The following is a 55,516-nucleotide window of genomic DNA, read 5'->3' on the forward strand; positions in this document are numbered from 1 at the left end:
GGGGCGTGGGGTGGGCTCCGGGAAGGGCGGTGAGGAGCGGAGCCGCACGCCGCTCCGGAGCGCCCGCCACGCCGCTCAGGACAGCCGGACGCCCGTCAGGGCGAGGCCCGCGGCGGCCGCCGCGACGGCGAGCGCCGCCGTGCCGACGCCGTACCCCAGGCCGGCCGCCCAGCGGCGGTCGAGCAAGAGCCGCGCGGTCTCGACGCTCGCCGTGCTGAACGTCGTGAAGCCGCCGAGCACGCCCGTCCCGAGCACGGCCCGCCACACCGGGTCGAGGACGCCGGCCAGCACGAGCCCGGTGACGACTCCGAGCAGCAGCGACCCGCTCACGTTGATCAGCGCGGTGCCGACCGGCCAGCGCGCCGGCACGAGCGACCGCGCGACCCCGTCGACGACGAGCCGTGCGGCCGCTCCGACTCCGCCCGCGAGAGCGACCGCGAGCAGCAGGCCGGGCGTCACGCCGCCGCCCTCCGCCGCCGCCCCGCGACAGCGATGCCCAGCGCCGCGGCGAGCACGCCCAGCACGAGCGTGCCGCCGGTGTAGAGCAGGTACTCCACGACGTGGCCGCCCTCGAGCAGCGCGACCGTGTCGAGCGAGAAGGTGCTGTAGGTCGTGAATCCGCCCAGCACGCCGGTGCCGAGCAGGAGGCGCAGGGTGCGGCGCCCGCCCTCGTCCGGCCCGCGCCGCGCCAGCGCCTCGAGCAGGAGGCCCAGGAGGAACGCGCCCGGCAGGTTCACGGCGAGCGTCGCGACCGGCACGACGCCCAGCGGAGGCAGTGCGGCGCCGATCGCGGCGCGAATCGCCGTGCCGACGGCTCCGCCCGCCGCGACCAGGAGGATCGCGGAGGGGCGCAGGTGGAGGGGTCGCGTCACTCCGCGAGGTCCCAGGGCGCCGGGCGCGACGGGTCGCGGTCGGCGCGCGGGACGACGAGCACGGGGCGGTGCTGGCGGTGCGCGAGGTGGGCGGCGACGCTCCCGCTGAGGAACTCGGCGATGCTCGCGAGCACGCCCGCGTCGCGGGTGCCGACCACGATCATCCGCGCGTCGACCTCCTCGGCGACCTCGGCGAGCGCCAGGGCGGGCTCGCCCCGCGCCGCGCGCAGCGACCACTGCACGGTGCTGCCGTCCAGCTCGTGCTCGACCGTCTCGCGGAGCCCGGGCGGGAGGGACGGGCCCTCGCCGCGGTCGGCCGCGGCGCCGACGAAGCCGAGCGGGATGCCGCCGGTCATCGGATCGACGTACTCGCCGACGAGGTACGGATCGGCCGAGACCGACACGAGCAGCAGGGCGGCTCCGGCGTCGGCGGCGACGCGGGCGGCGGTGCGCAGGACCTCGGGTCGCTGGCCGTCGACGATGCCGACGAGGACGGGCCCGGTGGGGGTGGGTGCGGTCATGAGGAGCTCCTTCCCGGTTGCGCCCCATCCTGGCACCGCACGGGCGCGAGCGGTCGGAGCATCCGTGCCGGATCCGTCGTGATCGTTCCGTCATGCGCGGGCCTCGGGCTAGAGTGGCTCGTCGCCGGATCCCCACCGGCCCCCGACCCCCCGTCACCACCGTCATCCGAGGAGAACGCACGCGTGTCGAAGCCAGGCATTCCCACCCCTGAGGAGAGTGCCGGCACCCCGACCACTGCACCCCCGACCCGGCGCGAGGCCCGCGAGGCCGAGCGCCGTGCGGCCCGGGCCGAGGCGGAGACGGGCGCGGCGACCGCCGGTGCCGCGGTCGAGGGCAGCGGATCGGACGACTCCGCCGCTTCCGCAGGCGCTGACGACTCCGCGGACTTCATCGTCGACGCCGCATCGGCCGTGGCGCCCGCTCCGACCGTGTCGGTCGAGGTCCCCGCCGTCGCCTCCCCCGCCTCCCGGTCGATCCCGGCCTCTCTGCGTCGCGCGTCCGCCTCCCGCCCCGTCGCTCCCCGCGTCGCCGAATCCGCCCGGGCCCGTGGCCTCAGCCGCCGCGCCCTGGCCTTCGGGACGTTCTCGGTGGTCGGCGGCCTCTTCGCCACGGCCGCGATCCCCGCGTACGGCGCCCGCAGCTCCTCCGCCACCGCGACCGGCCGCGCCGCCGCGAACCGGGTCGGCCTCCAGAACCTCACCGTCTCCTCCGACGCCGCCGGCCAGACCGCCGTCCGCGACGCCTTCGCCGCACCGACCCAGGCGCAGCTCGACGAGGCCAGCCGCCAGGCGGCCGTGCTCTCCGGATCCAACGGCGGCGAGTTCTCGACCGTGCAGACCCGCGCGGTCGGCGACGACTACCCGTGGCCCTACGAGACCATCGACGACGACGGCGGCGGACTCTCGCCCCTCGGCTACTACTACCGCGAGTGCGTCGACTTCGTGGCCTGGCGCCTCAACCGCGACGCCGGCCGCACCTCCGCGCCGTGGAAGTACACGTGGGGGAACATCACCCCGCTCGGCGGCAGCGCCTACGAGTGGCCGGACAACTGGGCCGCGAAGGGCTGGGCGACCAGCAGCGTCCCGATCGTCGGCTGCGTCGCGTGGTGGACCTACAACCACGTCTCGTACGTGCAGAAGGTCAACGACGACGGCACCGTGCTCCTCGAGGAGTACAACTACGGCGGCAAGCACAGCTACGTCACCCGCACCTTCCCCACCGCGCAGGTCCCGCTCTTCCTGTACCCGCCGGTCCTGTAGGGGGCCTGTTCCCGTCGCGCCTCGGCGGGCGGAGCGTCGCAGTCCCGCTCCCGGCGCGCGTCAGCCGAGCGCGGCGAGGAGGATCGCGAAGGCTGCCGTCGTCGGATCGACGAGCGCCATGTGGTCGGCGTCGGCGAGCTCGTGCAGTTGCACGGCGGGGTGCCGGCCGGCGTATCGGCGGCTGTAGGCGACGGGGACGTCCTCGTCGAGTACGCCGTGGATCAGCGTGGTCGGCTGCGGCGGCGCGGGCAGCTGCGCGGGATCGGCGCCCGGGAGCAGCGCGAGGTCGCCGCCGAGGAGCTCCCCCACGGCGTCGTCGCTGAGGCGGTCGGCGGAGGCGGCGGCCAGGTCGAGCACGCCCGCCAGCGCCACCACAGCGGCGACGTGCGGCGACGGACGGGCGGCCTGCGACCAGACGGCGAGGTGGCCGCCGGCGGAGTGGCCGACGAGGGTGACCGGTCCGGCGCCGGGCAGCAGCGCCGGGAGCGCCGCGAGCACGGCCAGGACGTCGTCGCCGGTGCCCGGCCAGCCGCCTCCCGGGTCGCCCGTGCGCCGGTACTCGGGGAGGAGCACGTCGTGCCCGCGGTCGGCCAGCGCCGCCGCGAGCGGCCGGGCGTGCCGCCGGTCCCACCGCGCGCGCCAGAATCCGCCGTGCACGAGCACGACCGGCCGGCGCGCCCCGCCGGGCGCCCCGCGGAAGACGTCCGCGATCTGCTCCGGCGCCTCCCCGTACCGGCGCACCTCGTCCGGCTCGCGCCCCTCCGTCTGCTGCATCCCCCCAGTACCTCCCCGCGAGACGCCACGTCGGTACGCCCGGCACGGCGTGTCGCGTACCGGAGCGGCATCCCGCGGAGAGGGAGGGGACCGCGTCAGGACTCGAACCAGCCCCGGGGGTGGTGGTCGGCCGTGAGGGACGTGCGCGGGCGGGTCGGGCGGGCCCAGCGGACGGCGTTCGCCAGCACGCGCCGGATGTCCGGGTGGTGGTAGACGGGGTAGTCCTGGTCGCCGGGCGAGAAGTAGAAGACCTTCCCGAGGCCGCGGGTGTAGGTCACGCCGGAGCGGAACACCTCGCCGCCGGTGAACGTCGACAGGAACACCGTCTCCTCCGGCACCGGGATGTCGAAGTACTCGCCGTACATCTCCTGCTCGGGGATGATCAGCGGGCTGGGCACGCCCTCGGCGATCGGATGCGTGGGCGCGATCGTCCAGACGAGCTCGCGGTCGCGGTCGTTGCGCCACTTCAGCGAGCAGGTCGTGCCCATGAGCGCCTTGAAGATCGACGAGTAGTGGCCCGAGTGCAGGACCAGGATCCCCATCCCCTCCTGCACGTGCCGCAGGACCCGCTGGACGACCTCGTCCGACACCTCCTCGTGCGCGATGTGCCCCCACCACAGCAGCACGTCCGTCGTCGCGAGCGCCTCCTCGGTGAGCCCGTGCTCGGGCTCGGGGAGCGTCGCGGTGCGGACCGAGACGGCGTCGCCGAGCGACTCCGCGAGCCCGTCCGCGATGACGCGGTGGATGCCGTCCGGGTAGTGGCGCAGCACGGTCTCGTCGCCACGGGTCTCGTGGCGGAACTCGTTCCAGACGAGGACCTCGATCGGGGCGCTCATGCGACCGCCACCTCCTGCTTCTCGGCGGCGGAGCGGTAGATCGCGTCGACCACCCGGCTGCGGTGCAGCGCGTACTCGCCGTAGTGGCCGGAGTAGCGGGGGCCGCCCGCGGGCGCGTCGGCTCCCGAGGCGATGGCCTCCAGGAACTCGGCGATGACGGAGCGGTGGTGTCCGGCGGGGACCTTCACGTCGGGGTGCGAGACGGTCGGCGCTCCGGCGACCTCGGAGTAGAGCGTCAGAGTCCCCTCCGTGGCGTAGTCGGCGATGTGGAGGCGCGCGCCCCCGGCCGAGCCGAGCAGCTCGACCTCGATGTCCTCGTCGACCTTCGAGTAGCTGGCCCAGGAGGCGTCGAGCTGGAGCGAGCGGCCGTTGTCGAGGCGCAGCAGGGCGCTCGAGAAGTCCTCCACCTCGAACGCGTGCGTGCCGGTGGCGGCGACGCCGTGCGGGCGCCCTCCGCGGCCGGAGCGGCCGATCTCGCCGTACGCGACCGCCGAGACGCTGGTCACGCGCGGCTCGTCGAGCAGGTGCAGCGCGATGTCGAGCACGTGGGAGCCGAGGTCGATCAGCGGGCCGCCGCCGGCGAGCTCCTTGCTGGTGAACCAGGAGCCGATGCCGGGGATGCCGGTGCGCCGCTGCCAGCTCGCGCGGGCGTGGTAGACGTCGCCGAGCGGTGCGTCGTCGAGGTAGTCGCGGAGGAAGGCGACGTCGGCGCGGCGGCGGTGGTTGTACGCGATCTCGAGCACCCGGTCGTTCGTGCGGGCGGCCTCGACCATCTCGGCCGCCAGCTCGGCGGCGGTGGCGAGCGGCTTCTCGCAGAAGACGTGCTTGCCGCTCGCGAGCGCGGCCACGGCGATCGGGTGGTGCAGGTGGTTCGGGACGCCGATGGAGACGACGTCGAGGTCGTCGCGGGCGACGAGGTCCTCCCAGTCGGCGTAGAGGTCGGGGACGCCGCGGGTCGCGCCGAGTTCGTGCAGGCGCGCCTCCTCCTGGCCGGCGAGCGCGACGACGCGGGAGCCGGGCAGGGACTGGAAGGCGTCGAGGTGGGTGGTGCCGGCGAAGCCGAGGCCGACGACCCCCACGCGCAGCTCAGTGGTGTTCTCTGTCATGTGCCGAGCCTACTCGAATCGATTCGAGCACTCCACGGGCGGCGTGGCTTCCCGGAGCGCCGGGCAGGCCGAGCGTCAGGCCGCGAGGCGCGCCTCGAGCGCGGCGAGCGACGCGCGCAGGGCCGGCGCCTCGAGGGCGTCGCCGTCGGCGGCGGCGTGCGCGGCGGCGAACGCCTGGACCTGGCCGTGCAGCTCGACGCGGGTCCCGCCGCGGGCGACGACCGCGAGCCGCTCGGCGAGGCGCACGCCGGCGCGGACGACGAGCGGCTGCTCCATCGCGTACGAGCGCAGCGCGAGGAACACGTCGGCCAGCAGCTCGCCCGCCCGAGGCCACGGGACGACCAGGCGGACGACTCCGTCGGCGTCGGAGTAGCGGCCGCGCGCCTCCGGCCGGCCGCAGAGGTCGACGAGCGCGCTGGTCAGGGCCTCGACGGCGCCGACCGCGGTGTACGGGTCGTTCGTGCCGGTCGCGAGCCCGCGGACTCCGATCTCGACCACCTGCTGGACGGCGTACCGGAGGTCCTGGTGCGGGGTGCGCGCGTCGGCGACGACGACCGCGGCGACCGCCTCCTCCTGGGCGACGGCCCCCTCCAGCACCTCGAGCACCGGGTCTCCGACGAGGACGTGGTCGCCGGGCAGCGCGAGCACCCGGATCCGCGCGTCGCCGCGGCGGGCCAGGGCGACCAGCCGCTCGACCTCGAGCTGCTCGACGTAGCCCCCGCGCACCGCACACAGCACGACCGGCTCGCGCCCCGCCGGCGGCAGGGCCTCCTCCGCGAGCAGGGCCTCCTCCGCGTCCACCGGCTCCTCACCGTCCTCCGGATGCAGTCGCTCGATCACGTCGACGAGCTCGCCGAGCACCCGCTGCTGCAGCGTCGTCACCTGCACCGACAGCGCGATGTGGTGGATGAAGTAGACGAGCACCGCGACGTCGCCCACCGCGAGCAGCACCGAGAACGAGACGGCCACCACCGGCACGAACGTCAGCGACGCGTCCTCCTCCGTGTGCACCGCGCGCAGCACGATCAGCGAGTAGAGGAACGTGGACGTGAGCACCGCCAGGACGACCTGGTTGCCGCGGTCGGCCATGAAGTTGCGGACCAGCCGGGGCCCGTAGGCGGAGGACGTGGTCGCCAGCACCGAGATCGTGATCGAGAACGAGGTCGCAGCGACGCCGAGCATCGTCCCGCCGATCGCCGAGAGGATCGCCCGGCCGCCGGTCGGCGACAGGTCCTCGATCAGGGGGATGTCGCTGACGCCGGCGCGGACCAGCAGGTGGTCGACCTCGACCAGCCCCAGCGCCAGCCCGACGGCGAGGACGCCGAACAGGGCCGGGAGGAACCAGAAGGATTCGCGGAGGTGGAGGAGCCGGGAGCGCATCCTCGAAGGCTAGAGCGGCGCCTCCTCGCGGGCCGCGCCGCCGCGGAGGCTTGCGCGCCGGGCCGGGACGTGCCGCGGTGCCTGCCGCGGAGGCGACGTCGCGTCAGGGCCGTCCGCACTGCGGGGGCGTCGTCGCGACGGACGCCGGACGCGCCGGAGGCGCCGACCCACGGGGATCGGCGCCTCCACGGGGCGTCAGGTGACGTTGATGAGCGTGCGCTGCCAGCCGGAGGAGCCGTCGGGCGCGACCGGTGCGCGGTCCTCGATCTGGACCATGCCGTTCTTGTCGACCGCGCGGACCGCGACGTAGTGCGAGCCGGGCTGGGCGTCCCAGTCGACGAACCACTGCACCCAGGTGTCGAGGTTGACCGGGGTCGAGAGCGTCGCCTCCTGCCAGTCGCCGTTGTCGATGCTCACCTCGACCTTCTCGATGCCGATGCTCTGCGCCCAGGCGACGCCCGCGATCTTGAGAGCGCCCGAGGTGACGGGGACGCCGATCCGCGGGGTGTCGATCCGCGAGGACATCTTGATGGGGGCCTCGGCGGAGTAGCCGCGCGGGGTCCAGTAGGCCTGGTCGGCCTCGAAGGTGGTGACCTTGAGCTCGGTGAGCCACTTGGTGGCCGAGACGTAGCCGTAGAGGCCGGGCACGATCATCCGCACCGGGAAGCCGTGCTCGAACGGGAGGGGCTCGCCGTTCATGCCGACGGCGAGGATCGCGTCGAGGTTCTCGTCCGTGACCGCGGTGATCGGGGTGGACGCCGTGTAGCCGTCGCTGCTGGTCGAGAGGAGCATGTCGGCTCCGCTCTGCACGCCGGCCATCTTCAGCACGTCGCGCAGGGGGACGCCGAGCCATTTGGCGTTGCCGACGAGGTTGCCGCCGACCTGGTTCGAGACGCAGGTGAGGGTGATGCCGTACTCGTCGAGGCCCATGTCGAAGATCTGCTGGAGGTTCAGCGTCACCTCGCGGTCGACCATGCCGGTGATCTTCAGCGACCAGGCCGACGGGTCCAGGTTGGGCACGGTGAGGGCGGTGTCGACGCGGTAGAAGTCGGCGTTCGGCGTGTAGAGCGGGGTGATGCCCTCGATGTCGAGCTCGGCGCCCGCGGGGACCGAGACGGTGCTGCGCGGGGACGGCAGGCGCAGGGCGTCGCGGACACCGGCGAGGGAGGAGGTCGCCGCGTTGACCAGGCGGGCACCGGTGCCGACGACTGCCGCGCCGACGGCGGAGATCAGCGCGATGCGGAAGAAGCCGCGGCGCTCGAGGGCGCCCGGACGGGCCTCGGAGGATGTTCCCCTGGCCTCCGAGGCCCGGGCCGCACGCCAGCCGCGCAGGCGCGTGAAGAGGAGGTGCATGACGACGACGGCGACGACGAGTCCGACCAGCGTGGGCACCGCAGCGAGCGGCGACGCTCCGGTGCGGGTCACGATGGCGGCGATCGAGAGGCCGCCGGCGATCACGAGCAGCACCTGGCCGAGCGGCGGGCGGACCAGCTGGAGCACTCCGGCGATCGCGGCGGCGACGACGACCGCGGCGCCCACGCTGCCGAGCAGGAAGGTCTTGTCGTTCTCGCCGAACGTCTTGATCGCGAACTCCTTGAGCGGGCGCGGGACGATGTCGACGATGAAGGCGCCGAGCGCGAGCACGGGGCTCGCGGTGCGGGCGACCGCGAGGGCGATGAGCTCGGCGACGGCGAGGAGGACTCCGCCCGTGACGATGCCCGCGAGGGCGGCGAGCAGGAAGTAGAGAGCTCGATGCTCGCGCACGGGTGCCGCTGTCTGGTTCATGGAGGAGAGTTTTCTCCCGCGACCTGCCGTTTCCCAGGGTGTCCCTGGTTTGGTCGTGTAGGCGCCTTTTTCATAACGAACAGGTAACGCACAGCGTCGGCATCTCGACGGGATCACCTCTCGCTCGGCCCGCCGCCGGGCCTCACCGCGCGCGACGCCCCCGCCGGAGGACCGCCGCGTTCGCGGTGACGATGAGGGCGATCCCGATCCATCCGGCCGCGCCGACGTCCTGCCCGAGCACGACCGCGCCGATGAGGGCGGCCAGGACGGGGTTGGCGCTCATGAGCGTCCCGAACACGCTCGCCGGGAGCCTCCGGAGCGCGATCACGTCGGCCACGAACGGGACGGCCGTCGCCAGGACGCCGGCGCCGACCGCCAGGAGCACGGTGCCCGCGTCGGGGCGCGTCGAGACGAGCGTCCAGACGGCGACGGGCAGGAAGACGGCGGCGGAGATCCCGGTCGCCGTGGCGGTCCCCTGCGCTCCGGGCAGCCGGAGTCCGATGATCCGGTTGAGCAGGATGTACGCGGCCCAGCAGCACGCGGCCGCGAGACCGAGCGCGATCCCCAGCTGGTCGGACGAAGGCCTCGGCCCGACGATCGCGAGGACGCCCGCTCCGGCGACGAGGGCGCAGAGCGCGCTGGTCCTGCTCCGGGAGCCGAGGAGCGCGACCGCCAGCGGCCCGCAGAACTCCAGGGTCACCGCCAGCCCCAGCCCGATGCGGTCGATGGCCGCGTAGAGCGTGAGGTTCATCGCTCCGAACACCACGGCGAGGAGCAGGACGGGCCACCACTGCGCGCGGGTCAGGTCGCGGATCCGCGGCCGCACGACCGGAAGGAGGATCAGCGCGGCGACGATCTGCCGGACGGCGACCACTCCGACGGATCCCAGGACCGGGAAGGCCAGAGTCCCGGAGGCCGCCCCGAGCTGATTCGAGAGGGCGCTCGCGAGGGCGGTCGCGACGCCGACGGTCCGTCCGTCGCCGGGGAGCTGCTTCGTCATGCCGGAAGTCTGCGAGCCGTCCGGCCCCGGCTCACAATGCATCACCGGTCCGATCGATGCGGGAACCGCATGAATAGGATGCGGTCATGGATCTGGAACTGCGCCACCTCCGGTCGTTCGTCGGCGTCGTGGACGCCGGGACCTTCACCGACGCGGGGATCGACCTCGGCATCTCCCAGACGGCGGTCTCCCGCAACGTCGCGGCGCTCGAGTCCGTCCTCGGACGAAGGCTCCTCCACCGGACGACCCGCAGCGTCGAGCTCGCGCCGGCGGGCGAGCGGGTGCTTCGGCACGCCCGCCGCGTCCTGGCCGTCGTCGACGATCTGCGCGAGGAGGCGGCGGCCGGAACGGACACGATCCGGATCGGCTACGCCTGGTCGGCTCTCGGCGAGCACACCCAGGAGTTCCAGCGCCGCTGGGCCGCGGCGCTCCCCCGCCACGAGCTGCGGCTGATCCGCTCCAACACCCCCACCGCGGGGCTCGCGGAGGGCCTCAGCGACCTCGCGATCCTCCGGCGCGGATCTCCGGCTGCGGACGTCGAGTCGGCTCTGATCGGCACCGAGAAGCGCTACTGCGCCCTGTCCGTCGACGACCCGCTCGCCGCGAAGCGCACGGTCACGCTCGCCCAGGTGGCGACCGCTCCGCTCGCGCTCGACGACCGGACCGGGAGCACCCGGCTCGACCTCTGGCCCGAGCACGACCGGCCGCGGATCACCGTCCCGACGACCGACGTCGACGACTGGCTCACGGTGATCAGCAGCGGCTCCGCCCGCGGAGTGACCGCGGAATCGACGGTGAGCCAGTACCGACGGCAGGGCCTCGCCTACCGGGTCGTCCGCGACGCCCCGCCGGTCCCCGTGCACGCCGCGTGGATCCGGAGCGACCCGCCGCCCCTCCTGGGCGACGTCATCGGGCTGCTCCAGGGCCTCTACCGCGCCTCCGACTGACGACGACGGCCGCCGGGGGCGAGCCCCGACGGCCGTCGTCGTCACGTCACTTGCAGGTGAGAGCGGAGTACGCGGCCTGCTTCGTGGTCGTCACCGCGGCTCCGTCCAGGGTGGCCGTCGCGGTCACCGTCGCCGAGCCCGCGGCCACCGAGGCGGCGCGGGTGGTGAAGGCGTGGGACGCGCTCGACCCCGGAGCGATCCCGGTGAACGACTTCGAGCCCCAGGAGGACGCGATGGTGATCGCCGCCGGGACCTTCGCGTCGTTCCGAGCGGAGACCGTCACCACGACCTTGCCCGCCACGCAGCGGCTGGTGGCCGCCACGGTCGTCGGTACCGTCGCCGCGGAGGCGCGGACGATGGAGAGGCGGTAGGTCGCTGTCGTCGTGTGGTCCTGCGCCGACGACTCGACGACCACGCTCGTCGTGCCCGACGCCGCGAGCGGCACCGTGCGGCGGAGGGTGTCGTCGATCAGCACGCCGTCGACCTTCACCAGACCGCTGGGCACGGCCGGGTCCAGGTCGAGCGAGACGCTCGTCGTGCCGGCCGGCACCGTGAGCGTGTGGTCCCTGACCCCGGCGGCGAGAGCCGGCGAGAGCGTCCCGACGTCGGAGGAGAGCTTCGTCAGCTCCGGGTCCGCAGCGTAGGTGGTCGACTCGGTCGTGTAGACCCCGAAGACACCGCCGACGTAGCTGGATCCGGTGCCCTGGAAGCGCACCGTGACGACGGGGATCTTCTGCCCCTTCGCGTCGAGCACGTACTTCCCGCTCTGGTCGCGCTTGTAGCTGTCCTTCGCGGCGAGACCGCTGAGGATCGACGCCGGGATCCGGTCGTACTGGACGTACCAGCTCGTCGCTCCGGCCGCTCCCGAGACCACCTCGGTCTTGAGCTTCACGTCGTTGAGGTAGACGTCGAAGGTGCGTCCCGCGTCGCCGCCGTAGTAGCGGACCCCGAGGTAGTTCGCCGGCAGAGCCGGGTCGACGATCATGTCGTACTGGAAGTACGCCTCCGCCGAGCGCTCGCCGTCGCGGTACCCCTCGCCGCGCCAGGTCCCCACTGAGGACCGCGCGGTCTTGTAGTTCTTGTCGGCCTCGCTGTTGTTGTTGTCGAAGGAGGTGAGGGAGTCGATCGTCGTCTCGTCGACGCGCAGCTGCTCCTTCTGCGTCCGGATCAGCTCCTGGGCCGCGGCCGAGTCGGGCTCGATCAGGGTCATGTAGGTCGCGTAGCGGGCGTTGTAGAGGCTGTAGTACGGAGTGAACACCCGGGCGGCGGACGCGGCGTCGACGTTCTTCATGCCGAAGCGCATCGTCGTGCGGCCGTTGCCGTCCGCGCCGTCGGGCAGGCGGACCAGGTTGCCGCGGACCGCGGACTTCCAGGCCGCGGAGTCCGCGACGACGACGTTCGAGTTCACGGACTTGTCGGCCGTGCCCATGCGCACCAGGACGCCGGCGACGTAGGACGCCTCGACGTTCGAGCGGTTGAGCTCGGTCGCCAGCAGCACCGGTCCGTAGCGGAACGCGGTCCAGTCGGGGTTCTCCGTGTCCGCGACCGCGCTGACCGCGGCGGGCAGCTTCCAGGTCAGCACGTCACCGGCGGCGACGGCGACCGAGACGTATCCGGCCTGGGCCGTGACGGCACGGACGGCACCGTTCACGGTGAGCGTCGGCGCTCCGTCGATCCAGGACGGCACGCGCAGCTTGAGGGTCGTGTCCGCGGCCACGGCTCCTCCGGCCAGCGCTTCGACCCTCAGGGTCGCCGTGTCCGTGCTCGGGATGTCCGCGGTCTGGGTCAGCCGGAGGTTGTTCGCGGAGGAGCGGAGGACCGAGGAGCGGAACTGGTTCACGAAGACGGTCTTCGGCTTCTCGAAGTAGATCGAGTCGCCGAGCTTGGTGAAGCTCTCGATACCCGAGCCGTGGTCGCACCAGAACTCGTCGAGCTCGTGCCCGAAGACCTTGGCGTAGCCCGCGGTCTGCGGCTGGAAGTAGGTCACCATGCCGGTGTCCGGGTTCTGCACCGAGAGGACGCCGTTGATGAACGTCTCCTCGTAGAAGTCGGCGTACTTCACGTCCTCGGTCACCTGGAACAGCGCCCGGGTGAGCTTGAGCATGTTGTAGATGTTGCAGCCCTCGGAGGTCGAGTTCTCGCCGTAGCCGGTGGTCTGGCCGTTCGTGGCGTACTCGTACAGGGTGCCGGGTGCGTGGAAGTGCTCGGACTGGCTGTTGCCGCCGTTGGCGTAGGTGTGGGTCTCGTCGACCATGCGCCAGAAGTTCTCGGCGGCACGGCGGTACATGTCGAGATCCGACTTCTCCGCGGCGGTGAGCGTGGCGTAGAGCGCCGGGTCGTCGGTGAAGACGCGGTAGCGCTTCAGCGCGCCGATCAGCTTCGGGACGGTCGTGTTCGCGTGCAGCCCGTTGAGGACGTCCTCGTTGTTCGCGAGCTTCTGGAACAGCGCGGTCTCGTCGAAGTACTCGGCCGCGCGCTTGTGCGCCGGGTCGTGCGTGGTCTCGTACAGGCGGTAGAGCGCCTCGTTCATTCCGCCGTACTCCGTGTTCAGGAGCTGCCCGGGGTTGGCCTGGCGGCCCGCCCAGGCGGTGATCCAGCTGCCGAAGCCGCCGGCGACGGTGAGCGCCTTCTGCGAGACGGCGTCGGGCGCCTGGTCGTGGGCGTCGAGGAGGCCTGCGAGCACCTTGTGCAGGTTGTAGAAGGGGACGAGCAGGCCGTCGCCGCCCGAGGGGAGGTAGCGGGTCGGGAACGGCGAGACGTAGCCGGCGTTCGCGGGGTCCTTGAGCGCGTAGGCGTCCTGGACCTTCTTCAGACCGTCGACGGAAGCGGTGAGCTTCGCGAGCAGTGCCGCCTTGGTGGCCGCGTCTTCCTCGGTCGCGTAGGCCTGCGAGAGCGCCGAGAGGTAGTGGCCGAAGAAGTGGCCCTGGAACCGGGTGCCGTTCTCGCGCTCCCAACCCCCGTATCCGCCGCTGGTGGTCGGCGTGAGCCCGGCCTCGCGGTAGAAGGAGTAGAGGAACATCTCGGGGTCGAGGCTCAGCAGGTACTCGACGGTCTGCTGCTCCCCGTTCTCGAGGTAGGGGTCCTGCACGGAGACGTCGGACAGGCCGGCCTCCAGAAGGTAGTTCGACGTCTTCACTCCCCGGGGCTGCACCTGGAGAGTGTAGGTCTTCGTGACCGCGGTGCTGCCCCCGTAGGTGGCGGAGCCGGTGAGGACGACCTGCGTCGCGGAGCCGGTGGGCGGCGTGACCGCGGCCGTGCCTCCGCTGATCGCGACGGTCGCCGGGTCGGAGGAGGTCCAGCTGAGGGCGGACCCCTTCGCGCCGACGGTGGGCAGGGTGAAGCCGGTGCTGGTGCTCGCGGGCGGGGCGACCAGCTCGAGGTCGGCCCGGGCGATGCTCGCGGGGTCGAAGGAGGGGTTGCCGGCCTTCGTCAGGGCGACGACGTCGGTGGTGGTCGCGACGCCGTTGTAGAGCGCGTAGTCGTCGAGCAGGCCGCGCAGGTGCGCGCCGTTGTACTGGGGGCCGTTGAAGCCGAGGGTCTTCGTCGAGGTGCTCTCGGAGCCGAGGACGCCGGATGCGGAGGAGGACGGCGCGGTCTTGACGACGGCGGTCTGCTTCACCCCGTTGCGGTAGAAGGCGACGGCCTTGGTGCTCTTGTCGTACGTGGCGACCACGTGCGTCCACTCCCCCGCGGGGAAGAAGCCGGAGCGGGCGGTCTCGACGGCGACCTTGTACGGCTGACCGCCGGACGGGCCGATCGAGAGGGCGAGCGGAGTGCCGTCGCCCTCGGAGGTGAGGTACCAGCCGTCGGAGTTGTAGGTGGTCTTGTTCCAGGTGAAGACCTGCTCACCGGTCATCGCGCTGGTCGGCTTGTACCAGAACGAGACGGTGAGGTCGGCGGGCTGCAGCGCCGCCGCAGTGCCGAGCGAGATCGCGTTCGATCCGGTGAACTCGAACGCCCGGCCGTTCAGGCCGGTGCCGTAGGAGGCGGTGCCCTTCTGCATCCCGAGGGCGGTACCACGACCGCTGGTGTCGGCGAGCGACCCGTCGAACGGGAGCTCGAGCACCTTCGCGGCGTCGAGCGAGGTGGTGGGGGCGGCCTGGGCCGTGGGGCCGACCGACAGGAGACCCGCCGTCAGCGCCATCACCGCCACGGTGGCCAGGGGGAGTCGTCGTCTCATTCGTGAGGCCTCTCGTCGTTGAGAAATCCGGCCCAGGGGGGCGGGCCGCCTCGAATGTTACCGTTAACAATAGTTTTCGGTGAGGTTTCGGTGAGAGGACTGACAGGGTCCTCGAGCGCTCAGCGGCGCCGGTCCAGAGCCGCCCGGAGGTACGGAGCGGTGCGGCTGCCCGCGGCCTCGGCGACCTCCTCCGGAGTGCCCGTCGCGACCACCGAGCCGCCGGCCCGGCCCGCCCCCGGGCCGAGGTCCACGACCCAGTCCGCGTCGGCGACGACGCGCATGTCGTGCTCGACGACGATCACCGTGTTGCCCGCGTCGACGAGGTGCTGCAGGTGCTCGAGCAGGCGGTCGGCGTCGGCGGGGTGCAGGCCCGACGTCGGCTCGTCGAGCAGGTAGAGCGTGTCCCCGCGCTGGGCGCGACGCAGCTCCGAGGCGAGCTTCACCCGCTGCGCCTCTCCCCCGGACAGCTCGGGCGCCGGCTGGCCGAGCGAGACGTAGCCGAGCCCCACGTCCACCAGAGCGTCGAGGTGGCGGGCGACCTCGCGGTCCTCGGCGAAGGCCTCGCGCGCGTCGGCGACGCTCAGCGCGAGGACGTCGGCGATCGTCCGGCCGCCGAGGGTGACCTCGAGGGTCTCGTCGTTGTACCGGGCGCCGCCGCACGCCGTGCAGGGCGCCTCGACGGTCGGGAGGAACAGCAGCTCCACCTCCACGGAGCCCTCGCCCTTGCAGACGGGGCAGCGCCCGCTGGGCAGGTTGAAGGAGAAGCGGCTCGCCGAGAAGCGGCGGCGCTTCGCCTCCGGGGTGGCCGCGAAGAGCGTCCGCACCCGGTCGAACAGACCCGTGTAGGTCGCGACGTTCGAGCGCGAGGTCCGGCCGATCGGGGTCTGGGTCACCTGCACCACCCGGCGCAGGCGGTCCGCGGGCCCGGAGGCGGTGCCGCGGGTCGCCGCCGCGGCCGCGTCGAGCAGCGGGTCCGCCTCCCCGCCCTCCTCGGCCGGCGCGTCCTCGGCGACGTCGGCGCGGAGCGAGGCGCGCAGCAGATCGGGCAGGGCCTGGTTCACGAGCGTCGACTTGCCCGATCCGGAGACACCGGTGACCGCGGTGAGCACCCCGACCGGGAACGCGACGGAGAGGTCGTCGAGGGTGTGCCGCGAGACTCCGGCGAGCTCGATCCACTGCTCCGCGGTGCGGCGGGAGCGCAGCGGCGCCGGGTCGCCCTCGGGGAAGAGGTAGCGGCGGGTGACGGAGCCGCGGGCGCCCGGCAGGCCGTCGAGCGGGCCGGAGTAGACGACGGTGCCGCCCCCCGACCCCGCGCCCGGGCCGATGTCGACGATCCAGTCGGCCTCGCGGATGACGTCGAGGGAGTGCTCGACGAAGAAGACGGTGTTGCCGGTCGCGCGCAGGGTCCGCAGGATGCCGAGCAGCGCCTCCGTGTCGGCGGGGTGCAGGCCCGTAGACGGCTCGTCGAGCACGAAGACGACGCCGAAGAGGCGCGAGAGCACCTGCGTCGCGAGGCGCATCCGCTGGAGCTCCCCCGAGGAGAGCGTCGGCGTGGAGCGGTCGAGCGAGAGGTGGCCGAGGCCCAGGTCGACGATCGGCGCGAGGCGGGCGACGAGGTCCTCGACCAGCCGCTGCGCGGCCAGGCGGGTCTGCGGAGCGCCGTCGGCCGGGGTCCAGCCGGGCTCCAGCACGCGCCGCGCGACGACGACCAGCTCCTCGAGCGGGAGCGCCGACAGCTCGGTGATGTCGAGCCCCTCGAAGGTGACCGCGAGCGCGTCGGGCTTCAGCCTCCGGCCGCCGCACACCGGGCAGGCGACGCTGACGACGAACGAGGCCGCGCGCTCGCGCATCCGGGCGCTCTTCGAGCCGGCGAAGGTGTCGAGCACGTAGCGGCGCACCCCGAGGAACGTGCTCATGTAGCGCGGCTCGTCCCCGGCGGCCACGGACGCGCGCACCTCCGCGGGAGAGCGGTCGGTCCACACGGGAACCTGCGGGGAGTCAGGAGTGTGCAGGATCCAGTCGCGGTCCTCCGCGGGCAGGTCGCGCCACGGAGCGTCGATGTCGTGTCCGAGCGAGATCAGGCTGTCGCGCAGTTGCTTGCCGTGCCAGGCGGTCGGCCAGGCGGCGAGCGCCCCGTCGCGGATCGAGAGGGAGTCGTCCGGCACCATCAGCTCGTCGGGGACGTCGTAGACCCGGCCGATGCCGTGGCAGCTGGGGCACGCGCCCTGCACGGTGTTGGCCGAGAAGTCCTCCGCGAGCAGCATCGGCGCGCCCTCGGGGTAGGCGCCGATGCGCGAGAACACCATCCGCACCACGCTCGAGAGCGTCGTCGCACTGCCGACCGTGGAGCGGGCCGAGCCTCCGGAGCGCCGCTGTGGGAGGGCGACGGCCGGCGGCAGGCCCTCGATCGAGTCGACGTCCGGCACGCCGACCTGGTCGATCAGCCGCCGCGCGTAGGGGGCGACCGACTCGAAGTAGCGGCGCTGCGCCTCCGCGTAGAGCGTGCCGAAGGCGAGCGAGCTCTTGCCCGATCCGGAGACCCCCGTGAAGGCGACGAGGGCGTCGCGCGGCACGTCGACGTCGATGCTCCGGAGGTTGTTCTCGCGGGCGCCGCGCACGCGGACGTGGTCGAGGGGGTCGGTGGTTCCAGGCGCGCTCATCCGTACAGCCTGCCGTGCCGGGATGTGGGGCGGCCGCCGCGGAGCTCCGAGGCGCTCGACGCCGAGACGGCCCGCTCCCGGCCGAGGCACCGCAGTGGGGCGGTGTCTCGGCGGGGCGGGCCGTCTCGGCGTCAGCGGCGCGCGTGCGTCAGCAGGTGCGCGCCGGGTAGGCCGCGGTCAGGGCGCCCGCGGTGAGCGAGGCGGCCGGGACCGAGGCCTGACGGGTGGTGAAGGCGGCCGAGGCGCTGGCGCCGGGGGCGGCGGTCAGCGTCTGCGAGGCGCCGAACGGCGAGCGGATGACGACCGAGAGGGGCGTCGTGCCCGTGTTCTTCACCACTCCGGTGAGGACGACCTTGCCCGCGACGCAGCGGGTGGACGCGGTGAGCGTCGAGGTCGGTGCCGTCACCACCACGGTCGCGGTGACCGTGACGGCCGTGGAGCTCGAGAGCCGACGGTCGGCGGCGTTGTAGGCCGTCGATCCGTTCGCGCCCACCCACTGGTTGTCGTTCGCACCGATCGTGCGGACGACTCCGGTGACGGAGTAGCGGCCGGGCGCCGTCGCCACCGCGGAGGTGTTCCAGGTGACCGGCTGCGAGGCGGTGCCCCGGTTGTAGGCGAGCACGACGTCGGCGCGGGCGGGCAGAGCCGCCGCGGCGTCGGTGCCGGAGGCGACCGTCACCTCGCCGAGGTCCGAGCGGACCGCGGAGGCGGCGTCGGCCGAGCGGACCTCGGCGTACTGCCCCGCGGTCAGCGAGACGATGCCGCCGTGCTTGGTCGACGAGGCGAGCGAGAAGCCCGGGTCGGTGAGCTGGGTCCAGCCCGTGTCGAGGTCGTTCGTCACCATCGGCTTGTAGCCGGTCGCGGGGATCACGTCGACGTACAGGTACCAGGTGTCCTCGCCGTGGTCCTTGAACACCGCGGGGCCCTCGACCCCACCGGGGTTGCCGCCGGACCACACCGCGCCGATGCGCGACTGGATCTGCGTCCACGAGGTCGTCGGCAGCCACCAGGTCGCCGAGGTGGTCGACTCCATGTAGATGCCCTTGCCGGTGCCGTTGTCCTTCGAGATCCGGTAGGTCGTGCCGGAGTCCTGGATCAGCGTGGTGTCGATCGTGTCGGCCCCGGTGTCGATGAAGGTGCCGCCGTACGAGTAGGTGGCCTGCGTGAAGTCCGTGGTCGCTCCCCAGAGCACGCGGGAGGATCCGGTGCCCGGCGTGTGCGCCGCGGTCGGGTAGACCGTCGAGGACCAGTAGACGACGAACGCGCCCTTGCCGGGTCCCGCGTAGTCCGGCACCCACGTGGCCTCGGGAGCCCACATCATGCCGGCCTCGAGCTTCTTCGTCCCCGCGGCGTCGAGCGCCACGTCGAACTGGCGGACGTCGCTCCACGACACGAGGTCGCTCGACTCCCAGACGTTCATCTTCGTGCTGCCCTTGGTGGTCCAGTAGCACCAGGTGTCGCAGGTGCTGGGGCCCCGGTCGCCGCCGAAGACGCGGAGGTCCGTGGCGATGATGTAGTACTTCTTCGTGTCGGGGTTGTAGGTCAGGTACGGGTCGCGGACACCGGTGGTGCCGAGGTCGGAGGCCAGGATCGGCTTCGCGCCGTTGAGCGGGTCCCACTTCTCCGGGTCGTCGCCGCGGGAGACGTCGAGGTAGATCTTCTCGGCGTAGCCCTGGGAGTCCTCGACGAAGTGGACCATCATGTAGCCGTAGGGGGTGTCGACGCCGACCTGCGGCTCGACCGTCACGGCGATCGAGCGGGTCTGCACGATTCCGCGGATCGACGCCGTCGCGGTGAGCGTCGAGGCGCGCGCGGCCTGGCCCACGGCGGGGCGGTCGGCGCTGAGGGTGCGGCCGTCGGCCGAGACGCGCAGGGTCGGGTCGCTGGAGGACCAGGTCACCGCTCCCCCGTAGTCGGGCAGGTTCGTGGTCGAGTCGTCGACGGTGAGCGGGGCGACCCCGGCCAGCACGGCGGCGGCGATCGGGGAGAACGTGGAGGCGTGAGGCTTCGCGTCGACGCTCGACACGGCCACCACCTCCGCCCCGGTGAGCGCGCGGTCGTAGACGCGGAACGCCGAGACCTCGCCCGTGTAGAACGGGTCGGGGTACGGTGCTCGGCCGATCGTGTTCAGCGACTGGTCCGCCACCGACGAGGGGCGCAGAGCGGTGGGCGCCGAGGCGACCTGGACGCCGTCGACGAAGAACGAGATCGTGCCGGCGCTGCCGTCGATCACCGAGGTGAGGCTGTACCAGCGGTCGGCGGTCAGGGCGGAGGCGCTGCGGGCGTTGTTCTCGCCGTTCCCTCCGCTGGTCGTGATCGCGGTGCGCACCCGGTCGCGGACGGACGCGAACCAGTACTGGTTCGTGCTGTCGCTGCCGATGTTCCACAGGAAGTGGAAGTTCGAGAGCATCGACGCGTCGGCGCGGGTCTCGATCGTGACGGTGGCCGACGAGCGACCGGTCAGCAGGTTCGCGGGCAGCTGCACCCAGGGGGCGGTGGTGCTGCTCTTGGGGCCGCCGGTGAGGCGGAGCGACGTGCCGGTCCAGAGCGCGTCGGTCGCGTTGCGGACGGTGGCGGCTCCCACGCCTCCGCTCACGGTGTTCGGGACCGTGCTGCCGGTGGTCTGCGTGAACCGGTAGTCGGCGAGGAGGCCCTGCTGCGGGATCACGGCATCGGCCGCCTGCGCGGCCGGAGCCGGGGCGACGAGGCCCGAGAGCAGCACTGCTCCGAGGCCGAGCGCGGCGAGCGCTGCGCGCAGCGGCGCTCGCCGCGCGGGTGTGGTGGTGGGGGGCATGGTGCTCCTTCGGTGGAGTGGTGCGGTTCGGGGAGGGGGAGAGGATCTCGGGGTGCCGAGCCCTGCTCGGTCGAGCAGCGCCGTCAGGGGCGTGTCGGAACCTGTGTGCGGAGCACGAGGGGCTCGATACGCCGCTGGGCGGCTGCTCGACAGGCAGGGAGGGGCAGCCGCTCGACCGGCACGAGGGATCAGCCGCCGGGGTTCATGTTGGTGTACCCGGTGGTCGGGGCGGTGGTGCCGAGTGCCGCGAGGGTGGGCGCCCTCCGCATCACGACGGGGTTGCCCGGGCTGTCGCGACCATGGAGCAGTCGCCGTCGTGGAACTCGATCGCGGGGTCGGCGGTGTCCGGCGCGATCGGGTCGGTGGAGGTCGGCTCGCCGAGGGCGACGGCCGGGGAGGCGGCGGTGTAGGGCAGCGGAGCCACCGCGGCGAGGAGGATCAGCAGCCCGGCCGTGTGGTGGCGCCGGAGCCCCGCGGATCGGGGGAGCTCGGCGTCGACGGGCGTCGATGCGGTCGTCATCGTGACTCCATCGTCAAGGGGCGGCGTGGGGCCCGGAGGCGCACCGTGAGCGGCGCGCCCCCGGGGGCTGGGGGGCTGCGGAGAGGCGCCGGAGGGCGCCAAGGGGAGAGGCCCGGTGGACCTCGGAGAAGAACTCGCCGTGACTCGCAGGATCCGGCGCGACCTCCACCTCGAGGCCTCCGACGCCGCCAGCTGCACGGTTTGTTCACGGTAACAGGGCGTCTGCGCAAACTCAACGGCCCCCGTGAGCGGGGGTGGCATCACTTCACGGCGCCTGCGGTCCGCGCGGTCGCTTTCGTCACGGAGGAAGGATCCGCGGCGCCCCGTGGAACGGCGCAGGCGACGTGGGCCGGATCGGACGTTCGTCGTGAGTCGTGATCAGCACCGCCGTCCCGAGCCGCCGTCCTCTTTCTTCCACCGCCGCTCGCGCCTCCGCCTCCGCTGTCAAGAGGGGAGAGACGGGCCGCGCCCCTCGCCTAGGGTGCCGGGATGCCCCGCACCCGGACGTCCCGCGCCGCCCTCGCCTGGCGGGAGGCGGTCACCGGCTCGCGCCTCATGCTCGCTCTCAAGACGGCGCTGGCGGTCGGCATCGCCTGGGCCGTCGCGCCGCTCGCTCCCGGAGTCGCGGAGCAGTACCCGTACTACGCGCCGCTCGGCGCCCTGGTCAGCATGTACCCGACCCTGATGGGCTCGGTCCGCACCGGACTGCAGACCCTGCTCGGCCTGGCGGCGGGGATCGGGCTCGCCGCCCTCGTGGTGGCCACCGTCGGCCCGACCTGGTGGACGATCCCGCTCGTCGTCGGGATCGGCGTGGTCCTCTCGGGGACCGGGTGGTTCGGCGCGGGCCGCGAGTACGTGCCGATGGCGGCCCTCTTCGTGCTCATCATCGGCGGGGCCGACGCCGAGGACTACTCCCTCGGCTACCTCGTGCAGATGGCGGTGGGCGTGGTGGTGGGGCTGCTGGTGAACGTGGTCGTCGCCCCCGGGCTCACCGTCGAGGCGGCGTCCGCCCGGGTCGACGCGTTCCAGCGCGAGCTCGCGGAGCACCTGCGCCAGCTGGCCGCCGCGCTCGAGGAGACGTGGCCGCCCGAGCACGAGGCCTGGGCGCGCAACGGCGAGGAGCTGGCCCGGACGGCGGAGGAGGTCCGCGCGGCCCTCGCGGACGCGGACGAGAGCCGCAAGGGCAACCCGCGCGCGCTGCTGCACCGGCGCGACTCCCGACCCGACCACCTCCGCCTCGAGACGCTCGACGCGATCCTCTTCCACGTCCGCGATCTGAGCGGCGCCCTCGCGGACACCATCTGGGAGCGGCCGGGCGCGCTCCCGTTCGATCCGGCGCTCGGCCCGCCGCTGAGCGAGGCCTGCCGGGCGGTCGCCGACGCGATCGACCGCGACGACGCCGGCTCCCCCGCCGCGCACCGGGCGATCGGAGGCGCGGCCCGCGCGATCCGGCACCTCGTGCAGGTCGTCGACGAGCGGACCGCCGCGACCTCCCGGACCCTCGGGCCCGGCGTCCTCGCGGCGATGCACCTCCGCCGCGTCCTGGTGCGCCTGCAGCACGACAGCGCGGAACCGCAGGAGGAGTGAGGGCTGGCGCCTCCTGTCCCATACTGATATGGTGCTGAGACATCAGGAGGACGGGGACGACGTGGAGCGGACGGGGACGACGTGGAGCGGACGGTGACGACGACGAGCCTCCGTGGTCGCACGCCGGAGCGGGCGACCACGGAGGCTCACCTGGCCTTCGGGCAGGCGCTACTCGCAGACGAAGAAGGCGACCTCCACGTAGCCCATCGTCTGCGAACGGGTGTCGACGTCGGAGTTCTCGACGGTCACGCCGGACGCGGCGAAGCTGCTGCCTCCTGCGCCCGTCGACGCGTTGGCCGCGTAGGAGCCGCCACCCCGCACCCACAGGGAGGTGCCGCCGCCGGCACCGCCGAAGTAGCCGCCGCCGCCACCACCGGACGCGTAGGTCACCTGGCGGCTCGCGTTCGTCCTCGCTGCGCCGGCACCGCCGTCGCGCCCGGAGCCCGGGCTGCCGAGAACCGTCTCGGTCACGTTGACCGTCGTCACACCGGGCTGCCCCGGCCCGGTCTGGCTTCCGCCGGTGCTCGGGGCCTGCTCCGTGGAGCCGGTGCTGCTGTCCGCGCGCGAGACGGCGCTGTCGTAGCCGGAGCCGCCGACGGGACCGCCGGACCCCGCGTTCGGCCCGACGCGGGCGGACCGGGTGAAGTCGTTCGAGGTGAAGCCGGCTGCGCTACCGCCGCCGCCGCCCGCGATGACGAGCAGGGAGCCCGCGGCGGTGATCCCGCTGGCCCCGCCCCCTCCTCCGGAGCCGATGTAGCCCGGAGTGCCCGGAGCCCCGCCGTTGCCGAGCCCCCGGCCGCCGGCCTGGTTGCTGCCGCCCGAGCCCGCGGTGATGACGATCTCGGACGCTCCGCCGAGCGCGTCGACGGGGATGGTGCCCGTCACCCGCGCACCGGCGCTGGTGACGTCCGACCCGGTGCGGACGCCGCCGCCGTCTCCGCCGACCGCCGTGAAGCGGACCCACTGGGTTCCCGCGGGCACGGGGATCGTCCGGGCCGCGAGCGCGGTGGTCGAGGTGGCGTCGATGCGCTGCGCGTCCTGCAGGGCGCACTGGGGGGCGGTCGAGGCCGACGCCATCGGAGCGGCGATCGAGGCGGCCACAACAGGAATCGCCCATGCGGCGCCCTTCACCACGGTTCGGCGCTGGGTCAGACGATCGGGGGCGCCGGTCGGCGTGCTGGTGTCTTCGTTCTGCATCGGAGTCCTTCTGTCATCGTGCACCCCTGGGTATCGGGGGCAGAGTCGGGTGAGAGGCGCGGGAGGATGCCCGTGCCGCTCCGACAGAGTCGCCTGCTCCGCGACGGGGCACGCCGCTCGAGGCCGCTCTGGCGCGAACCTGCCCTGAGGCGGCGCGCCGCGCCCCCCGCGCCTCATCCTCAGCGACTTCTCCGCAGCGCCGACCAGTCGTGGACGACGTCGCAGATGCCCCGTCGGACTCGCCGATACGGACCCTCCGAGCGGGCGGCCCGACTCGCGAGCACCCCGGACCGAGCGGCCCGGAGAGCCCGCGACGGCCGAGCGCAGAACCCGACGTCAGTCCGGCGCCGGCCCGCGACGGCCGAACGGGCAGCCTGGCGTCAGCCCGGCGTCACGCCCCGACGGCCGAACGGCCAGCCCGGCATCAGCCCAGCGCCAGCCCGGCGCCAGCCCGGCGTCAGCCCGCGTCGGCGAGCAGCGCCTCGCGGTCGAGCCGCTTCGCGTAGCAGCGGGCGCTCGGCTCGTCGCCCCAGTAGCCGTAGCCCGCGATCGGGTCGTAGCCGGCGCTCGCATAGAGCGCCATCGCCTCCGGCTGCTCCGTGCCGGTGACCAGTCGGAGCAGCTCCACGCCCTCGCGGGCCGCCAGCCGCTCGACGCCGGCGAGCAGCACGCGGCTGAGCCCGCGGCCCCGCGCGGCGCTCACCACGAACATCCGCTTGATCTCGCCGATGCCGTCCTCGACCGCGAGCGCCACGCAGCCGACGAGCCCGCCGTCGACCTCGAGCAGCAGGGTCGGAGCGTCGGCGGGAGGGCGCGGACCGGTGTCGTCGCCGCCGTAGCGGGCGAGGAGGTCGGCCTCCTGCAGGGCGAAGAGGTCCATGGCGGCCGGGTCTCCGGCCGTGGTCTCGATCAGGCGGTGCACGGCACGATGCTACGGCGCGGCGGCGAGCCCCGCGGCGATCCCGGTCAGCTGCTCGAGCACGACCCGCACGGCCGAGCGCTCCAGCGTCTCGGGCCGGGCGAGGCAGTCGATGTGGCGGCCGAGCCCCGGGATCCCGAGCGGTCGCAGCACCACCTCCGGCGTGCGCCGCAGGTCGGTCGTGTACCGCGGCAGCAGCGCGACGCCGTCGCCCGCCGACACGACCGCCGCCGCGACCAGGAAGTCGTTGATCCGGTGCGGGATGCGCGCGTCGCCGGCCGCGAGGACCGCGATGGCGTCGATCGCCCGCTCCAGGGGGAAGCCCTCGTGCACCGCGACCCACTCCTCGTCGCGGAGGTCGGCGGGACGGACGACGTCCTTCGCGGCGAGCGGATGGTCGCGGCGGAGCGCGAGGTCGAGCGGCTCGAAGAGGAGGGGCGTGGAGCGCACGGTCCCGGGCCACTCGGCGCTGCCGGCGAGCCGGTGCGCGACGACCAGGTCGTGATCCGCGGTCAGCCCGGCGAAGGCGCTCTGCGCCACGTCGAAGTCGGCGAGCGCGACGCCCGGCCGACCCGGTGCGCGCAGCGCCTCCAGCAGCGGGCCGAACATCGCCAGCCCCGCGCTGTGGAACGCAGCGACCGAGACGGTGCCGCTCGGCTCACCCTCGAAGTCCGCGACCGCCCGGGCCGCGCGCTCGAGCGCCACCTCCACCTCGACCACGGCGGCCGCGAGAGCGCGGCCGGCGGGGGTCAGCGCGGTCCGGCGCCCGTCGCGGAAGGTCAGCGCCGTCGGCGTGCGGCGCTGCAGCGCGCTGATCTGCTGCGAGACGGAGGAGGGGGACACCCGCATCGCGGCGGCGACGGCGGCGATGCTCCCGCGCTCGCCGAGCTCCCGCAGAGCTCTGAGCTGTCCGAGTTCCATGAGTTCCAACTTACGCGTCGGCGCAGAAGATGCAGTCTTGTCCTGCGGGTCTCCGTGCCGCCACGATGAGCCGTGCGCGCTCTCCTCTCCCGCTTCCGGGTCGACCTCCTCCTGCTCGTGGTCGCCGCCTCCTGGGGCTCCACCTACTTCGCGGCGAAGGAGCTCGTCACCGACTCCAGCGTGATGGCGCTGCTCGGCTCGCGGATGACCCTCGCCGCCCTGTGCCTGGCCGTGATCGTCGCGGCGCGGCGGCACCGGATCAGCGCGGCGGAGTGGCGGGTCGGCGTGACCATCGGGGCGCTGCTCGCGACGATCTTCGCGCTCGAGACCTACGGCATCGCCGGCACCTCCGCCACCAACGCGGGCCTCATCATCAGCCTGACGATCGTGATCACGCCGATCCTCGACTCCGCCGTCTCGAAGCGCCGCCTCCCGGGCCGCTTCCTGCTCGCATGCCTCGTCGCGGTCATCGGAGTCGCGCTGCTCGCGGGCAACGGCGCCCTCCGCCCGCTCTCCCCCGGCGACCTGCTGATCCTCGGCGCCGCCGTCGTGCGGGCCGTGCACGTCACGTCGATGCACCGCCTCTCGGCGCGGGCGCCGATGGACTCCCTCCGCCTGACCACGGTGCAGCTCGGCACCTGCGCCGTCGTCTTCAGCGCCGCGTCGCTCGTCGTCGGCGTGCCGATCCCCGAGTACGTCGCGGGGCTCGACCCCGTTGGCACCGGCCTGTTCCTCTACCTCGTCCTGGTCTGCACCGTCTTCGGCTTCCTCGTGCAGACGTGGGCGGTCCGCCGCACCTCCCCCTCCCGCGTCAGCCTCCTGCTGGGCACCGAGCCGGTGTGGGCCGCGGTCGTCGGAGTCGCGCTCGCCCGCGACCCGATCGCGCCGGTCGGCTTCCTCGGCATCGCGCTGATCCTCGCGGGCACGGCCTGGGGGCGCTCCCTCGAGCAGCGGACGGCACCCGACGTGCCGACCGCGGCGGCCGCTCCGGAGGCGCTGCCCGCCCCCGAGCCGGAGGACGAGCAACGGCGTCCCGTCGAGCGGTAGCCGGGTCAAGGGACTCGCGTGCGGCGTCCCGATGTGGGGGAATCGGGTCGGGAGGCGTCCGCCGCGGGCGCCGCCGGAGGAGGATCCATGTCGCTCAGCGTGCTGTTCATCGGCGGGACGGGCATCATCAGCGCCGCCTGCGTCCGCGAGGCGCTGCGGCTCGGCCACGACGTGACCGTGCTGAACCGGGGGCGGACGTCGCTCCGCCCGCTGCCCGAGGGCGTCCGCGAGGTGCAGGCCGACGGCCGCGACCGCGACGCCGTCACCGCCGCCCTCGGCGACAAGACCTTCGACGCCGTGATCGACTTCGTCGCCTTCACGCCCGAGCACGTGCAGCAGGACATCGACCTGTTCGCCGGCCGCACGGGCCAGTACGTCTTCATCAGCTCGGCCTCGGCCTACCAGAAGCCGCCGCGCAGCCTCCCGGTCACCGAGTCGACTCCGCTCCGGAACCCCTACTGGCAGTACTCCCGCGACAAGATCGCGTGCGAGGACCTGCTCGTGGCCGAGTACCGCGCGAGCGGCTTCCCGGTCACGATCGTCCGCCCCTCGCACACCTACGACCGGACCGCGCTGCCCGTCGACGGAGGCTGGACCGTCGTCGACCGGATGCGCCGCGGCCAGGAGGTGGTCGTCCTCGGCGACGGCACCTCGCTCTGGACGCTCACGCACGCCGACGACGTCGCTGTCGGCCTGGTCGGTCTTCTCGGCGCCTCCGCCGCGATCGGCGAGGCCTTCCACATCACCGGCGACGAGACGCCGACCTGGGACGAGATCCACCGCGACCTCGCCGCGGCGGCCGGAGTCGAGCCGCGCCTTGTGCACGTCGCCTCCGACGCGATCGCCGCGGCCGACCCCGAGCTCGGTGCCGGGATCATCGGCGACAAGGCGCACTCGATGGTGTTCGACAACGCGAAGATCCGCCGCCTCGTCCCGGCGTACTCCCCCTCGGTGCGCTTCAGCGACGGCGCCCGCGAGATCGTGGAGTGGTACGACGCCGACGAGTCGCGCCGCGTGGTCGACGAGCGGATGAACGGCCTGTTCGACGCGCTGATCGAGCGGTACCGGCCGCGCCCGCTGTGAGGGTCGGGCGGAGGGGGTGCGCGAGTCCGCCGGCTCCGCCCCTCCCGGCCGCTGCACCCCGCTCGGCTCCTCCACCTGCGCCGGCGCCCCCGCTCAGCCGATCGGCTCGAGCCGCACCAGGAACCCGCCCGGCACTCCCGGCTGCAGCTCCTGGTACTCGGACGGCACGCGGTAGGAGCCCTCGCCGACCGCGGTCACGGTGAACGCGTCGTCCGTGCGGGTCCCCGCGAGGAAGACGGTGTAGACGTCGGTGCCGTCCTCGGTGGTGCGCTTCCCGGCCGCCGCGCCGACCCAGCGGTGCCCGCCCGAATCGGCCGTCGCCGTCTCCCCGAGGGTCGCGTCGATCGCGGCCGGGTCGACGTCCACGGCGCGGATCCCGTCCTGGCACTCGCGCCAGACGCCCGTGAATCCGGGGTCGGGGTCGGAGTAGCAGAACATCATCGACCCGTCGGGCGCGACGTGCAGGTCGCCGTAGCCGCCGACCACCGGCCCGGAGACGGGGGCGGTCGTGGGCCCGGTCGTCGGCTCGGGGTCGGTCGGCGCGGTGCACCCGGCGAGCGCGAGGACGAGCACCGCCACCGCTCCCGCTCGCCACCTCATGTGCGCAACCTACTGGAGCCGCGCCCCCGCCCGTCCGTGTGCCGAGCCGGGAGTCCGCCGGGAGCCGGACCGCCCTCAGACCAGCCGGCGGCCGCTGAAGCGGTCGACGGGGGCGTCGTGCCGCATCGCCCGCTCGTACATCCGCCGGAACGGCTCGGTGAGCACGCCGTTCGTGCGGTCCAGCGAGTCCTGCCAGGCCACGATCTCCCCCAGCTGCGCGGCGAGATCCGCGCGGAGGGCCGCCTCGTCGACGGTGGTCGAGACGCCCTTCGAGACGACGACCCGGCCCGCGACGATCACGGTGTCGATCGACGAGCCGTTCTCGGCGTAGACGAGCTGGTTCTCGAGCCGCTGGCGCGGGGTGAAGTTCAGCGTCTCGAGGTCGTAGACGACGAGGTCGGCCTGCTTGCCGACCTCGATGCTGCCGGTGACGTCGTCGAGCACGGCGCTGCGCGCGCCTCCGATCGTGCCGGCCGTGAGCACCTCGGACACGGTCGGCCAGGTGGCGATGTCCGGATCCGTGACCTTGTGCAGGAGCGCCGCGGCCTTCACGACGTCGAGCATGCGCGGCGAGTCGCTGCTCGAGCAGCCGTCGGTGCCGAGGCCGAGGTTCACGCCCGCGTCGTGCAGCGCGCGCCACGGGGCGATGCCCGAGCCGAGCTTGAGGTTCGAGATCGGGTTGTGCGAGACGGACGTGCCGGCGGCGGCGATCCGCTCCATGTCGGAGTCGGTGAGCCAGATCCCGTGGGCGAAGGTCGTGTTCGGCGAGAGCGCGCCGATCCGCTCCATGTACTCGACCAGGGTCGAGCCGTAGGACAGCTCGCCGGTCACCAGCTGCGTCTTCGTCTCGAGGACGTGGATGTGGCACTCCGCCCCGTGCTCGAGCGCCAGCTCGGTCGCCCCCACGAGCAGCTCGGGCCCGCAGCGCTGAGGAGCGGACGGGGCGACCATGTAGCGCAGCCGCCCGCCTCCCCTCCCGTGCTGGGTCGCGAACGCCTCGCGGCTGAAGGCGAGGTAGCCCTCCGTCGTCGGGCGCGACGCCGACCGCGCCTGGTCGAGGATCTCCGCGGGCACGTACTCCTCGAGGAACGGCATCGTCTCGTGGAAGGGCCTGCTGATCACGTGGCCCGAGATGTTGGCGCGGACTCCGATCTCGTCGTACGCGTCGAAGACCGCGGCGAGCTGCTCCGCGTCCTGGTCCGGGTTCTCGAGCACGTCGTCGACCAGGGTCGTGACCCCGGCCTTCAGCGATTCGAGGGCGAAGAGCGACGAGCGCAGCCGCACCAGATCCGGAGCGACGCGGCTGTTCCCGAGGATCGGGTACGACAGCAGCATCCACAGCTCGAGCGGCAGGTTGTCGTAGCGGCCCTTGTAGAGGTACTCCCACGAGTGGGTGTGGGCGTTGACGAAGCCGGGGACGACCAGGCGGTCGCGCCCGTCGATCACCTCGTCGCCCGGCTCGGGGACGAGGCCCGGGCCGATCGCGACGATCAGCTCGTCGACGATGCGGATGCTCGCCGTGATCGGGACGGCGCCCGAGACCGGGTCCATGGTGATCACGGCGGCGTCGGAGAGGAAGAGGGGCATGGCGGTTCCGTTCGTGGTGCGGGGTGGGACGGGGCGGGCCGGCTCGCGAGGGGGCCGGCCCGCGGAGGGGCTCGGGCTCAGCCGCGGACGGGCTCGGGCTCCGCGACGACCGGCGCGGCCGACTCCCGGCGTTCGACCCAGGCGGGAGCGTCCCGGCCGAGCAGGAGGTAGGCGATGCCGGCCGAGACTCCGCCCGCGAGCCACGAGACGTCGACGCCGCCGAGGGCGGTCGCGGCCGGACCCTGCAGGGCGGGCACCGAGCCGTTCATGAACAGCCAGGTCAGGGTCGCGCCGATCGCGAAGGAGAGCAGCGCCCGCCAGCGGACGTCCGGCAGCAGCGGCGAGCCGACCGGGGCGAACAGGTGCCCGAAGGAGCGGACGCGCGGCTCGAACACGGTGTAGTGCACCAGCACGATCGCACCCCAGGGGGCGACCCAGCCGACGAGGCCGACCAGCCACGCGTCGAGCGTGGTGGCGAGGTCGTCCTGAAACACGAAGAACACCGCGGCCGCGAAGGCCAGCACGCCGACGATGAGGCTGAGCGCGCGGCGCCCGAGCCGGATGTCGAGGGCCTGGGTCGCCATGCCGAACGAGTAGATGTTCAGGACGTTGGTCGCGATCGGACCGTGCACCACCAGGAGCAGCACGGGGATCGCGAGGGCACCGAAGTTCTCGACGATCAGCTCCCCGGGATCCACGGAGCCGTTCTTCGTCGCGAGGGTCGCGCCGAGGACGCCGAGCCAGACCACCGGGATGAACTGGCCGAGGACGCTGGCGAGGTAGAGCCCCCGCTTCGAGGAGCGGGGTCCGACGAAACGGGAGTAGTCGCCGGCGTAGGCGAGCCAGGTGAGGCCCCAGCCGATGCCGATGGCGGTCATCACGATGGACATGGCCGCGATGCGGTCGCCTCCGGTGAGCGCGCCCTCCGCGGGGCCGGCGTAGGACCAGTCGATGTCGAGGAAGAACCAGGCGACGACCGACATGATCGCCAGCACCAGGAGGGTCGGCGGCACGGTCCAGCGCTCGAAGGCGGCGATCGCGCGGTAGCCGAGGAAGGAGATCGCGACCTGCACCGCCATGATCACCGCGGCCACCGCGATCTTCCAGCCGACGTTCGCCTGCTCCGGGTCGACGACGCCGACGGAGCCGAGGAGCGCGATGACCAGGTCGAGGACGATCCAGGTGTTGATGGCGCACCAGCCGATCACGACCACGGCCTGGATCGCGGCCGGGACGTAGTTGCCGCGCCGGCCGAAGATCGCCCGTCCCACGAGCATCCCGGTCGCCCCCGTCCGCTGCCCGAGGAGGACGAAGAAGCCGAACACCGCCATCCCGACGACGTTGCCGAGCACGAGGACGGTGACGGTGTCCGCCAGGCCGAGGCCCATGTTCACGCCGAGGGCGCCGAGCACCCAGTTGATGGGGGCGATGTTGGCGCCGGCCCAGATCCAGAACTGCCCGTCGAGCCGGGCGGTGCGTCGGGAGTCGGGCAGGGGACTCAGCGCGTCCTCGGCGTCGGCGGTGCCGTGCAGGGTGTCGGTGCTCATGGCGGATCCTCTCGGGGAGGGGGATGAAGGGGAGGGCGGGGCGCCCGGTGAGGCTCCACTCTCGTGCGGACCCGTTTCGGGCGGCGCGTCCGCGTGTAAATTCGCCGTGACGCGAGAGGACGTTCTGTATGGCCTACCTGCTGTCGGACGCGATGCGGGATCCGCGCCTCGCCGCCATGCTCCCGGTGGTGGCCGCCGGGCACGCGGCCGCCGAGCGCGCCGTGATCCGCTGGGCCCACACGAGCGAGCAGCTCGACATCGCGCCCCTCCTCCTCGGAGGCGAGCTGCTCCTGATGGAGGGCGCGCTCCTCTCGACCGACCAGGACCCGGCGGAGTGCCGCGAGTACGTGCGGTCTCTGGTGGATGCGGGAGTCGGCGCCCTCGCTCTCGAGCTCTCGCCGCGCCTGCCCGCGGTGCCGCCGCCGATCGTCGCGGCGGCCGACGAGCTCGGCCTCCCCGTGCTCGCCCTGCCCCGGCGCGTCCCCTTCGTGCAGGTCTGCGAGAGCATCAACACCCACCTCACCGAGCAGAAGTTCCGGAGCATCCGACTGGCGGACAGAGTGTCCGGTCTGCTGGCCGACGCGGCCTCCGGGGACGCCGGCGTCGACGAGCTCCTGCAGGTCGTCGCCTCCGCGACGGGCGCCTCCGCCTCGCTCGTCTCGCTCACGGGCGACGAGATCGCCCGCGCCTCGCCCGGGCCGGGCGTCGACACGGAGCCGACGGCCGGGACGTTCTCGAACGTGCTGCACGCGGGCGACTCCCTCCTGGGCACCCTGCATCTGCGGGCCCACGCCGACGCCGACCTCCACGCCGTCGCCGTCGCGCTCGACCGGGCGCCGGACGTCCTCGCGATCGCCGTGCTCCGGCACCGCCCGCCGTCGGTCACCGAGCGGCTGACCGCCCAGCTCTTCGCGATCGCGTCCATCGAGCGTGCGGACCCGGCGGCCGACCTCCAGATCGACGCCTTCCTCGGCCGCCTCGGCGCCGGCTCCCGGGAGCGCTACCTCGGCGTCCGGGCCGACACCGGTCACGACGACCGGCGGCTCCGCGCTCTGCTCCGCCTCCTGACGGGCGCAGGAGCGGATCCCGGCCCGGTGCTCTGCGTGGTCGGCTCCGAGCTGCTGGCGCTGCTGCCGTTCGCCACCGCCGCCGCGATGGAGGAGGGCCGCGCGGAGCTGCTGCGCCTCGGCGCCGCCCTCGACTCGGACGCTCTGCTCTGCGTCGGCAGCGGGCTCGGCGGGCAGGAGCGGGTGCCGCGGGAGCTGGCGGAGGTGCGCGGCGCGCGCGAGTGGGCGCCCGCAGGCGGAGTCGTCGACTCGCGCCAGTACCGCCTGGAGCGGTTCGCGAGCTCCCTGCAGGACGATCCGGAGGCGGACGACCTCGTCGAGGAGGTGCTCGGGCCCCTGCGCGCCCAGCGCGGCGAGCTGCTCGCCACCCTCGAGGCCTTCGCGTCGCTGTGGGGGAGCAAGACGGCGACGGCGGCCGCGCTCGGCATCGGCCGGCAGACCCTCTACGACCGGCTCGCGCGGATCGAGGAGCTGATCGGCCCGCTCGACTCGTCGCCGGCCCGCGCCCGGGTCGTCATGACCGCCGTCTTCCTGCACCGGGCGCGCGCGGCGCTCCCGGCGGTCTCGCCTCCGGTCGGGCGGACGTTCCCGCCTCCCGCCGAACGCTGACGCGGCCGGACGGGATCGAACGGCTCAGGCGGGCAGCAGCTCCGCGACGAGCGCCTGCACGCGGGCCCTGATGTCGTCGCGGATCGAGCGGACCTCCTCGAGGGGTCGGCCCTTCGGGTCGGCGAGGTCCCAGTCCTCGTAGCGCTTGCCGGGGAAGACGGGGCAGACGTCGCCGCAGCCCATCGTGATCACGACGTCGGAGGCCTGGACCTGCTCGGTGGTCATCAGCTGCGGGACGGCCTGCGAGATGTCGATGCCCTCCTCCGCCATCGCCTCGATCGCGATCGGGTTGATGCTGTCGCCGGGCTCGGAGCCGCCGGAGCGGACCTCGACGGCGCCGCCGGAGAGGGCGCGGAGGTAGCCGGCGGCCATCTGCGAGCGGCCGGCGTTGTGGATGCAGACGAAGAGGACGGTGGGGGCGGCCATCGGGGCTCCTGGTGTCGAGGGGCGGTGCTCGGAGGAGCACGGGGCGAGGGTAGCGCGCCCGGGCGAACGGCTCGCGGGCCTGCGGAGCCGCAGGAGACTCCGACGGCCGGGTCGGGAATATACCCCCCGGGGGTATGTTGCACTCCCCTGGACCGAACCGGAGGAGACACCATGACCGACCCCGCCCGCCACCACCCGACCACCTGGCGCGCCGCCGCCCTCGCGACCCTGCACTGCCTGACCGGCTGCGCGATCGGCGAGGTCCTCGGTATGGTGATCGGCTCCGCCCTGGGTCTGCCCGCCCTGGCGACGGTCGCCCTCTCGATCGTCCTCGCGTTCGTGTTCGGCTACGCGCTCACGCTGCGGGGCGTGCTCCGCTCCGGAGTGACGTGGCGCGCCGCCGTCGGCATCGCGCTGGCGGCCGACACCGTCTCGATCGCCGTGATGGAGGTCGTCGACAACACGGTGGTGCTCGCGATCCCCGGAGCGATGGACGCGGGCCTCTCGTCCGGCCTCTTCTGGGGCTCGCTCGCCGGCGCCCTGGCCCTGGCCTTCGTCGTCACGACCCCGGTGAACCGCCTGCTCATCTCCCGCGGCCGCGGCCACGCGGTCGTCCACGGCCTGCACGGCTGAGCCGCGCGGGCCTCGACAGGGCGCCTGCGGCGGCTGCTCGACCAGCAGGAGGCGCGTGCCGATCGAGCCGCCCGGGCCGCGGGCGCCGCGAGATCCCGTCGGCCGTCAGTCCTGCAGGCGTCGGTAGTGGCGGTTGCGGACCGAGAGGATCGCGCCTCCGATCACCGCCGCGAGGAACGAGCCGGCCAGGACGCCGACCTTCACGTGGTCGTCGGACTCGCTGCCCGCGCCGAACGAGAGCTCGCCGACCAGCAGCGACACCGTGAATCCGATGCCGGCCACGAACGCCATGCCGATCACGTCCACCCAGCGCAGCGACGGATCCAGGCCGATGCCGCGGAACCGGGTCAGGAGGAAGGTGCTCCCGGCGATGCCGAGCGGCTTGCCGAGCACGAGGCCTGCGATGATGCCCACGGCGATCGAGTCCTGGAACGAGTCGACCAGGCCCGTGACTCCGCCGACCGTCACTCCGGCCGAGAAGAACGCGAAGACCGGCACCGCGACCGCGGTCGAGAGGACGCTCCAGCGATCGGCGAAGTGGGCGGCGAGGCCGTCGTAGACCGGGCGCCCCTCCGCGTCCGACCCCACCTGCACCCGGGCGCGCTTCGTCGCGACGACCGGCACGGTGAAGCCGAGCAGCACGCCCGCGACCGTGGCGTGGATGCCCGAGGCGTGCACGAGCGCCCACGTCGCCACTCCGAGCGGGATCAGCACCCACCAGGCGCGCACGCCGCGCTGCACGCAGACCGCGAAGACCGCCAGCGGCACCAGCGCGAGCAGGAGCATCAGCACGTCGATGCCGGCGGTGTAGAAGACGGCGATGATCGTGATCGCGATGAGGTCGTCCACCACGGCGAGCGTGAGGAGGAACGTCCGCAGCGCCGGCGGGAGGAAGCGGCCGACCACGGCGATCACCGCGACGGCGAAGGCGATGTCGGTGGCGGCGGGGATCGCCCAGCCGTCCAGCGCGGCTCCTCCGCGGGGCAGGTTCACCGCGGTGAAGATCAGGGCGGGGACGGCCACGCCGCCGACGGCCGCGACGATCGGCACGAGCGCCGTCTTCGGGTCGCGGAGCTTGCCGGCGACGAACTCCTCCTTGAGCTCGAGCCCGACGACGAAGAAGAAGATCGCGAGCAGGCCGTCGGCCGCCCACGACCCGACGCTCAGCTCGAGGTGCAGGGCCTCGGGGCCGAAGCGGAAGTCGCGGACCGCGCTGTAGAGCGCGGACGCGGGGCTGTTGGCGACGATCAGGGCGAGGAGGGTCGCGGTGAGCAGGAACGCTCCGCCGACCGTGTCCTTCTGGAGGGTCTGGCGGAGTCCCCGCCAGATCGAGTGGGGGGCCTGATCGGCGGGCAGGGGCTGGTGCGGCATGAGGGGTTCCGTCCGGAGGGGTGGGTGAGCGCGGGGACGCGGCCGCGGGCTCCGGAGGAGGGGCGGTCGCGGGTCAGCCGCGCGGCGGCGGGCAGCCGGCGATCTCGCCGTGCGCGTTCGTCCCCCACGAGCTGAGCCATCCGTTCGTGCCCGAGGCGCGCTTGGTCAGCAGCTGCCGGGTCGGGTACGCCGCGGCGGCGCGCGCGCGGGCGCGGCTCAGCGGAGGGAGGGTCAGGGGCACCGCACCAGGGTACCGGTGGCACCCGCGAGGGGGCCGGGTGTGCACGAGCGCTCGGAGGAGGAGCCGTCTCTCCCGCTGCCGAGCCTCCCCGCCCCGTCCGCTCAGGGGACCTCGTGCCCCGGGCCCGGCTGCCCGCCGAGCAGCGGGCGCAGCGCGGTCGCGACGGCGTCGGCGCGCTCCTCGCCGCCGAACCACGCGTTGCCGGCCCGCACGAGCGGGTAGGCGGCCGCGAGGAGGTCGCGCCCCGCCGGGGTCAGGGCGATCCGGGAGTGACGGCCGCGGCCGCGCTCGGCGCCCCGGTCGAGCAGGCCCCGCTCCGCCAGCCCGGCGACCAGGGCGGTCATGCTCTGCGGGCGGACGCCGACGGCGCGGGCGAGGTCGGCCTGCGTCAGCCCGTCGGCCGCCGAGAGCTGCGCCAGCACGCCGAACTCGACCGGGCTGAGCCCGACCGGCGCGAGCGCGTCGCCGACCCGCCTCGCCAGGTCGCGGGCGGCGCGGATGACCGTCCAGGCGGCGATCGCGTCGACGTCGTCGCGGGTCAGGGAGAACTCCGAGGACATGGACCGAGCGTAGCGGCGTAGTCTTCGAGTATCAGTTAGTTGATACCTAGGAGGAATCATGAGCGACGTGATCGCGATCACCGGAGTCACCGGCGACGTCGGCGGCAAGACCTTCGAGCGGCTCGTGGCGGCCGGCGCGCCCGTCCGCGCGATCGTCCGCCGGCCCGAGCAGGCGGCGGCCCTCGCGGCCCGCGACCTCGACGCGCGGATCGCCGACCTCGGCGACGGGGCCGCACTGACCGCCGCCCTCCGGGGCGCCGACCAGCTCTTCCTGGTCACCGCCGCCACCCCGCGCCAGGCCGAGCACGGCGCCACCGCCGTCCGTGCCGCCCAGGAGGCGGGCGTCCGCGCGCTCGTGCAGCTCTCCGGCGGCGACGCGGCCGAGCACTCGCCGCTCCCCTGGGGCCGCGCGATCTGGCGGACCGACGAGCGGGTGCGCGCCTCCGGGCTGCCCGCGACGATCCTCCACGCCTCGGGCTTCCTGACGAACCTCGAGCCCTCGGCGCCCGCGATCTCGCGCGGCCTGCTCCCGCAGACGATGGGGCGCGGCGTCATCCCGTGGATCGACACCGCCGACATCGCCCGGGTCGCCGCGCACGTCCTCGAGGCGGGAGGGCACACCGGCGCCGAGCCCGTCCTCACCGGACCGGCTCTGCTCGACGGGCCCGGCGCCGCCCGCGAGCTGACCGCGGGGCTCGGCCGTCGCGTCCGCTACCTGCACCTGCCCAGCCGCGTGTTCGCCGCTGTCCTGCGCCTCACCGGCATGTCCGCGTGGCAGGCGGAGGGGCTCCGCCGGCAGTTCGGAGTCGTCGCCCGCCGCGGCCTGGACGGCGTCGACGTGCTCACCGACGAGGTCGAGCGGATCACGGGGACGCCGGCCCGCTCGACGGCCGACTGGGCGCGGTCCCGCCGCTCCGTGCTCCTCGGACGGGAGCAGCCGCGACCCCTGCACGCTCCACCCGGCACCGGTACCCCTACCCGTGGATCCGCCGCAGGCGCATCGTAGGGCTATGAAGCAGATCCAGTACGCCGGCGCGACCTTCCAGGTGGGGGACGCGGTCGCCGACGCACTCGTCTCCTACGCCTCCGGGCTCGCCGCCCACGGCCGCACCGACAGTGTCGAGCTCCCCGTGCTCGGCGGCGACGGCCACGCGACGGTCGTGACGCTGCTGCTCAACTCCGCGACGAGCCTCTTCGTCTCCGGCGCCGCAGGCCTCCTGCCCGGGCTCGACGAGAAGGCGGTCGCCGCCGACCTCCGCCAGCGGACGCAGTGGCTGGACGCGGTCCCGGCGGTCACCGCCGTGGAGCCGAGCGCTCCGGAGGACCTGATCTGGCTCGAGTTCCCGGAGGTCGCGGCCCTGATGGACCCCGAGACCGGCGCCCACTCCCCCGCGACGCTCCACCTCGTCGAGCACTCGCCGCGGCGCGACTCCCTCGTCTTCACCGTCGTCTACGTCAGCACCCTCGACCGCGACCTGGGCTCGGGGGAGATCCGCCGGCTGCTCGAGACGAGCCGCCGCAACAACGTCGAGCACGGCGTCTCGGGGATGCTCGTCTTCCGCGGCCGCCGCGTGATGCAGCTGCTCGAGGGCGAGGAGTCCGACGTGCGCTCGCTCTACGCGCGGATCCTCGCCGACCCGCGGCACGAGGGAGTGGTCACCGTCTGGACCAGCGTGCACGAGCAGCGCCGCTTCCCGGACTGGTCGATGGGCTTCGACGAGCTCGACCTGCCCGTCGAGCGGCCCGCCTCCTGGCCCGAGCCGGACCTCCCCGAGCAGTCGATCGACGCCGTGGCGGACGACTACCTCCGCCGCCGGTCGGAGGCGCTGCGGAGCGCGCTGGTGAGCAGCGACCCCCTCGTCGCGAGCCTCGCCGTCATCCTGCACGGGCACCGCCCCGAGCGCGTCCTCGAGGGCGGCGCCGGAGTGCGGCTCCGCTGCGCCGAGTGCCGCGCCTTCGACGCCCACGACGGGTACGACTCCTACCCCTGCGCGACCGCGAGGACCGCGATCCAGGCGCTCGAGGCGGCCTGACGCGAGCCGGGCGGCCGTGCGGGATCACCGTCCCGGGGCGCTCCGAGCGCACCCCCCTTCCGCGGGTCTGCGCAAGCCCGTCCGCTCGCCCCGGCGCGCCCCTAGGGTGAGGCCATGACCGATCCCGGCGCGGCCCGCCACGACGTCCTCATCATCGGCGGCGGCAACGCCGGACTCTCGACCGCGGGACGGCTGCGGCGCTCCGGAGTGGACGACGTCGCGGTGATCGAGCCCCGGTCGACCCACGTCTACCAGCCGATGCTCTCCCATGTCGCGGGCGGCACCGCACCCGCCTCCGCGGCGACCCGGCCCCAGGGCTCGGTGACGCCGAAGGGGGTCGTCTGGATCCAGGACCGCGTCGAGACGATCGACCCGGTCGCGCACACGGTCACCCTCCTCTCCGGCCGCACCGTCGGCTACGGGCAGCTCGTCGTCTGCCCCGGGATCCAGAAGGACTGGGCCGCGGTCCCCGGGCTCCAGGAGGCGATGGACTCGCCGGTCGGAGTGTCCAACTACGAGTACGAGTACGCCCGCAAGGCGTCGCAGGTGCTCCGCGAGGTCCGCTCCGGCACCGTCGTCTTCACGCAGCCCGGCGGCCCCGGCACCTGCTCCGGCGCCTCGCAGAAGCCGATGTACCTCGCCTGCGACTACTGGCGCGCGACCGGCGTCCTCGACCGCATCCGCGTCGTGCTCGTCGTGCCGACCCCCACCCTGTTCGGGATGCCGCTGATCGACTCCGAGCTCGAGCGGAAGGTGGCGGAGTACGGGATCGAGGTCCGCTACGGCCGCGAGCTGGTCGAGGTCGACGCGGCCGAGCGGAGGGTCGTCCTCGCCGTCGACGGGCGCGCGACCGCCCTCCCCGGCCCCGACCGCGCGCGGCGCTCGACCGACGGCCCGCGCGAGACGCTGTCGTACGACGTGCTGCACGCCGTGCCCCCGCAGTCGGCCCCCGACTGGCTGGCCGGCACCGGACTGGCCGCCGAGGGCGACGAGGGCGGCTTCGTCGAGGTCGACCCGCTGACCCTGCGGCACCCGCGGTTCCCCGACGTCTGGGCGCTCGGCGACGCGGCGGCCACGGTCAACTCGAAGTCCGGAGGAGCACTGCGCCAGCAGACCACCACGCTCGCGAAGAACCTCGTCGCCGCGCAGAAGGGCCGCCCGCTCCCCCGCGTCTACAACGGCTACTCCGTCTGCCCCTTCGTGGTCTCGCGGTCGAGCGTGGTGTTCGCCGAGTTCGACGACCGCTACCGCCCGAAGCCGACCGTCCCCTTCTGGACGGGCCTGGCGAAGGAGCGGCGCCTCACCTTCCTCGCCGACCGCCGCGTCCTGCCGTGGGTGTACTGGAATCTGATCCTGCAGGGACGGGCCTGAGCGTCCTCTTCCGGACATGTCCGGAAGAGGCGCTTGCCGCTGCCGGAGGCGCTCCCGAGACTGAGGGGTCGGCACCACCGTCCGACGCGCCCCCTCGTCTCCTGGAGGACCCGATGCGGCCCAGCCCGACTCCCGACCGCTCCGGCACCGCGCGATGACGACCGCGCAGGACTGGGGGCCCTCGACCGACGCGGACTCCGCCGGCGGTCCGCCCGCGTCGCGGAGGCAGCGCGTGCGCGCCTGGATGCGCGGCGGCTCCTTCGGGCCGACCGGCCTCACCCGGCGCGGCTGCCTCCTGGTGCTGGCGTCGGTGCTCGTGGTGGCGGTGCCGGTCGTCGCGCTGACGCTCGCGCATGTCGATCCGCACGCGTCGCTCAAGGTCTGGATCCTGGCGATCACGCTGATCGCGCTGGTCGGAGCGCTGCTCCGGGTCGTCGCCGACGCCGGTCCGGACCCGCAGGCCGACCTCGACCGCGCGGGCAAGGCGGTCGGAGCAGTGGCCGCGGCCTACACGGCGCTGGCCGTGATCATCGACTGGGGGATGCTGCACCTCTGAGGCGCGGTCAGCGGGCCTCGTCGCGCGGGTCGTCCGTGCCGTCGGGAGCGCTGCCGATCACGTCCGGTATGCCGCCGGTGCCGCCCTGCGCGCTCCCGGTCCCGCCCTGCGCCGCTCGCTCGTCCTCGCGCCGGCTGAGCCAGCCCGGGCCCTCGCGCCGCAGCCGCTCCGCCTCCGGACTCGGGACGGGCGGCGCCGCCGGCCGCCGCAGGAGCCGCACCTGCCGGACCGCGCCGAGCACCACTCCGGCGCCGAACAGCGGCAGGCCGAGCAGGAGCACCAGCCACAGCGGCGCGTGCCGGCGTCCGCCGCCGACGACCGCGCCGAGATCCCAGCCCGCGTCCGCCGCCAGCCAGAGCATCCCCGCCACGAAGACGGCGCTCACCAGCGAGAGCGCCCAGGGCTGCGCGAGGAGGAGCGCCTGCGTGCGCTCCGTGCGGAAACCCTTCGCCATGCGCCGATCCTAGGCGGGCGTCAGCCGGCGAGGATCCGGTCGACCAGCCCCTGCGCGTCGCCCTCCGCGGGAACGATCTGCACGGTGTCGCCCTCGATCGGCTGCATCACGGAGAGCGCCGACTCGACCCGGTCGCCCACGCGGAGGAGGAGCCGGGCGTCGGCCCCCTCGTCGATGGCCGCCTGCGAGCCGCGGCGCAGGAGGGCGGCGCCCGCCTCGTCGAACCGGACGTCGACGACTCCCGTGCTCGGATCGGCCTCGACCGCGGCGACGCCCGCGCGGGTGAAGTCCTCGGGATCGACGAGGACGTCCTGCCCGCCGACCGGGACGCACTGCGGATCGGAGCCGGGCTCGCAGAGCGCCGAGACGGCGACCCCGAGGCCGCCGACGGGCTCCGGAGTGGCGGACGGGGACGCCGCGGGCGACGACCCGGCGGAGCAGCCGGTCAGGGCGAGCAGGAGGAGCGCGGCGGCTCCGGGGGCGGTGCGGCGGATCACGGGATCTCCTCGGGTCGCGTCGGAGCGCGCCACGATACCGAGGCTCCGGCGCTGCGGCCACTCGGCGGCACGGCTCGGGCGGAGCGGCTGCGGGCGGAGCGGCCGGTCCGCGGCACGGCGGGGCAGGCGGCGGCGACCCGCCCCTCAGAGGCGGACGACCAGCTTCACCGCCGACACACCCTCGTGCAGCCGGTCGAGGGCGGGCTGCAGCGCGGCGAGCCCCTCACCCACCACCTCGGGCGCCGGGGCGCAGACGTGACGGCCCTCGGCGAGCGCCGCCGGCAGGTGGTCGCGCCACAGCATCGGCCCCACCTCGTTCGTCATCAGCGAGCCGCCCCAGACGAAGCGGGCGCGGATGCCGCGGCGCCGGGCCGCGATCTTCAGCGCCGCGGTGCCGCCGACCACGCGCAGCATCGTCCGCACGAAGGCGGCGCTGACACCGCGTCGGCGCGGGAGCGAGCCGAACGAGACGGAGGGGCTGGCCAGGGCGACCCGTCGCGCTCCGGTGCCCGCGGCCACCGCCACCGACGGGGCACCGGAACCCGTCCCGATCGCGAGCACCCCCGCGACCTCGTGGCCCGCGAGCGCAGCCACCAGGTCGGCGACGACGGAGGGGCTGCGGTAGTCGAGCACGATCTCGGCGCCCAGCTCGCGCATCCGCTCGTGGTTGCGGGGCGACGCGGTCGTCGCCACGCGGTGCCCGGAGGCGACGGCGAGCTGGATCGCGTTGCTCCCCACGCTCGTCGTCCCGCCCCAGACCACGACCGTCCTGCCCGTCGGCCGGACCGGGACGCTCGGGTGCGGCAGGGCGAGGTGGTCCCGCTGGAACAGCGCCGTCGCCGCCGTCGAGACCGCGAGCGGCAGCACCGCCGCCTCCTCGAAGCCCAGCCGGTCGGGGATCGGCGCCGCCAGGTCCTCGCGCACGACCGTGTACTCCTGGAAGGCGCCCTCGTCGCGGTTCCGCCGCCCGCGCTCCATCCCGACCGCGTACGCGACGACCCGGTCGCCGACGGCGAAGCGCGTCACTCCAGGGCCGACCGCCTCGACCACTCCCGCCACGTCCTCCCCGAGCACCGCCGGGTACGGCACCCACCGGAACATCAGATCGCCCGTCCACTGCTTCATCTCGTCGACCGGATTCACGGCCAGGGCGCCGTTGCGTAGCAGGACCTCCCCCGGACCGGGGACGGGCATCGGAGCGGGGCGGACGACGAGGTCGGCCCGCGGGGCGGTCAGCAGGGCGGCGGCGTTCTCGGGCACGGGCGGCTCCAGTCGGAAGTGATGGCAGGACGTGTCGTCACCCTACTCCTGATGACACGTCGTGTCGTCAGCTATCCTGGGCGGATGTCACGCTGGGCCCCCGATGCCGCCCTCCGCCTCGAGCAGGCGGCGATGGAGCTCTTCGCCGAGCACGGCTACGCGGGCACCACCGTCCCCGCGATCGCGGAGCGCGCCGGGCTCACCACCCGCACCTTCTTCCGCCACTTCGCCGACAAGCGCGACGTCCTCTTCCTCCGCGAGCGCGAGTTCCCCGAGATCGTCGGCCGCCTGCTCGCCGGCGCCCCCGCCGGCCTCGCGCCGATGGACCTCGTGATGCACGGCCTCGAGGCAGCCGCCTCGGGCGACCTCCAGACCTGGCGCGCTCAGATTTCCGCCCGCCGCGCCGTCGTGCGCTCCGAGCCGCAGCTGCGCGAGCGCGAGCTCCTGAAGTCGGCCGCCCTCGCCGAGAGCATGCGCGCCGCTCTCGTCGACGCCGGAGTCGCGCCGGGGGACGCGGCCCTCGCCGCCCTCGCGGCCTCCGCCCTCTTCGACCTCGCCCTGGAGCGCTGGCTCGCCGCGCCAGAGGGGTCCCTCCTGGTCGACGTCCTCCGCGCCGAGCGCACACGCCTCGGCGCGCTGCTCGCGCGCTGACCCGCACGACGCTGTCGAGGCGTCGCGAACGGTCGTCCTCCGCGGCGGGAGGCGGCCGTTCGTGACGCTTCGGACCGACGAGCGGGGGACGATCCGCTCAGAGCGCCCAGGGGAAGGCGGGGGCGTTCGAGCGGGCGCCCTGCGCGGCCTTCGAGCGGCCGGGCTCGCCGAGCTCGGCGAGCAGCGCCTCCGACTCGCCGACGAGGACCGCGAGCGCGCCGGGCGTGAACCAGTCGGGGCGCAGGGCGAACAGGAGGTCCTCGGTCGCCGTGTTGCCGCTGGCGCCCGGTGCGAAGGGGCAGCCGCCGAGGCCGCCGAGCGCGCCGTCGACCACCGAGGCCCCGGCCTGCACGGCGGCGATCGCGTTCGCGACGCCCGAGCCCCAGGTGTCGTGCCCGTGGAACACGATCTCGCGAGGCGGGGTCTCCGCCGCCACGCGCGAGACGAGCGACGCCACCTGGCCGGCGTGCGCCTGCCCGAGCGTGTCGCAGACGACCACGTCGGCCGCTCCCTCCGCCCGCGGGTCGCGCGCGATCGCGAGCACGCGCTCCGGGTCGACCGGGCCCTCGAACGGGCAGGTGAACGAGGTGGCGATGCACAGCTGGATCCGCCCGCCGACGCTCTCGGCGAGCGCGACCGCCTCCGGCATCGCGGCCAGGCTCGCCTCGGTCGGCCTGCCGACGTTGGCGAGGTTGTGCGAGTCGGACGCCGAGAAGCAGTACTGGAAGCCGCGCGCCCCCGCGGCGGCCGCACGCTCGACGTGGCGCGGAGTCGCGACCCACACCCAGCACCGCTCCAGCTCCTCGGGAGTGAGCGCGGCGATCACGTCGAGGGTGTCGGCCATCGGAGGGACGAGGTCGCCGCGCGCGAGCGAGCCGATCTCGAGCTCGGGCACTCCCGCGGCGAGCAGCGTGCGCGCGAGGTCGACCTTGCGCTCGGTCGTCAGGAGCTTGCCGGTGAGCTGCAGGCCGTCGCGGAGGGTGACGTCTCGCAGGCGCGCGGAGGCGAGCGCGGTCACCGGCCGGCCTCCTCGGCAGCGGCGGCGGAGGGAGCGGCAGGAGCCCCGCCGGCGGAGGGAGCAGCGGGACCGGTCCGCCGGAGCATCCCCAGCACCTCCTCGGTGTCCTGGCCCAGGTCGGGCGCGAGCGAGCGGATGGGGAGGGAGCGGCCGCCGAGCACCGGCACGATCCCCGGGAAGCCCACGCCGCGCAGAGTGCCGCCGGCGTCCTCGACGTCGAAGGGCTGGATCATGTCGCGCGCCGCGTACTGCTCGCTCGCGCTGATGTCGGCGGCCGTGTAGATCGGGCCGGAGGGGACGCCCTCGTCGTCGAGGACCGCGAGCGCCTCGGCGGCGGTGCGGCCCGCCGTCCACGCGCCGATCGCCGCGTCCAGCTCGTCGCGCCGGGCCCAGCGCTGCTCGTTCGAGGCGAGCGCCGGGTCCTCGCCCAGGTCGGCGCGGCCGATCACCGCCATCAGCCGCTGGAAGATCGCGTCCGCGTTCCCCGCGATCACGATGCTCGCCCCGTCGGCGCAGGTGTAGGCGTTGGTCGGGGCGATGCCCTCCATCCGCCCGCCGACGCGCTCCCGGACGATGCCGTGCGCCTGGAAGTCGGGGATCAGCGACTCCGTCATCGAGAACATCGCCTCGTGCAGCGCCACGTCGACGACCCGCTCCGCCAGCGGTGCCGGATCCAGCCCGGCGGAGCGGCGGGTCTCGCGCTGGAACAGCGCCATCATCACTCCGTAGCCCGCGTACAGCCCGGCGATCGAGTCGCCGATCGAGACGCCGACGCGCACGGGCGGCCGGTCCGGGTCGCCGACCAGCTCGCGGAACCCGCCCATCGCCTCCGCGACCGCCGCGAACCCGGGCCGGGCCGACAGCGGGCCGGTCTGCCCGAACGCGGAGATGCGGCCGATCACGATGCCGGGCCGAGCCTCGTCGAGCACGGCCGGCCCGATCCCCCAGCGCTCGAGCGTGCCGGGCCGGAAGTTCTCGAGCACCACGTCGCACTCGGCGACCAGGCGGCGGACGGCGTCGCGCCCCTCGTCCGTGCGCAGGTCGAGCGCGATCGAGCGCTTGTTGCGGTTGATCGTGTGGAAGAGGAGCGAGGTCTCGGACCCCTCGTGCAGCCGCCAGCGGCGCAGCTCGTCCCCCGTGCCGGGCCGCTCCACCTTGATCACCTCGGCGCCGAAGTCGGCGAGCAGCCGGCCAGCCGTGGGCGCCGCGATGAAGTTGCCGAGCTCGAGGACGCGGACGCCCGCGAGCGGGAGGGGTGCGGTCATGGCACGGCCTTTCGCTCCCGTCGAGGCTAGCGCGGAGGACGGCGCCACCCCCTGCCCTCACGCGGACGCCCGACCTACACTTGCCGGACATCATGCGCAGACACACCCTCACTCCGCGACCGGACTGGCGAGCCCGCTGCGACGAGATCGGCTTCAGCTTCTACGACCTCCCCTCCGAGGGCGGCCGCCCCTACTGGAACGAGTCCGCGGCGTACTCCTTCGAGCCTGCCGAGATCGACCTGCTCGAGCGCACGACCTCGGAGCTGTTCGACCTCTGCATGGAGGCGTGCGAGCTCGTGGTGCGGAAGGGCCGCTTCGCCGAGTTCGGCATCCCGCCCCGCTTCCACGAGCTGGTGCGCACCTCGTGGGACGAGGACGACCCCACGGTCTACGGCCGCTTCGACCTCGCCTACGACGGCGCGGGCGCGGTGAAGCTGCTCGAGTTCAACGCCGACACCCCGACCTCGCTGGTCGAGACCGCCGCGGCCCAGTGGCAGTGGCTCGTCGAGACGAAGGGTCCCGACGCCGACCAGTTCAACAGCCTGCACGAGCAGCTCGTCGAGCAGTGGCGCCACCTCCGCCTCGAGCGCTGGAGCCTCGACGAGGGCGCCCGGCTGCACCTCGCGTCGCTGCACGACTCCGGAGACGGCGAGCTGATCGTCGAGGACGCCGACACCGTCGCCTACATGGCCGAGACCGCGGCGCAGGCCGGCTTCGACCCCAAGCTGATCTTCGTCGAGGACATCCGCTACGAGCTCGACGGCGCCGGCTTCCTCGACGGCGACGGCGAGCCGATCCGCCACGTCTTCAAGCTGTACCCGTGGGAGTGGATGCTCGGCGAGCAGTTCGGCGGCCTCCTCCTCGACCGGCGCGAGCGCACCCGCTGGGTCGAGCCGGCGTGGAAGCTCCTGCTCAGCAACAAGCAGCTGCTGGTGGTGCTGTGGGAGATGTTCCGCGGCCACCCGAACCTGCTGCCCGCCTCCGTGCATCCGCTGCCCGGCACCGCGCAGGTGCGCAAGCCGCGCCTGGGCCGGGAGGGCGCCAACGTGACGGTCCTCGACGCCGACGGCTCGGTCGTCGCCGAGAACGGCGGGAGCTACGGCGCCGAGGGCTTCATCCACCAGGAGCGCGCCGAACTGGCCCGGGTCGACGGGAAGACCGTCGTCATCGGCAGCTGGATCGTCGGCGAGACCCCGGCCGGCATCGACGTGCGCGAGACGAGCGGCCTGATCACCGGCGACCTGGCGGAGTTCGTCCCCCACTACATCGAGGGCGGACGGAGCGACGGGGCCGCGACGGACGCGGACGCCGCGTCGGCCGCCTCCCGCCCCGGGCACGCCGCCACCCCCGCCTACGGCGCTCCCGCGCCCGGCACCCCCGCGCCCGAGTACGGCGCCCCCGAGCACGACCGGCCGCAGGACACCCGCGCGGCCCGCCCGCAGGACGAGGAGACCCGATGACGGACGACGACCGCACCCCCGGCGATTCCGGGACGCCGAACTCCGGGAACGACTGGGGCAGCCGCGAGCCCGCGGCGGGCTCCGGCACGCCGAGCGGAGGCTCGAGCGGCGGCACCGGCCGCGGCGACGGCCCCACCCGCACCGCTCCCCACCGCTCCCGGAGCGTCGGCATCAGCGGCATCGCGAAGAACCGCCGCGGCCTGCTCATCGGCGGCGCGGTCGCGGTCGGCGCGGTCGGCCTCGCTGTGGCCCTCGCGAACGGCGGCCCCTCGACCGACGGCGTCGTCGCCACGGGAGCCGACGGCCAGGACTACGTCATCCCCGAGAACGCCGAGCGCCCCGTCTACGCGAGCCGTGAGGACTGCCTCGCCGACGTGCGGGAGCAGATCGCCCAGCTCCAGGCGCAGGGCGAGGAGGTCGGCGACGACCCCGAGCAGCTGTGCGAGGCCACCGACGAGTACCGCGGGCACTACGCCGGCGGCTTCTGGCTCGGCCCGCTGATCTTCGCGTCCTCGCGCTGGAACTCGACGCGGGCGACCAGCTGGGCGCCCGTCGCGTCCGGTGGCTTCGCGGCCCGCGGAGCGACCCAGCCCGACGTCGTGCAGCGCGCGCCGGCGGGCTCGACCGTCGGCTCGAAGGCGACCCTCTCGGGCGGCTTCGGCTCCTCCGGCAAGTCCGGCTTCGGCTCCACCGTCGGCGGCTGACCGCGGCGTACCTCCGCCCTCGCGCCCGAGACGCGCCGAGGCGTCCGCGCGCCGCCGGGACACCGCTCGCAGGCCGGCGTCTCGACGATCACGGGGACGGCTCGCCGCCGCTCCCGCTCTCAGGAGGAGGGCGTCGCGCTCGGGAAGAAGTGCCGCTCGACGGGATCGCCGTCGGCGTGGGTGAGCGCCGCCGCGCGGATCTCGCGGTCGCGGCCGGTGAGCCGCTGGGTCTCCTGCCGCCGGAACTCGCCCCACGAGGGCACCATGAACGTCTCCAGCTGCACGTCGGCCTCCTCCCCGCTCCGGTAGAGCGCCCAGCGCGAGGCGCCGGTCCGGCGGCGGGAGCTCTCCAGCAGCCGCATGGCCGATCGGAAGTCCGCGAGGGAGTCGGGGCGGACCGTCCACGAGATCTGCACCATCACCGGCCCGTCCGTCGGCTCCGGCTCGAACACCAGCGTGGGCGTCGGCCACGACATCGAGATGCTGCGGTCGACGGTGCCCGTCCCCGGCAGCAGGGGCAGCACCCGCACGCTGGCCGCCACGAGGAGGAGCAGAGCGGCCGCCGCGGCGTACGCGGGCGCGGTGCCGAGCACCTGCGCGGCCAGGCCCCAGCCGATCGAGCCGACCGCCATGGTCCCCATGAAGACCAGGATGTAGATCGAGGCTCCGCGGGACCGCACCCACTGCGGCAGCGTGAGCTGCAGCGCCGCGTTCAGCACGGTGAGGGTGCCGATCCAGGCCAGCCCCGCGAGGACCAGCAGCAGCAGCGCCGGTACGAGGGGCAGGAAGGCCGCCGCGAGCGTCCCCGCCGCGAACAGCACGGCGCTCGCCCCGATCACGACGTCGTCCGAGAGCTTCCGGCGGGCGAGCGGCAGGGCGAAGACGCCGAGCACGGCACCCGCACCGAGGGCCCCGAGGAGGAAGCCGTAGCCGCTGGAGTCGAGCTGGAGGCGCTTCGCGGTGAGCGGCAGCAGCGCCCAGAGCGCACTGGCGGGCAGGGCGAAGAGCGCGGAGCGGAGGAGGATCCGGCGGACGAGGTGCGCGGAGGCGACGTACCGGATCCCTCCCTTCAGCGCGGCGCCGAACTGCTCGCGGTCGTCGAGGCCGGTCTGCGCGGGCCGCTTCCACCAGAGCAGAGCGAGCACGGCGCCGATGAAGCTCAGGGCGTTGATGCCGAAGACCACCGGAGCGCCGAACGCCGAGAGGACGACTCCCGCCAGGGCCGGGCCGACCGCGCGGGCGCCGTTCACCGTCACCCCGCCGAGGGCCGACGACGCCGCGATCAGGTTCCGGGGCACGAGCTCCGGCTGGATCGCCTGCCAGGCCGGCGAGGTCAGGGTGGAGGTGATGCCGAGGAGGAAGGTGAAGGCCAGGATCGTCCACGGCGTCAGCGCGCCGACCGCCGCCACGACCGTCAGAGCGGCCGCCAGCAGCGCGCTGGCCGACGACCCCCAGATGAGCAGCCGCCGCCGGTCGAGCGAGTCGGCCAGCACGCCCGCGGGGAGGGCGACGAGGATCGAGGGCGCCAGGCTCGCCGTCTGCACGAGCGCGACGACCGCCGCGCCCGCGGCCGCCTCGACCAGGTACCACTGGGCACCGACGGTCTGCATCCAGGTGCCGATGTTGCTGCCCAGCTGGGCGAACCACAGCACCCGGAAGGCCGTGATCGCCATGGGCGCCCAGGCCGACGGCTGCGTCGGCGCGGACGTCTGCGCCGGGGCGGCGGGAGCCGGAGCGACGTCCTCAGTCACGGGGCACGGCCTGCCGCACCGAGAAGAGGTTGCCGAACGGGTCCAGCAGCTGGCACAGCCGCTCCCCCGTGAACACCGTCTTCGGACCGCGGTGGGCGACGGCGCCGTTCGCCGTCCAGTCGGCGACGACGGCGTCGACGTCGGGGACCGTCCAGTACGGGCTCGTGCCGTCGGGTCCGGGCCGGTTCAGCTCGTCCCGCTCGTGCAGCGTCAGGCGGGTGCCATCCAGGTCGTAGGCCACGAGCGCCCCGCCGCGGACGACGGGCTCGCGCCCGAGCCGCGCCGAGTACCAGGCGATCGCGGCGTCGAGGTCGTCGACGAAGTAGAAGACGTTTCCGACTCCGGCGAACTCCGTCGTCGTCATGCTCGGGCCGGCGGGAGGGCGTCGCGGAGGAAGGCGAGCGAGGGGCCGATGGCCGCCTCCGTGTACCCCTCGGCGTGACGGGTGCCCGGGATCAGCTGCAGCGTGCTGGCGACTCCGACCGCGGAGAGCGCCGCCTGCATGGCCTGCGCGTCGCTCACGGGGACGAACTCGCCGAGCGAGTTGGCCAGGAACACCGGCCCGCCGTCCGGGGAGGCGTGGCGCGTCGTGGAGGCGGCGGTGAGCAGCCCGCGGTCGCCCCCGACCTCGTTGAGGATCGTCCAGCGCAGGAAGGCGTCGTTCCGGCCGGTCTGGTTGATGTCGGCGCTCTTCATGGCGTCGAGGTCCTGCGTCGTCGGCGTGGCCGGGAGGTCGTCGGTCGCCTCGACGATGCCGAGGAGGTCGAACATCCCCGACCAGCTGACGGCGGGCCGACCGGTGGCGATCGCGGCCTCCACGACCAGGTTCCCGCCCGCCGATCCGCCGAAGAACGCCAGTCTGCTCCGGTCGAACGCCCACTCGGACGCGACCGCCCACCGCTCCGCGGCGAGCACGTCGTCCCTGCTGGCCGGGAAGACCGAGTCCGGAGCCTCGCGGTAGTCCGCCGCGAACACGAGGTAGCCGGCGTCGACCAGCATCGTCGCGAGCGCCCGCTCCTTGCTCTTGTCCCCCCGGAACCACCCGCCGCCGTGGATCAGCACGACGGCCGGCCGAGCGGCGTCCTCGGCCGGGGACACCGACCTGCTGTACACGTCCAGCACCTGCGGCGACGACCCCCCTTCGACGTACGGAACCCCGATGCTCACTGACGGCTCGTCCGACACGGTGACCCCCTCCGGTCCAGATTCTCGACTGCAGTCAGACCGTAGGAGCCGGGGGCGGCACGAGCCAGGCCCTGCCGGGGTCACCCAGGAGGGCGCCCGCAGGCCCGCCTCCCGCGGCGGCGCCGATCGCGACTAGCCTCGGAGGGTGTTCCTGACCGAGCCGTACGGCTTCCGCGACCGCTCCGCCCTCGACGAGCGCCGGGCCCTGCTCGAGGACGAGCCCTCGGTGCAGCCCCTCCGGGCGTTCCGCGAGGAGCTCCTCGCCCGGCGCATGCGCAGGCATCCGGGTGCCGTGGTGCCCGACTTCGACCCGGCCGAGGCCGGCGTCGAGGCGCGCGCGCTCATCGTGCTGGAGGCCCCGGGACCGATGTCGACCGGCCCCGACGGCTCCGGTTTCGTCTCGGTCGACAACGACGACGCGACGGCCGCCTCGACCTGGACCCTCCGCGACGAGGTCGGACTGCACGCCCGCACCCTGATCTGGAACATCGTGCCGTGGCAGCTCGACGGCGCCCCCGACGCGGACGAGGTGCGGCAGGGCGCGATGGAGCTGCGCCGGCTCCTGCCGCTGCTCCCCGACCTGCGGGTCGTCGTCAACGCCGGGACCGCGCCGACCAGCGGCTGGAAGAAGAACATCGAGCCGTACCTGGTCGACGGCCCGACGGTCATCGACTCGTGGAGCCCCGGCCAGCGGGCGATGAGCCAGCCCCGCAAGCGCGACGAGCTGAAGCGCGCCTTCGAGCGCGCGACGCACCTGGTCGGCTGAGCCCCCGGGGCTCCGAGGCGTCACGAACGGTCGTCATCGGAGCCGGGAGGCGGCCCTTCGCGACGCCTCGACCGCCGGCGGGCGGTCCGCTCAGGCCGAGCGGGCGTCCCGCAGCGCGTCGGCCGACTGCTGCGCGGCGCGGCGGACGTCGCGGTCCGGGTCGCGGAGCATGCCCGTCAGGACGGCCTCGACGCTCGCCGCGAACTCGCCCTTCGCGTCGCGACCGGAGGAGATCCCCGCCAGAGCGGCCGCCACGAGAGCGCGCGCTCCGGCCGCGCGGACCCGGGGGTGCTCGTCGGTGGTCAGGCGGGACAGCTTCTTCTGCCCGCCCAGCACGCGCTCGGCGCAGACGCGGGCGCACATCTCGCGGACGCGCCAGGAGGGGTTCGCGAGTCCGGCGGTCACCGCGTCGGCGGCGTCGTCGTCCCAGACGTAGAGGAGCGCGCGGGCGCCCCAGAGCTCGGGCCAGTAGAGGGAGGGCGCTCCCTTGAGGATCCCGTCGGCGTGCTCGCCGCCCACGGTGAGGAGGAAGGACTCGCCCTCGTACCCGCCGGTGAGCAGGGCCGCGGATCGCAGAGCGACGTTGCGCTCCCCCTCGCGGGCGACCTGCGCGCGCAGGCGCTCCTCGAGCGGATCGGTGAGGGTGACGGTCGGTTCGTTGTCGCGTGCCATGAGGCTCCCGAGAGTACTCGCCCGCCCCGCGCCTTCGAAGACCCGCAGCATTCGGCGCCGCGGCGGTCGGCCCTCTCCGTCCTGCGGCGATGGTCCGATCAGCACTCGTGCCACCGGCTGGTCGGGTGGCGCCGCAGGGACCACGGCTGAGGGACGCCTGGTAGATTCGATCCGATCGACCCCCTCCCAAGCCTCTCCGCGATGCTCACATGGGAGGGGCCTTTTTCTTCGGCACCGAGGTACTGCGATGGCACGGAAACCGAGCCTGTCGTGGAAGCAGCAGGTCCAGCTCCTCCGTGACCGCGGGCTCGGCATCGCCGACGGGGAGGCCTGCACGAGCTACCAGGCCGCGCAGAACTACTACCGCTTCTCCGGGTACGCCCGCTACTTCCAGCGGGCTCCGCACGACGGGGACGACTCGTTCGCGGACGGAGTCTCGTTCGAGGACGTCCGAGCGGTCTGCGACGCAGATGAAGCGCTGCGGCAGAGCCTGCGTGCTCGACTGGCCCAGGCCGAGATCCTTCTCCGCAGCCGTACGGCTCATGTCATCGCTCGTGAGCACGGCCCGTACGAGTGCTCTCTCGAGAAGAGCTTCTACTCCGAGTCTCCGAACGCGGAGTCGACAGTCGATTCGTGCCTCCGCGACATCGAGCGCAGCAGGGAACGGCATGTCCTCCGCTTCACGGAGCTCCCCGGCGGCAGGGGCGCCGGAGCCCCCTCGATCATCGAGGACCGCAGTGAGAGCGACGCGACCGGGACGGTCCCGCCCGCCCCGCGCCACGGCGGATCCCGCAGCGGAACGGACGGTGCCCGCCCGCTCAGGAGGCGCCCACCGGGAGGTCGGCCCCGCCTGACTATGCTGGTGCCACCCCCGGCAGCCGAGCCCTCTGAGCCTCGTCCGCGCCGGGGTGGCGCGGCTCACCCGCCCGGGGAGCGGAGGAGGTCCTCTCATGGCCGATCGGCCGAACCTCCGCCATGTCGCGGCGGTCGCGGGCGTCTCGCACATGACCGTGTCGCGCGTGCTCAGCGGGCACCCCAACATCAAGGAGTCGACCCGCCAGAAGGTCCTCGAAGCGGTCGACGAGCTCAACTACCGGCCGAACATCGCCGCCCGCTCCCTCGTCACGCAGCGCACCGACCGCATCGGCGTGATGATCGAGAGCGGCGCCGAGTACGGGCCGTCGAGCACCCTCCGCGCGATCGAGCGCGCCGCCCGCGAGAAGGGGTACTCGATCACCTCCGTCGCGCTGCGGCCGGACCTCGAGATGACCCCCACCGACGCGATCGCCCACCTGATGGGCCTCGGGATCGACGCGCTCTGCGTGATCGCGCCGCGCTCCTCCTCCGTGGCGACCCTCCGCACCGTCGAGATCGGCGTGCCGACGCTCGTGGTGAAGAGCGACAAGGATCCGAGCTTCCTCACCGTCTCGGTCGACCAGCAGGCCGGCATGTTCCAGGCCGTCGACCACCTGGGCAACCTCGGCCACCGCGACGTGCTGCACCTCTCCGGCCCCCTCGACTGGCTCGACGCGCGCGCCCGCGAGCGCGCCTTCCACAGCCGCGCGAAGTCGTGGGGGATGCACGAGCGCCCCATCGTCATCGGCGACTGGACCCCGGACTCCGGGTACGACTTCGCCGCGAGCCTGCAGTCGGTGCCCGACTTCACCGCGATGGTCGTCGCGAACGACGAGATGGCGCTCGGAGTGATCCACGGCCTCGTCGAGCGCGGGATCCGCGTGCCCGAGGACATGAGCATCGTCGGCTTCGACGACCTGCCCACCGCCCGCCACTTCCTCCCGCCGCTGACGACGGTCCGCCAGGACTTCGACAAGCTCGGGACGACGGTCGCCGAGGTGATCCACGCGAGGATCCGCGGCCAGGAGATCCCGCAGCGCACCCGGATCCCCACGGAGCTGGTGATCCGCTCCTCCACGGCCGCTCCCCGATCGTGACCCTCCTGTTCCCGTCCCGCCGCATGCGCTCGCGTATCATCGGCGGCAGCCCCTGGCACGCCGGACCCTGACGGCGCGCCGCACACGAACCGAGGACGGCACGTGGCGATCTCATCGAGGACGACCCGGAGCTCCGCGGCACCCGTCGTCGAGATGACCGGCATCCGCGTCTCCTTCGCCTCCGGACCCGCTCTGAAGGACGGGAACCTGCGGCTGGTGCCGGGCGAGATCCACGGGCTGATGGGCGAGAACGGCGCGGGCAAGTCCACGCTGATCAAGACGCTCACCGGCATCCACCAGCCCGACGCGGGCGAGATCCTCGTCGACGGCGTCGCCCGGCGCTTCAGCGGCCCGGCGGAGGCGAAGGCAGCGGGCATCACGGCCGTGTTCCAGGACGAGCGCCTCACCGACAACCTCAGCATCGGCGAGAACGTGATGCTCGGCCACGAGGTCCGCGGCCGCTTCGGCATCTCCTGGTCGCGCACCCACCACCGCGCGGCCGAGATGCTCGCCGAGCTGGGCCTGGAGGACCTCGATCCGCACCTGCCGCTGCGCTCGCTCTCGCCGGCGATCCGCCAGCTGGTCGCGATCAGCCGCGCGATGGTCGACCGTCCGCGCGTGCTCGTGCTCGACGAGCCCACCTCCAGCCTCGACCTCAGCGACGTGGCCCGCCTCTTCACGGTGCTGCGGAGGCTGCGCGACCAGGGCGTCGCGATCCTGTTCGTCTCGCACTTCCTCGAGCAGGTCCTCACCCTCAGCGACCGGCTGACGGTGCTCCGCGACGGCGGCACCGTCGGCGAGTACCCGGCGCACACCATGGACCGCGCGGAGCTGATCGCGAAGATGATCGGCAAGGACATCGACGCGCTGCGGCAGATCGGCTCCGACCGCCGCGAGCACCGCCGCCAGCCGGTCGGCCCGGCGATCTACCGCGCGCACGGGATCGGCCGCCGCGGCGCCGTGGGCCCGACCGATCTGGAGCTGCACCGCGGCGAGATCGTGGGCTTCGCGGGCCTGCGCGGCTCGGGGCGCACCGAGCTGGCGTCGCTGGTGAGCGGGGTCGAGAAGCCGGACACCGGCGAGGTGCTGATCGACGGCCAGCCCGCGCACATCTCCGACCCGGTGTCGGGCCTGCGCCACCGCATCGCCCACTCGAGCGAGAACCGCCGCGAGGACGGGATCATCGGCGACCTCTCCCTCCGCGAGAACCTCGTGCTGGGCCTGCAGGCTCTGCGCGGCTGGGCGCACCCGCTCTCGGCCGCCGAGACCGACACCCTGGTGCGCACCTACGTCGAGGCGCTGAACATCTCGCCGGCCGACCCGGACATCCCGGTGAAGTACCTCTCCGGAGGCAACCAGCAGAAGGTGGTCCTCGCGCGGTGGCTCGCGACCCGTCCGCGGCTGCTCGTGCTCGACGAGCCGGCGCGCGGGATCGACGTGGCATCGAAGGTCGAGATCCAGGCGCACATCGCGCAGCTCGCGAAGGAGGGGGTGACCGTCGTCTACATCTCGTCCGAGCTGGAGGAGGTGGTGCGCCTCAGCGACCGCATCGTCGTCTTCAAGGACCGCGAGAAGATCGGCGAGGTCAGCAACGGCCCCTGGCTCACCGTCGACACGATCGTCGAGATGATCGCCGCCGACCGCGACGACGACCTCGACGACGACGACTGACCTCCCCCGCCGGCCGAGCGGCCGCACCGTCCACCGGGTCTCGATGAGCCGTCCGGGCTGCTCGACCGCCAGGACCTCGGCGCGCCGGAGGGTCCCGCTCGGGCGCCGGGCCTGCGAGGATCCGGGGGTGGACGATCAGCGACCGGACGAGCTCGCGGAGCTGCAGCGGCGCGCCTACGGCCGAGGCTCCGACATCGAGCGGGACCCCGGCGCGCTCGCC

50 protein-coding genes and 1 pseudogene (1 of these 51 cut by a window edge) are annotated in these 55,516 nt (G+C 73.8%); 19 read left to right on the forward strand and 32 right to left on the reverse strand.

The genetic code is table 11. From position 1 onward, the window contains the following. Nucleotides 1-75 precede the first annotated feature (75 nt). Genes C5C63_RS08925 through C5C63_RS08935 form a run of 3 tightly spaced genes read right to left on the reverse strand, consistent with a single transcriptional unit; the run spans nt 76 to nt 1,393 of the window. Nucleotides 76-459, reverse strand: coding sequence for a CrcB family protein (locus C5C63_RS08925; protein WP_104226584.1), 384 nt, complete (start codon nt 457-459; stop codon nt 76-78). Next, nucleotides 456-872: a CrcB family protein gene (locus tag C5C63_RS08930; protein ID WP_104325888.1), complete on the reverse strand. Its 417-nt coding sequence runs from the start codon at nt 870-872 to the stop codon at nt 456-458. Before C5C63_RS08930 ends, C5C63_RS08925 begins: the two co-directional genes overlap by 4 nt. Continuing rightward, nucleotides 869-1,393: a universal stress protein gene (locus C5C63_RS08935; protein WP_104239244.1), complete on the reverse strand. Its 525-nt coding sequence runs from the start codon at nt 1,391-1,393 to the stop codon at nt 869-871. Before C5C63_RS08935 ends, C5C63_RS08930 begins: the two co-directional genes overlap by 4 nt. A gap of 183 nt (nt 1,394-1,576) precedes the next feature. Here C5C63_RS08935 and C5C63_RS08940 point away from each other — a divergent pair, with 183 nt between their 5' ends. After that, nucleotides 1,577-2,653: a CHAP domain-containing protein gene (locus C5C63_RS08940; protein WP_181110586.1), complete on the forward strand. Its 1,077-nt coding sequence runs from the start codon at nt 1,577-1,579 to the stop codon at nt 2,651-2,653. A 60-nt stretch (nt 2,654-2,713) separates the two neighbouring features. On the opposite strand, the gene C5C63_RS08945 is transcribed toward C5C63_RS08940, so the two are convergent. The 6 genes from C5C63_RS08945 to C5C63_RS08970 form a co-directional block, all read right to left on the reverse strand. After that, nucleotides 2,714-3,427 (reverse strand): alpha/beta hydrolase, encoded by a 714-nt coding sequence (locus C5C63_RS08945; protein ID WP_104325890.1) that lies wholly within the window; start codon nt 3,425-3,427, stop codon nt 2,714-2,716. A gap of 95 nt (nt 3,428-3,522) precedes the next feature. Then, nucleotides 3,523-4,263 carry a ThuA domain-containing protein gene (locus C5C63_RS08950; protein ID WP_104257753.1) on the reverse strand — a complete coding sequence of 247 codons (741 nt, stop codon included), beginning with the start codon at nt 4,261-4,263 and terminating at the stop codon, nt 3,523-3,525. Further along, nucleotides 4,260-5,369 (reverse strand): Gfo/Idh/MocA family protein, encoded by a 1,110-nt coding sequence (locus tag C5C63_RS08955; protein ID WP_104325891.1) that lies wholly within the window; start codon nt 5,367-5,369, stop codon nt 4,260-4,262. The genes C5C63_RS08950 and C5C63_RS08955 overlap by 4 nt, the downstream gene beginning before the upstream one ends. Nucleotides 5,370-5,444: 75 nt before the next feature. Next, entirely contained in the window at nt 5,445-6,749 is a 1,305-nt protein-coding gene (locus tag C5C63_RS08960) for a DUF2254 domain-containing protein (RefSeq protein ID WP_104325892.1), read from the reverse strand. 195 nt (nt 6,750-6,944) lie between these two features. Further along, nucleotides 6,945-8,534: a molybdopterin-dependent oxidoreductase gene (locus C5C63_RS08965; RefSeq protein ID WP_104325893.1), complete on the reverse strand. Its 1,590-nt coding sequence runs from the start codon at nt 8,532-8,534 to the stop codon at nt 6,945-6,947. A gap of 142 nt (nt 8,535-8,676) precedes the next feature. Beyond that, nucleotides 8,677-9,534 (reverse strand): DMT family transporter, encoded by an 858-nt coding sequence (locus C5C63_RS08970; RefSeq protein WP_104325894.1) that lies wholly within the window; start codon nt 9,532-9,534, stop codon nt 8,677-8,679. 86 nt (nt 9,535-9,620) lie between these two features. Between C5C63_RS08970 and C5C63_RS08975 the strand changes: the two genes are divergently transcribed. Further along, nucleotides 9,621-10,481 carry a LysR family transcriptional regulator gene (locus tag C5C63_RS08975; protein WP_104325895.1) on the forward strand — a complete coding sequence of 287 codons (861 nt, stop codon included), beginning with the start codon at nt 9,621-9,623 and terminating at the stop codon, nt 10,479-10,481. A 46-nt stretch (nt 10,482-10,527) separates the two neighbouring features. Here C5C63_RS08975 and C5C63_RS08980 read toward each other — a convergent pair whose 3' ends face one another. The 4 genes from C5C63_RS08980 to C5C63_RS08995 form a co-directional block, all read right to left on the reverse strand. After that, a complete protein-coding gene (locus C5C63_RS08980) occupies nt 10,528-14,661 on the reverse strand; it encodes a beta-L-arabinofuranosidase domain-containing protein (protein WP_104325896.1) in 4,134 nt (1,377 codons plus the stop codon). A gap of 119 nt (nt 14,662-14,780) precedes the next feature. After that, nucleotides 14,781-17,321: an excinuclease ABC subunit UvrA gene (locus tag C5C63_RS08985; protein WP_104325897.1), complete on the reverse strand. Its 2,541-nt coding sequence runs from the start codon at nt 17,319-17,321 to the stop codon at nt 14,781-14,783. Nucleotides 17,322-17,469: 148 nt separating this feature from the next. Next, on the reverse strand, nt 17,470-20,115 hold the full coding sequence (locus tag C5C63_RS08990; protein WP_104257749.1) for a LamG-like jellyroll fold domain-containing protein: 2,646 nt from the start codon (nt 20,113-20,115) through the stop codon (nt 17,470-17,472). A gap of 268 nt (nt 20,116-20,383) precedes the next feature. After that, on the reverse strand, nt 20,384-20,635 hold the full coding sequence (locus C5C63_RS08995; protein WP_104263513.1) for a hypothetical protein: 252 nt from the start codon (nt 20,633-20,635) through the stop codon (nt 20,384-20,386). 489 nt (nt 20,636-21,124) lie between these two features. On the opposite strand from C5C63_RS08995, the gene C5C63_RS09000 reads away from it, so the two are divergent. Next, complete coding sequence (locus tag C5C63_RS09000; protein WP_104325898.1) at nt 21,125-22,222, forward strand: aromatic acid exporter family protein; 1,098 nt, start codon at nt 21,125-21,127, stop codon at nt 22,220-22,222. Between the two features lie 168 nt (nt 22,223-22,390). Here the strand turns inward: C5C63_RS09000 and C5C63_RS09005 are convergent, their stop codons facing one another. From C5C63_RS09005 to C5C63_RS09015, 3 genes are all read right to left on the reverse strand, one after another. Then, nucleotides 22,391-23,419, reverse strand: a complete 1,029-nt coding sequence (locus tag C5C63_RS09005; protein ID WP_104351504.1) for a hypothetical protein — start codon at nt 23,417-23,419, stop codon at nt 22,391-22,393. Between the two features lie 457 nt (nt 23,420-23,876). Next, nucleotides 23,877-24,341 carry a GNAT family N-acetyltransferase gene (locus C5C63_RS09010; RefSeq protein WP_219815287.1) on the reverse strand — a complete coding sequence of 155 codons (465 nt, stop codon included), beginning with the start codon at nt 24,339-24,341 and terminating at the stop codon, nt 23,877-23,879. 9 nt (nt 24,342-24,350) lie between these two features. Beyond that, a complete protein-coding gene (locus C5C63_RS09015) occupies nt 24,351-25,259 on the reverse strand; it encodes a LysR family transcriptional regulator (protein WP_104325899.1) in 909 nt (302 codons plus the stop codon). 72 nt (nt 25,260-25,331) lie between these two features. Between C5C63_RS09015 and C5C63_RS09020 the strand changes: the two genes are divergently transcribed. Together C5C63_RS09020 and C5C63_RS09025 are read left to right on the forward strand one after the other, a co-directional pair. Beyond that, nucleotides 25,332-26,306 carry a DMT family transporter gene (locus tag C5C63_RS09020; RefSeq protein WP_219815288.1) on the forward strand — a complete coding sequence of 325 codons (975 nt, stop codon included), beginning with the start codon at nt 25,332-25,334 and terminating at the stop codon, nt 26,304-26,306. 87 nt (nt 26,307-26,393) lie between these two features. Beyond that, nucleotides 26,394-27,389, forward strand: coding sequence for an SDR family oxidoreductase (locus C5C63_RS09025; protein WP_104325900.1), 996 nt, complete (start codon nt 26,394-26,396; stop codon nt 27,387-27,389). A 93-nt stretch (nt 27,390-27,482) separates the two neighbouring features. On the opposite strand, the gene C5C63_RS09030 is transcribed toward C5C63_RS09025, so the two are convergent. From C5C63_RS09030 to C5C63_RS09040, 3 genes are all read right to left on the reverse strand, one after another. Beyond that, nucleotides 27,483-27,989: a hypothetical protein gene (locus C5C63_RS09030; protein ID WP_146086372.1), complete on the reverse strand. Its 507-nt coding sequence runs from the start codon at nt 27,987-27,989 to the stop codon at nt 27,483-27,485. Between the two features lie 75 nt (nt 27,990-28,064). Then, complete coding sequence (locus C5C63_RS09035; RefSeq protein ID WP_104325902.1) at nt 28,065-29,576, reverse strand: amidohydrolase family protein; 1,512 nt, start codon at nt 29,574-29,576, stop codon at nt 28,065-28,067. Between the two features lie 77 nt (nt 29,577-29,653). Beyond that, entirely contained in the window at nt 29,654-31,123 is a 1,470-nt protein-coding gene (locus tag C5C63_RS09040) for a cytosine permease (RefSeq protein ID WP_104325903.1), read from the reverse strand. 128 nt (nt 31,124-31,251) lie between these two features. Between C5C63_RS09040 and C5C63_RS09045 the strand changes: the two genes are divergently transcribed. Beyond that, nucleotides 31,252-32,799 (forward strand): PucR family transcriptional regulator, encoded by a 1,548-nt coding sequence (locus C5C63_RS09045; protein ID WP_104325904.1) that lies wholly within the window; start codon nt 31,252-31,254, stop codon nt 32,797-32,799. Between the two features lie 24 nt (nt 32,800-32,823). Here the strand turns inward: C5C63_RS09045 and C5C63_RS09050 are convergent, their stop codons facing one another. Then, complete coding sequence (locus C5C63_RS09050) at nt 32,824-33,225, reverse strand: arsenate reductase ArsC (RefSeq protein WP_104222419.1); 402 nt, start codon at nt 33,223-33,225, stop codon at nt 32,824-32,826. 171 nt (nt 33,226-33,396) lie between these two features. Between C5C63_RS09050 and C5C63_RS09055 the strand changes: the two genes are divergently transcribed. Beyond that, nucleotides 33,397-33,858 (forward strand): DUF4396 domain-containing protein, encoded by a 462-nt coding sequence (locus C5C63_RS09055; RefSeq protein WP_104325905.1) that lies wholly within the window; start codon nt 33,397-33,399, stop codon nt 33,856-33,858. 105 nt (nt 33,859-33,963) lie between these two features. Here the strand turns inward: C5C63_RS09055 and nhaA are convergent, their stop codons facing one another. The 3 genes from nhaA to C5C63_RS09065 all read right to left on the reverse strand — a co-directional run bounded on the left by nhaA (nt 33,964) and on the right by C5C63_RS09065 (nt 36,030). After that, entirely contained in the window at nt 33,964-35,229 is a 1,266-nt protein-coding gene (gene nhaA, locus C5C63_RS09060; RefSeq protein WP_104307969.1) for a Na+/H+ antiporter NhaA, read from the reverse strand. Between the two features lie 73 nt (nt 35,230-35,302). After that, on the reverse strand, nt 35,303-35,470 hold the full coding sequence (locus C5C63_RS17010; RefSeq protein ID WP_181027217.1) for a hypothetical protein: 168 nt from the start codon (nt 35,468-35,470) through the stop codon (nt 35,303-35,305). A gap of 101 nt (nt 35,471-35,571) precedes the next feature. After that, nucleotides 35,572-36,030: a MarR family winged helix-turn-helix transcriptional regulator gene (locus C5C63_RS09065; protein ID WP_160035578.1), complete on the reverse strand. Its 459-nt coding sequence runs from the start codon at nt 36,028-36,030 to the stop codon at nt 35,572-35,574. A gap of 58 nt (nt 36,031-36,088) precedes the next feature. On the opposite strand from C5C63_RS09065, the gene C5C63_RS09070 reads away from it, so the two are divergent. The 4 genes from C5C63_RS09070 (at nt 36,089) to C5C63_RS09085 (ending at nt 39,990) form a co-directional block, all read left to right on the forward strand. Next, nucleotides 36,089-37,036 carry an NAD(P)H-binding protein gene (locus tag C5C63_RS09070; RefSeq protein ID WP_104325906.1) on the forward strand — a complete coding sequence of 316 codons (948 nt, stop codon included), beginning with the start codon at nt 36,089-36,091 and terminating at the stop codon, nt 37,034-37,036. Nucleotides 37,037-37,040: 4 nt separating this feature from the next. Continuing rightward, a complete protein-coding gene (locus tag C5C63_RS09075) occupies nt 37,041-38,063 on the forward strand; it encodes a BLUF domain-containing protein (RefSeq protein WP_104257740.1) in 1,023 nt (340 codons plus the stop codon). 114 nt (nt 38,064-38,177) lie between these two features. Further along, on the forward strand, nt 38,178-39,434 hold the full coding sequence (locus C5C63_RS09080) for an NAD(P)/FAD-dependent oxidoreductase (RefSeq protein ID WP_104325907.1): 1,257 nt from the start codon (nt 38,178-38,180) through the stop codon (nt 39,432-39,434). 154 nt (nt 39,435-39,588) lie between these two features. Beyond that, on the forward strand, nt 39,589-39,990 hold the full coding sequence (locus tag C5C63_RS09085) for a hypothetical protein (RefSeq protein WP_104226999.1): 402 nt from the start codon (nt 39,589-39,591) through the stop codon (nt 39,988-39,990). A 7-nt stretch (nt 39,991-39,997) separates the two neighbouring features. Here C5C63_RS09085 and C5C63_RS09090 read toward each other — a convergent pair whose 3' ends face one another. The 3 genes from C5C63_RS09090 to C5C63_RS09100 all read right to left on the reverse strand — a co-directional run bounded on the left by C5C63_RS09090 (nt 39,998) and on the right by C5C63_RS09100 (nt 42,201). Next, complete coding sequence (locus C5C63_RS09090) at nt 39,998-40,444, reverse strand: hypothetical protein (protein ID WP_104234351.1); 447 nt, start codon at nt 40,442-40,444, stop codon at nt 39,998-40,000. A 20-nt stretch (nt 40,445-40,464) separates the two neighbouring features. Then, on the reverse strand, nt 40,465-40,941 hold the full coding sequence (locus C5C63_RS09095) for a hypothetical protein (protein ID WP_104234350.1): 477 nt from the start codon (nt 40,939-40,941) through the stop codon (nt 40,465-40,467). 144 nt (nt 40,942-41,085) lie between these two features. Beyond that, nucleotides 41,086-42,201, reverse strand: coding sequence for a zinc-binding alcohol dehydrogenase family protein (locus tag C5C63_RS09100; RefSeq protein WP_104257738.1), 1,116 nt, complete (start codon nt 42,199-42,201; stop codon nt 41,086-41,088). A gap of 84 nt (nt 42,202-42,285) precedes the next feature. Between C5C63_RS09100 and C5C63_RS09105 the strand changes: the two genes are divergently transcribed. Next, on the forward strand, nt 42,286-42,852 hold the full coding sequence (locus C5C63_RS09105; RefSeq protein WP_181068389.1) for a TetR/AcrR family transcriptional regulator: 567 nt from the start codon (nt 42,286-42,288) through the stop codon (nt 42,850-42,852). 97 nt (nt 42,853-42,949) lie between these two features. Here C5C63_RS09105 and C5C63_RS09110 read toward each other — a convergent pair whose 3' ends face one another. Both C5C63_RS09110 and C5C63_RS09115 read right to left on the reverse strand, forming a co-directional pair. After that, nucleotides 42,950-43,870: a hydroxymethylglutaryl-CoA lyase gene (locus C5C63_RS09110; RefSeq protein ID WP_181068390.1), complete on the reverse strand. Its 921-nt coding sequence runs from the start codon at nt 43,868-43,870 to the stop codon at nt 42,950-42,952. Next, nucleotides 43,867-45,135 (reverse strand): CaiB/BaiF CoA-transferase family protein, encoded by a 1,269-nt coding sequence (locus C5C63_RS09115; protein ID WP_104292573.1) that lies wholly within the window; start codon nt 45,133-45,135, stop codon nt 43,867-43,869. Before C5C63_RS09115 ends, C5C63_RS09110 begins: the two co-directional genes overlap by 4 nt. A gap of 92 nt (nt 45,136-45,227) precedes the next feature. Between C5C63_RS09115 and C5C63_RS09120 the strand changes: the two genes are divergently transcribed. Together C5C63_RS09120 and C5C63_RS09125 are read left to right on the forward strand one after the other, a co-directional pair. Next, on the forward strand, nt 45,228-46,595 hold the full coding sequence (locus C5C63_RS09120) for a glutathionylspermidine synthase family protein (protein ID WP_104325908.1): 1,368 nt from the start codon (nt 45,228-45,230) through the stop codon (nt 46,593-46,595). Continuing rightward, entirely contained in the window at nt 46,592-47,299 is a 708-nt protein-coding gene (locus C5C63_RS09125) for a hypothetical protein (protein ID WP_104273952.1), read from the forward strand. The genes C5C63_RS09120 and C5C63_RS09125 overlap by 4 nt, the downstream gene beginning before the upstream one ends. 119 nt (nt 47,300-47,418) lie before the next feature. Here the strand turns inward: C5C63_RS09125 and C5C63_RS09130 are convergent, their stop codons facing one another. The 3 genes from C5C63_RS09130 to C5C63_RS09140 are packed head-to-tail and all read right to left on the reverse strand — an operon-like array spanning nt 47,419 to nt 50,148. After that, entirely contained in the window at nt 47,419-49,050 is a 1,632-nt protein-coding gene (locus C5C63_RS09130; protein WP_258065421.1) for an MFS transporter, read from the reverse strand. Beyond that, nucleotides 49,043-49,414: a VOC family protein gene (locus C5C63_RS09135; RefSeq protein ID WP_104250023.1), complete on the reverse strand. Its 372-nt coding sequence runs from the start codon at nt 49,412-49,414 to the stop codon at nt 49,043-49,045. Before C5C63_RS09135 ends, C5C63_RS09130 begins: the two co-directional genes overlap by 8 nt. After that, nucleotides 49,411-50,148: an alpha/beta hydrolase gene (locus C5C63_RS09140; RefSeq protein ID WP_159940689.1), complete on the reverse strand. Its 738-nt coding sequence runs from the start codon at nt 50,146-50,148 to the stop codon at nt 49,411-49,413. Before C5C63_RS09140 ends, C5C63_RS09135 begins: the two co-directional genes overlap by 4 nt. 232 nt (nt 50,149-50,380) lie before the next feature. Between C5C63_RS09140 and C5C63_RS09145 the strand changes: the two genes are divergently transcribed. Then, a complete protein-coding gene (locus tag C5C63_RS09145) occupies nt 50,381-51,001 on the forward strand; it encodes a hypothetical protein (protein ID WP_104325909.1) in 621 nt (206 codons plus the stop codon). A 90-nt stretch (nt 51,002-51,091) separates the two neighbouring features. On the opposite strand, the gene C5C63_RS09150 is transcribed toward C5C63_RS09145, so the two are convergent. Continuing rightward, a complete protein-coding gene (locus tag C5C63_RS09150; protein WP_244230570.1) occupies nt 51,092-51,673 on the reverse strand; it encodes a HEAT repeat domain-containing protein in 582 nt (193 codons plus the stop codon). A 247-nt stretch (nt 51,674-51,920) separates the two neighbouring features. Here C5C63_RS09150 and C5C63_RS17560 point away from each other — a divergent pair. From C5C63_RS17560 to C5C63_RS09170, 4 genes and pseudogenes are all read left to right on the forward strand, one after another. After that, nucleotides 51,921-52,322 (forward strand): annotated as a pseudogene (locus tag C5C63_RS17560) (Abi family protein); the annotation flags it as partial. 301 nt (nt 52,323-52,623) lie between these two features. Further along, nucleotides 52,624-53,625 (forward strand): LacI family DNA-binding transcriptional regulator, encoded by a 1,002-nt coding sequence (locus C5C63_RS09160; protein ID WP_104222399.1) that lies wholly within the window; start codon nt 52,624-52,626, stop codon nt 53,623-53,625. A gap of 153 nt (nt 53,626-53,778) precedes the next feature. Further along, nucleotides 53,779-55,296 (forward strand): sugar ABC transporter ATP-binding protein, encoded by a 1,518-nt coding sequence (locus tag C5C63_RS09165; RefSeq protein WP_104227030.1) that lies wholly within the window; start codon nt 53,779-53,781, stop codon nt 55,294-55,296. A gap of 127 nt (nt 55,297-55,423) precedes the next feature. Then, nucleotides 55,424-55,516 carry the start of a hypothetical protein gene (locus tag C5C63_RS09170; RefSeq protein ID WP_104257731.1) on the forward strand. 651 nt of this gene lie beyond the right edge of the window, so 93 of the gene's 744 nt are visible here — the first part of the coding sequence; it begins with the start codon at nt 55,424-55,426; its stop codon lies beyond the right edge, outside the window.

Origin of the sequence: Rathayibacter sp. AY1B8 (genome assembly GCF_002932775.1) — a bacterium.
Classification (GTDB): Bacteria; Actinomycetota; Actinomycetes; order Actinomycetales; family Microbacteriaceae; genus Rathayibacter.

Excerpts from the sequence above, each read along its gene's own strand:
- C5C63_RS08935 (WP_104239244.1), bottom strand. The coding sequence starts at position 1,393 with ATGACCGCACCCACCCCCACCGGGCCCGTCCTCGTCGGCATCGTCGAC.
- C5C63_RS08945 (WP_104325890.1), bottom strand. The coding sequence starts at position 3,427 with ATGCAGCAGACGGAGGGGCGCGAGCCGGACGAGGTGCGCCGGTACGGG.
- C5C63_RS08950 (WP_104257753.1), bottom strand. The coding sequence starts at position 4,263 with ATGAGCGCCCCGATCGAGGTCCTCGTCTGGAACGAGTTCCGCCACGAG.
- C5C63_RS08955 (WP_104325891.1), bottom strand. The coding sequence starts at position 5,369 with ATGACAGAGAACACCACTGAGCTGCGCGTGGGGGTCGTCGGCCTCGGC.
- C5C63_RS08960 (WP_104325892.1), bottom strand. The coding sequence starts at position 6,749 with ATGCGCTCCCGGCTCCTCCACCTCCGCGAATCCTTCTGGTTCCTCCCG.
- C5C63_RS08965 (WP_104325893.1), bottom strand. The coding sequence starts at position 8,534 with ATGAACCAGACAGCGGCACCCGTGCGCGAGCATCGAGCTCTCTACTTC.
- C5C63_RS08970 (WP_104325894.1), bottom strand. The coding sequence starts at position 9,534 with ATGACGAAGCAGCTCCCCGGCGACGGACGGACCGTCGGCGTCGCGACC.
- C5C63_RS08975 (WP_104325895.1), top strand. The coding sequence starts at position 9,621 with ATGGATCTGGAACTGCGCCACCTCCGGTCGTTCGTCGGCGTCGTGGAC.
- C5C63_RS08980 (WP_104325896.1), bottom strand. The coding sequence starts at position 14,661 with ATGAGACGACGACTCCCCCTGGCCACCGTGGCGGTGATGGCGCTGACG.
- C5C63_RS08985 (WP_104325897.1), bottom strand. The coding sequence starts at position 17,321 with ATGAGCGCGCCTGGAACCACCGACCCCCTCGACCACGTCCGCGTGCGC.
- C5C63_RS08990 (WP_104257749.1), bottom strand. The coding sequence starts at position 20,115 with ATGCCCCCCACCACCACACCCGCGCGGCGAGCGCCGCTGCGCGCAGCG.
- C5C63_RS08995 (WP_104263513.1), bottom strand. The coding sequence starts at position 20,635 with ATGACGACCGCATCGACGCCCGTCGACGCCGAGCTCCCCCGATCCGCG.
- C5C63_RS09000 (WP_104325898.1), top strand. The coding sequence starts at position 21,125 with ATGCCCCGCACCCGGACGTCCCGCGCCGCCCTCGCCTGGCGGGAGGCG.
- C5C63_RS09005 (WP_104351504.1), bottom strand. The coding sequence starts at position 23,419 with ATGCAGAACGAAGACACCAGCACGCCGACCGGCGCCCCCGATCGTCTG.
- C5C63_RS09015 (WP_104325899.1), bottom strand. The coding sequence starts at position 25,259 with ATGGAACTCGGACAGCTCAGAGCTCTGCGGGAGCTCGGCGAGCGCGGG.
- C5C63_RS09025 (WP_104325900.1), top strand. The coding sequence starts at position 26,394 with ATGTCGCTCAGCGTGCTGTTCATCGGCGGGACGGGCATCATCAGCGCC.
- C5C63_RS09030 (WP_146086372.1), bottom strand. The coding sequence starts at position 27,989 with ATGAGGTGGCGAGCGGGAGCGGTGGCGGTGCTCGTCCTCGCGCTCGCC.
- C5C63_RS09035 (WP_104325902.1), bottom strand. The coding sequence starts at position 29,576 with ATGCCCCTCTTCCTCTCCGACGCCGCCGTGATCACCATGGACCCGGTC.
- C5C63_RS09040 (WP_104325903.1), bottom strand. The coding sequence starts at position 31,123 with ATGAGCACCGACACCCTGCACGGCACCGCCGACGCCGAGGACGCGCTG.
- C5C63_RS09045 (WP_104325904.1), top strand. The coding sequence starts at position 31,252 with ATGGCCTACCTGCTGTCGGACGCGATGCGGGATCCGCGCCTCGCCGCC.
- C5C63_RS09050 (WP_104222419.1), bottom strand. The coding sequence starts at position 33,225 with ATGGCCGCCCCCACCGTCCTCTTCGTCTGCATCCACAACGCCGGCCGC.
- C5C63_RS09055 (WP_104325905.1), top strand. The coding sequence starts at position 33,397 with ATGACCGACCCCGCCCGCCACCACCCGACCACCTGGCGCGCCGCCGCC.
- nhaA (WP_104307969.1), bottom strand. The coding sequence starts at position 35,229 with ATGCCGCACCAGCCCCTGCCCGCCGATCAGGCCCCCCACTCGATCTGG.
- C5C63_RS09065 (WP_160035578.1), bottom strand. The coding sequence starts at position 36,030 with ATGTCCTCGGAGTTCTCCCTGACCCGCGACGACGTCGACGCGATCGCC.
- C5C63_RS09070 (WP_104325906.1), top strand. The coding sequence starts at position 36,089 with ATGAGCGACGTGATCGCGATCACCGGAGTCACCGGCGACGTCGGCGGC.
- C5C63_RS09075 (WP_104257740.1), top strand. The coding sequence starts at position 37,041 with ATGAAGCAGATCCAGTACGCCGGCGCGACCTTCCAGGTGGGGGACGCG.
- C5C63_RS09080 (WP_104325907.1), top strand. The coding sequence starts at position 38,178 with ATGACCGATCCCGGCGCGGCCCGCCACGACGTCCTCATCATCGGCGGC.
- C5C63_RS09085 (WP_104226999.1), top strand. The coding sequence starts at position 39,589 with ATGACGACCGCGCAGGACTGGGGGCCCTCGACCGACGCGGACTCCGCC.
- C5C63_RS09090 (WP_104234351.1), bottom strand. The coding sequence starts at position 40,444 with ATGGCGAAGGGTTTCCGCACGGAGCGCACGCAGGCGCTCCTCCTCGCG.
- C5C63_RS09105 (WP_181068389.1), top strand. The coding sequence starts at position 42,286 with ATGTCACGCTGGGCCCCCGATGCCGCCCTCCGCCTCGAGCAGGCGGCG.
- C5C63_RS09115 (WP_104292573.1), bottom strand. The coding sequence starts at position 45,135 with ATGACCGCACCCCTCCCGCTCGCGGGCGTCCGCGTCCTCGAGCTCGGC.
- C5C63_RS09120 (WP_104325908.1), top strand. The coding sequence starts at position 45,228 with ATGCGCAGACACACCCTCACTCCGCGACCGGACTGGCGAGCCCGCTGC.
- C5C63_RS09125 (WP_104273952.1), top strand. The coding sequence starts at position 46,592 with ATGACGGACGACGACCGCACCCCCGGCGATTCCGGGACGCCGAACTCC.
- C5C63_RS09135 (WP_104250023.1), bottom strand. The coding sequence starts at position 49,414 with ATGACGACGACGGAGTTCGCCGGAGTCGGAAACGTCTTCTACTTCGTC.
- C5C63_RS09150 (WP_244230570.1), bottom strand. The coding sequence starts at position 51,673 with ATGGCACGCGACAACGAACCGACCGTCACCCTCACCGATCCGCTCGAG.
- C5C63_RS09160 (WP_104222399.1), top strand. The coding sequence starts at position 52,624 with ATGGCCGATCGGCCGAACCTCCGCCATGTCGCGGCGGTCGCGGGCGTC.
- C5C63_RS09165 (WP_104227030.1), top strand. The coding sequence starts at position 53,779 with ATGACCGGCATCCGCGTCTCCTTCGCCTCCGGACCCGCTCTGAAGGAC.